This is a genomic window from Kitasatospora sp. GP82, assembly GCF_029892105.1.
Taxonomy (GTDB): Bacteria; Actinomycetota; Actinomycetes; order Streptomycetales; family Streptomycetaceae; genus Kitasatospora.
In genome coordinates this window covers 1-57,143 of record NZ_JARZAJ010000003.1, presented here as the reverse complement: position 1 = coordinate 57,143, position 57,143 = coordinate 1, and the positions used below count along the sequence as shown (strand labels likewise).

Sequence of the window (57,143 nt, the reverse complement as noted above, 5' to 3'; positions counted from 1 at the left end):
CGGGCAGGCCGAGCACCCGCTCGGCGATGATGTTGCGCAGGATCTCGCTCGTCCCGCCCTCGATGGAGTTCCCCTTGGCCCGCAGATAGCGGTAGCCGGCCTCGCGACCGGTGAAGTCGACGATCTCGGGCCGGGTCATCGTCCAGTCGTCGTACGACAGGCCCTCCTCGCCGAGGAGTTCGACCTCCAGGCTGCTGAGCTCCTGGGCCAGCCGGGCGAAGGCCAGTTTCATCGCCGCGCCCTCGGGGCCCGGCTGGCCGAGTGTGAGCTGCTGCCGCAGCCGCTCACCGGTCAGCCGGATCACCTCGGCGTCCAACCAGCCCTTCAGCAGCCGCTGGTGGAGTTCATGGCTGCGCAACTCGGGCCGCCTGCGCCAGGTTTCGGCCACCACGCCGATCATGCCTCCCTCGCGCGAAATGGCCTGGCCACCGATGGCGACCCGCTCGTTGTTGAGGGTGGTCTGCGCGACCTGCCAGCCCTCGCCGACACCGCCGAGCCGATGGGCGTCGGGAATCCGGACGCCGGTCAGAAAGACCTCGTTGAACTCGGCCTCACCGGTGATCTGGCGCAGTGGCCTGACCTCCACGCCCGGGTCCGTCATGTCGCAGACGAAGTACGTGATGCCCCGGTGCTTGGGCACATCGGGATCGGTCCTGGCGAGCAGGATCGCCCAGCGGGCGGTGTGCGCGCTGGAGGTCCACACCTTCTGGCCGTTCACCACCCAGTCGTCGCCCTTGCGGACGGCCCGGGTGGCGAGCGCCGCCAGGTCCGAACCGGCGCCCGGCTCGCTGAACAACTGGCACCACACCTCCTCACCGGTCCACAGCGGGCGCAGCAAGCGGGACTTCTGCTCCTCGGTGCCGTAGCGCAGGATGGTCGGCGCGGCCATACCGAGCCCGATCCCGATCCGGCGCGGGTCGTTGTCCGGAGCCCCGGCGGCAGCCAACTCGGCGTCCACCAGGGCTTGCAGGGCACGCGGGGCGCCGAGGCCGCCCAGCCCCGCCGGGAAGTGCACCCAGGCGAGCCCGGCATCGAAACGGGCCCGCAGGAAGTCCGCTCGCCCGGTGGCCGCAGGGTCGTACTCCGCCAGCAGCGCGCCGACGCGCGCTTGGATCAGTGCTCCGATGTCCGGTGTCACGTCAGCTCAGCTCGCTCTCGTCGATGATGCCTTCGCAGGCGTCTGCCGTGCGTTCTTGGAGCCTCGCGCCCCTGGAGAGTGCAACCGACTCCGGTGAGTGCCCACTGGGGGAGCCTCTCCGCCACCCAGTTGCCGGAGGGTCTCGGGGCGCGGGCCTGATGTCGCAGCTACTGGTGGCGCTTGAGCTCGCGGCGGGCGAGCGAGCGCTTGTGCACCTCGTCGGGGCCGTCCGCCAGGCGCAGCGTCCGGTTGCCTGCCCAGAGCCCGGCGAGCGGGGTGTCCTGGCTGACCCCGGCCGCGCCATGGGTCTGTACGGCCTTGTCCAGGATCCACTCGACCGCAGCCGGTACGGCGATCTTGATGGCCTGGATCTCGGTGTGCGCGCCCTTGTTGCCGACGGTGTCCATCAGCCAGGCCGTCTTCAGCACCAACAGCCGGGCCTGCTCGATGCGTACCCGGGACTCGGCGATCCAGTCCTGCACCACACCCTGCGCGGCCAGCGGCCTGCCGAAGGCGACCCGCTCGTTCGCCCGCCGGCACATCAACTCCAGTGCCCGCTCGGCGATTCCGATCGCGCGCATGCAGTGGTGGATCCGCCCGGGGCCGAGCCGGGCCTGGGCGATGGCGAAGCCGGAGCCCGGTTCGCCGATCAGGTTGGCGGCCGGCACCCGGACGTTCTCGAACACGATCTCGGCATGCCCGCCGTGGTCGGAGTCCTGGTACCCGAAGACCGTCATCCCGCGCTTGACCGTGACGCCGGGGGTGTCGCGCGGCACCAGGATCATGCTCTGCTGCCGGTGGGCCTCGGCCGAGGGGTCGGTCTTGCCCATCACGATGAGGATCCGGCACTCGGGGTTCATCGCCCCGGTGATGTACCACTTGCGGCCGTTGACGACGTACTCGTCGCCGTCGCGCTCGATCCGGGTGGTGATGTTGGTGGCGTCCGAGGAGGCCACCTCCGGCTCGGTCATGGCGAAGGCGGAGCGGATCTCGCCCGCGAGCAGCGGTTCCAGCCACTGCTTCCGCTGCGCCTCGTCACCGAACTGAGCGAGCAGCTCCATGTTCCCGGTGTCCGGCGCGGCGCAGTTGAGCGCGGGCGGCGCGAGCAGGATGCTCCGTCCGGTGATCTCGGCCAGCGGTGCGTACTGGAGGTTGGTGAGACCTGCGCCCGACTCGCCCGGGAGGCCGTGCCTGTCCTGGAAGAAGAGGTTCCAGAGCCCGCGAGCCTTCGCCTCCGCCTGGAGCTCGGCGACCACGGGCGGGATGCTCCAGGGTGTGCGGGCCGGGTCGGCGAGCTGGGCGGCCAGTGCCGGTTCGGCGGGGTAGACCAGCGCGTCCATGAAGTCCTGGAGCTGCCCGCGCAGTTCCTCGGTCCTGGCGTCGTACGAGAAGTCCACGGTCACCGCTCCTTCAGCGAGGTGAGGCCGAACTGTACGAAGGCGGGCACCAGTTGGCCCACCCGGTCGAAGCCTGCGCCGACCGTGCGGCCCTGGGTGTACCGGTAGTGGATACCCTCCAGGACGACGGCCAGCTTGAACGAGGCGAAGCCGACGTACCAGCCGAGCGAGGTGACGTCGCGGCCGGAGTCTGCGGCGTAGCGGCCGACCAGTTCGGCGGTGTCGGGGAAGCCCTCGGCGAGGGCTGCGCCGGGCAGGATTCCGTTGTACTGGCGGGCCAGTTCGGTGTACATCACCAGCAGCCCGAGGTCGGTGAGCGGGTCGCCGAGGGTGGACATCTCCCAGTCCAGCACGGCCCTGATCCGGTCGTCCTCGCCGACCAGCACGTTGTCCAGCCGGTAGTCGCCGTGCACCAGTGCGGGCTCGGGGGAGGCGGGCAGGGACTTGGCCAGCTGTTCGTGCAGCTCGTCGACGCCGGTTACCTCGCGGCTCCGCGAGGCATCCAACTGCTTTCCCCAGCGCCTGAGTTGGCGCTCCAGGAACCCCTCGGGGCGGCCGAAGCCGGTCAGTCCGACGGCGTCCGGGTCCACGGCGTGCAGCTCGACCAGGGTGTCCACCAGGTGCAGCCCCAGTGCATGCACCCGCTGCCGCCCGAGTGCGGCGAGTGCCGCCGCGTCCCGGTGAGGGGTGCCGGGGACGTACTCCATCAGATAGAACGGTGCCCCGATCACGGCCTCGTCCTGCACCAGCAGCAGCGGCCGCGGTACCGGCACCCGCGTGGGGTGGAGGGCGGTCAGCACCCGGTGCTCGCGCGCCATGTCGTGGGCGGTGGCCAGTACGTGGCCGAGCGGCGGGCGGCGCAGCACCCACCGGGTGGTGCCGTCCTCCAGCAGGTAGGTGAGGTTGGACCTGCCGCCCTCGAAGAGCCGCGCGCGCAGTGGTCCGCGGACGGCGCCGGGAAGCTCGGCGTCGAGCCGTTCGCGCAACCGCGCGAGATCGAGGCCGGGTGGCGTCTCGGGAGTATCGCTCATCTGGATGCCTCCACCTGGGTGGCTGTGGCTGGGTGGGGATGACCGACCGCGCCGGTCGGGCAGTGCTGACTAAGCGCTTGCTTAGCATCCTCGTGCCGCCGTGGCGCTGTCAACGGATCGAATGGCCTCTGTCCGATTCACCCGAACGAGGGAGTGACAGAAGGTGCACGAATGGTAGCGTTCTGTAACGTTCGTAGCCGTTGCAGTTGCACCTGGGGGGTTTCCATGCCGACCAGTCCCATCGAGGTCGTTCCGCGCGACCCGCGTTACGACGCGCTGCGCCGCGGCTTCAACCAGCGCTGGATCGCCGACCCCGACTACGTCGTGGTGGCCACCACGACCGACGATGTGCTGGCGGCGCTCACCAAGTACCTCGGCACTGCCGGCGACCCGGAGCGTCGCCGGATCACCGTCCGCTCCGGCGGCCACTGCTACGAGAACTTCGTCTCCTCGGAGGACGTCGGCGTCATCATCGACGTGAGTCAGATGAGCCGGGTCTACTTCGACCGGGAGATGGACGCGTACTGCATCGAGGCGGGTGCGACCAACTGGCACAGCACCACCCATCTCTACCGCCCGACCGGGCTCGCCCTGCCCGGCGGCTCCTGCTACTCGGTCGGGCTCGGCGGTCATATCTCGGGCGGCGGCTACGGCCTGCTCTCCCGGATGTTCGGCCTCACGGTGGACTACCTGTACGCGGTCGAGGTGGTCACCGTCGCCGACGGCCGGAATCCGGAGATCACGGTCGCCCGCCGCGACTCGCCCGACCGCTCGCTGCGCGAACTCTGGTGGGCCCACACCGGCGGAGGCGGCGGCAACTTCGGTGTGATCACGCGCTACTGGTTCCGGGACTTGCCCTCGCCGCCGGCCCAGGTGCTGGCCAGGTCGGTCGCCTGGAACTGGAAGGACTTCATCGACCATCCCGATCTCTTCAGGTCGCTGGTCCGCCGCTACGGACAGTTCTTCGAGTACGAGAAGACCGGCGAGGGGCCCGCCTTCATCCGCGACTACGGGTACCGCGACATGTTCACCCTGCTGAAGCTCACGCATATGAGCAACGGCAAGGTCGGACTGGTCATCCAGCTCGACGGCACCAGGTCGGACTCGGTGGACCGCCTGGCCGCCTTCCTGAACTGGATCACCGAGGGGTTCAAGAAGGAGGGCGGGTTCGAGATCGCGGAGACCCCGCTGGACCGGCAGATGGGCGAGCACCCCGCGCAGTCCGCGCTGTTCATCCCGACGCGACTGCCCTGGCTCACCGCCACCCAGAGCCTCAACGACTCGGGCCCCAACCGCTGCGGCAAGTACAAGTCGGCGTACATGACCGAGGGGTTCACCGATCAGCAGATCGAAGCGATCTACCGCAACCTCACGGACACCAACTACAAAAACCCCGATGCCCTGGTCCAGGTCGATTCCTACGGCGGCGCGATCAACGACATCCCCTCCGACGCGACCGCCGTGCCGCAGCGCTCGTCCGTCCTGAAGCTCCAGTACCAGGCGTACTGGACGTGGGGTAGGGACGCCAACGAGGACGGCGTCTACGACTACCAGGACGCCGAGATCGACCCGGAGATCGCCGACTACCACCTGCGCTGGATCCGGAAGTTCTACCAGGACGTCTACCAGCCCACCGGCGGAGTCCCGGTGGTGCCGGGTCCGGAGCTCCCCACGCTGAACACCGACGGCTGCTACATCAACTACCCCGACGTCGACCTCTCGGACTCGACCCTCAACACCTCGGGCCAGCCCTGGCACCAGCTCTACTACAAGGACGGCTACCAGCGCCTGCAACAGGTCAAGCTGGAGTGGGACCCGTCCAACGTCTTCCACCACGCCCAGTCCGTCCGCGTCCCCGGAGCGGAGTAGCACGGCGAGCGGCCGCCCCGGGTGGTCCTCACCCGGGGCGGCCGCAAGCCCGACTCCGGTCGCAGCTGCAACCGAAGTCTCAACGGTCTAACCGCCGTTGACCTTCTTGGCGATCCGATCGCCCAGATCCTTGTCAACATTGCGCCAGTAGTCGAGTGCCCGTGCGAGGACGGGCTCCGAGACGCCCTTCAGCAGATGGCCGCTGATGTTGGACACCAGCCGGTCCCGCGCGGCGTCGTCCAGCACGTCCCGCACCATCGTGCCCGCCTGCCCCCAGTCGTCGTCCTCCCGGTGCAGCGGGTACGACTCGCGGACCATCTTCCCTGCCACGTCCCAGCCGAGCGGTTCTCCCCACAGCTCGGGCCTGGCGGCTGGGCCGCCGTAGGAGTTGGGCGCGTACGGCCGCCCGGTGCGGGCGGGGTCGAAGCGCATCGGCCCGTCCTTGGCGTACGAGTGCACGGGCACGTGCGAGCGGTTCGGCGGCAGCTGGGCGTAGTTGGGGCCGATCCGGTACCGGTGGGTGTCGGGGTAGGAGAAGATCCGGCCGAGCAGCATCTTGTCCGGCGAGATGCCGATGCCGGGCACCAGGTTGGAGGGTTCGAAAGCGGCCTGCTCGATATGGACGAAGTAGTCGTCCGGGTTGCGGTTGAGGGTCATCCGGCCGACCTCGTGCAGCGGGTAGTCGCCGTGCGGCCACACCTTGGTCAGGTCGAAGGGGTTGAACCGGAAGTCCCAGGCCTCGTCGAAGGGCATGATCTGTACATACAGCGTCCAGGACGGGTGGTCGCCGCGCTCGATCGCCTGGTAGAGGTCGCGTCGGTGGCAGTCGCCGTCCCGCCCGGCCATCAGGTCGGCCTCTTCCTGGGTGTAGAAGTCGATGCCCTGGTCGGTCTTGAAGTGGTACTTCACCCAGAAGCGCTCGCCGTCGGCGTTGACCCAGCTGTAGGTGTGCGAGCCGTAGCCGTTCATGTTGCGGTAGGTCTTCGGGATGCCCCGGTCGCCCATCAGCCACGTGACCATATGGGCGGACTCCGGGGAGAGCGTCCAGAAGTCCCACTGCATGTCGTTGTCGCGCAGTCCGGTCTCCGGGCGGCGCTTCTGCGAGCGGATGAAGTCCTGGAACTTGCTGGGGTCCCGGACGAAGAAGATCGGGGTGTTGTTGCCGACCAGGTCGTAGTTTCCCTGTTCGGTGTAGAACTTCAGCGCGAAGCCGCGCGGGTCACGCCAGGTGTCGGGAGAGCCCATCTCGCCCGCGACGGTGGAGAAGCGGGCCAGCATCTCGGTCTTCCTGCCAGGCTGGAAGACCGAAGCCTTGGTGAACCGGCTGACGTCCTGGGTGACTTGGAAGAAGCCGTACGCCCCGGCGCCCTTCGCGTGGACCACCCGTTCGGGGACTCGTTCCCGGTTGAACTGGGCCATCTTCTCGATCAGGTAGTGGTCGTGCAGCAGGATCGGGCCGACCGGTCCTGCGGTCAGCGAATCGGAGTCGCTCTCGACGGGGACACCGGCGTTGTTGGTGGTGACGGGGATGCTTGCATCGGACACGGTGGCGGGGCCTCCTTGCGGTACAGGCGCACCTGCGGGGCCGGTGGCGGCGCCGCTGCGGCCGCTTCCACTTGAGCACCGACCAGCCGCTCCCACAACCGCAGGACAGTCCTGCCGCACGCGGCGGAGCCCGGCCCTCACCCCTGGGGAGAGGGGGTGAGGGCCGGGCTCCGTCCGAGGCAGTCGCCCGTGGCGGGGCGGTCAGTGACCGCCCTCGTCGACCACCTCGACCTCCTCGATGTTCTGCTCGATCAGCTCGGCGGGCAGTGCGACCCGGATCGCCCAGAAGTAGACCGCCACCGAGAAGAGCGCCACCAGGGCCATGTCCCACCACATCGGCAGGTTGCCGGCGCCGTCACCGAAGCCGCCCTGCCACGAGATCAGACCCAGACCGATCAGATAGACCGGGAGCCACTGAGCAGCCCTCCAGTTCAGCTGCGGGGCGTTCGGCAGACCCTTGCGGATCGCGTAGGCCGCGTAGCTGCCGAGCAGCAGGTAGCCGATCAGAATCGCAATGCCGAGGCGGGCCAGGGTGTGCCAGCCGGTCCAGTAGATGATCAGGCTCGCGACCACGAAGGACAGCGGCGAGATGACCCCGCCGAGCGGCAGCCGGTAGGAACGCTCCCGGGCCGGCAGGCGGCGGCGCAGCGCGCCGAAGGCCAGCGGAGCGCCCGCGTACATCAGCACGCTGGCCGAGGTGATGAAGCCGACCAGTTCCTGCCAGCTCGGGAAGGGCAGGAAGCAGATCACGCCGGTGAAGAAGGAGACCGCCAGGCCGAACCACGGGACACCGCGGCCGTTGACCCGCTCGAAGAGCTGCGGCGCGTAGCCGTTCTTGCTCAGGCCGTAGGAGATACGGGAGGTGGAGGTGGTGTAGATCAGGCCGGTGCCACCGGGGGAGACGATGGCGTCGAAGTACAGCACCACGGCCAGCCAGCCGAGGCCCACCACGGTGGCGAGGCCGGCGAAGGGACCGCTGATACCGGCGAAGTCCAGGTTCGCCCAGCCCTTGGCGAAGGAGGAGACCGGCAGGGCGCCGATGAAGACCACCTGGAGCAGGGTGTAGATCAGGGTGCCGATGGCCACGGAGCCGAGCACCGCGCGGGGGATGTCGCGCTTGGGGTTCTTGCTCTCCCCGGCGAGCTGGATCGCCTGCTCGAAGCCGAGCAGGGCGAAGATGATGCCGCTGGTGCTGATCGCGGCGAGCACACCCTTGGGGCCGAACGGGGCGAAGCCGTGGGAGGTGAAGTTGGAGCCGTGGAAGTGGGTCGCCGCGAGCACGAAGATGGTGAACAGCGGGACGAAGATCTTCAGCCAGGTGGCGGTCGAGTTGGTGTGGGCCAGTACTCGGACGCCGAGGAAGTTCACCGCGACGAACACGCCCATCAGGAGCACCGCGACTATGAAGCCGCTGACTGTGAGGGTGCCGTTGTCGTTGAGGAAGCCCTTGGCGAACTCCCAGTGACCGGCGTAGCCGATCATGGCCTCGACCTCGATCGGCGCCACGGTGGCCGCCTGAAGCCAGGAGAACCAGCCGAAGGACATCCCGGCGAGGCCGCCGAAGACGTAGTGGGGGTAGCGGGCGGTGCCACCGGCAACCGGGAACATGCCGCCGAGTTCGGCGTGGACGAAGGCGAGCAGCACGATGGCGACCGCGCCGATGCCCCAGGAGATGACGGCGGCGGGACCCGCCGCAACGACGGCGTTCTTGGCGCCGTACAGCCAGCCGGAGCCGATGATCGACCCGACGGAGGCCCAGAGCAGACCGATCAGACCGACTTCGCGGCGGAGAGAACGGCCGCCGGATCCACTGGATGATCCAGTCGGCGGGGAGGCGGAGTTGGCGACCTCTTGGACATTTGCCATGGGGGAGTTGCCTCTCGGGCGGTGGCAGGGGGTTGAGAGTTGCCCAAGGTTAGGTGCGCGGGATTCCCGGGCAACACCCCATGAATCCGAATAGTTATCTTCCGTTGACGGCGCTCGGCGAATCTCGGAGCCAATTCGGTTGCTGGTTCCGGGAGTTGGGTCTGTGCAGGTCGGGACGGGTGACAGAGATTTGAGGATTACTTGAGAAAGCGCCGCGGGGTGGCATCGAATCGCCCTCGGCCGCATAGGGATGTGGGGGCCCGCCGGTGATTCTCCGGGCTCGGCCGCAAAACTATGCAGCGTTCCACGGCTGCGGCATACCAACTCGGCTTGTTACGCGACAGTATGCGAGTGATCGAGCACGCGAATGTGCGGGTGCCGCGCGGTCGCGCGACACCGGACGTCAGGCGCCGGGTGGCGGCTCCGCCAACTCCGGCGACGGCTCCGTGGGCTCAGCCTCAGCCTCGGTCTCGCGCTCGGCCTCAGCCTCAGCCTCGGTCTCGCGCTCGGCCTCAGCCTCAGCCTCGGGCTCGCGCTCAGCCTCAGCCTCGGGCTCGCGCTCAGCCGCGATCGCGGGCTCGGCTTCGGGCTCGGCCGGCGGCTCGGTGGACGCGGCCGTGGGCTCGATCTCGGTCGGCGGCTCGGCCAACTCGGGCTGCTGCTGGGCTGATTGGGCCGGTGGTTCTGCCGGTTCGGGCTTTGGCGTGGGTTCCGCCGACCAGACCGTTCGGTCGCCGCCGCGCCAGCCGACCAGGTCCGGGTCGTCCAGGTCGGGCTCGTCTACGCCGGCGTGCCGGATGAACTCGGCCACGTCGGCCTCGGCGTACGCCTTGCCGACCAGCTGTCCGTAGATCTCCACGCGGCGGTACGGTCGCGCGCCACGGGTCGGTGGGCGCACGACCACGGGCGGGGTGAAGATGTCCCCCTTCGCAGGCCGGTGCGACTCGTCCATGCTTTCAGTGTCGCTCATTCGACCCCTGCGGCTCGGTGGCATCCGCCGAGGTCCGTGCCCCTGGGCGCTCACGACTCGCGGGTCACCTCGTCGGGGGGCTTGTCGTCGCGGAGGCCGAGGAAACGGGGGTGCCGGAGGCGGCCGTCGTGGGTCCAGCCGGTGAAGGTGACCTGGGCGATCAGGGAGGGCTCGACCCAGTGGGCGGTGCGTTCGGGGACGGGTTCGGCGAAGGGGGAGTCGGGCCGGGCGAGGGCGTCGAGGCTGGCGCGCAGGCGGTGCAGGGTGGCGGTGTCGAAGCCGGTGCCGACCTTGCCCGCGTAGTGCAGGAGGCCGTCGCGGTAGTAGCCGAGCAGTAGCGCGCCGAAGCCGACCCGGCTGCCGGCCGGGGCGGTGAATCCGCCGATCACCAGCTCCTGCGAGGCCGAGCACTTGAGCTTGAGCCAGTCGGGTGAGCGCCGCTGCACATACGGGCTGTCGGCGCGCTTGGCGATCAGGCCCTCCCAGCCCCGGGCGCAGACCTCGGCGAGCGGAGCCGGGCCGTCACCGTTGCGGTGGACGGTGAACCGCAGTGGACCGCCGTAGCGGATAGCCTGTCTGAGCAGCTTCTTGCGCGAGCGCAGCGGCAGACGGGTGGTGTCGTACCCGTCCAGGTGCAGCAGGTCGAAGAGGTAGTACGTGACCTCCACGCCGGTCGCCTGCGCCCGGCGGGCGTCGCGCAGCTGCATCCGCCGCTGGAGCCGTTCGAAGCTGGTCACGCCGTGGTCGAGGGCGACGATCTCGCCGTCCGCCACAAAGCGTTGGACGGGCTGCGCGGCCAGGGCGGCCACCAGTTCCGGGTAGCCGGCCTCCAGCGACTTGCCGTTGCGGCTGACCAGCCGGATCCGGTCGCCATCGCGGAAGGCCAGCGCCCGGATCCCGTCCAGCTTGCGTTCCAGGATCCAGTTGCCGTCGAACTCCCGGCGCGCCCCGGAGGTGGCGAGCATCGGGCTGATCGACTCGGGCAGCGGTCCCGGCCCTGCGGACGGGCGCGCGGATGTGGTCACCCCTCCAGAGTGCGCCCGCCGCGCGCCGCCCCGCCGCCGGACGGGAACCGGGCACTTCCCCCGAGCGCGTACCCGCGGCCGTCCAGCGCTGACCACATGGCTGACCACACGGCCGGGGAGGACTGGCCGATCCACCACACCCGACGGACCATGGACAGCGGCGCCCGAGGGGGTGGAGCGCCTTGTGACATCCGCACGCTGACATCCGCACGCTGACATCCGCGACGGCCGCACGCTGACATCCGGGACGGCCGCACGGCGGGCGATCGCGGGCCCGAGGACGGAGGAGGCCGACCATGGCCAGACCGATCTGGACCGGCACCCTGAGTTTCGGGCTGGTCGCCGTCCCGGTGGGGCTGTACGCGGCCACCGAGGACCACTCGCCGCACTTCCGCCAGCTGGAGCGCGGCACCTCCGACCGGGTGCGCAACCTGCGGGTCAACGAGCGGACCGGCAAGGAGGTCGCGTACGGCGACATCGTCAAGGGGTACGAGGTCGCCGAGGGCGAGTACGTGGTCTTCGAGCCCACGGAGTTGGAGGAACTCTCGCCGGGCCGGTCCCGGTCGGTCGAGATCAGTGGATTCGTCCGGCTGGAGGAGGTGGACCCGATCTTCTTCGACCGGACGTACTACCTCGGTCCGCGCAGCAAGGAGTACGCCAATGTGTACGGGCTGCTGCTGCGGGCGATGGCCGACACCGGGCGGGCGGGGCTGGCGGCCTTCTCGATGCGCGGCAGGCAGTACCTGGCGGTCGTGCGGCCCGAGGCGGACCTGCTGGTCCTGCAGACGATGCACTACCCCGAGGAGGTCCGCGATCCGCACCGCGAGGTGGACAACCTCCCCGGCGAGTTCCAGCCGCGGGAGAAGGAGCTGGCCGCCGCCCGCCAGCTGATCGAGGCGCTGAGCATCGACTGGGAGCCGGCCGCCTACCACGACACCTTCGGCGAGCAGGTCCGCGAGCTGGTCGAGGCCAAGCTCGCCGGCCGGGAGACCGTGGCCGCTGCCCCGGCGCCCGAGTCCACCAATGTGGTGGACCTGATGGACGTCCTCCAGCGCAGCCTGCGACAGGCCGGCAGCGGCGCGGGCGCGGGCGAGGGAGACGGCGAGGAGGAAGCGGAGAAGCAGCGGCCGAAGGCGCGGAGGAAGAAGGCTGCGGAGGCACCCGACCTGTCCGCGCTCAGCAAGGCCGAGCTGTACCGGATGGCGACCGAGCGGGGCATCCAGGGACGCTCCACCATGAACCGCGACGAGCTCCAGCGGGCCCTGGAGGCCGGCGCCCGCCCGGGCCGGCGCCTGCGTGCGGTGTCCTGAGTCGATCGTCCTGAGTATCCGTCAGAAACAGCTGGCGGGCGGCATGTTCCCAGAACGTGCCGCCCGCCGAGCGTGCTCCTGGCGGGTCGGTGGCTGGGCTACCGTGCGCCCAGCCAGACGGTGGTGACGTTGCAGAACTCGCGGATTCCGTGCCCGGCCAGCTCGCGCCCGTAGCCGGAGCGCTTGACACCGCCGAAGGGCAGGGCCGGGTGCGAGGCGGTCATCCCGTTGAAGAAGACCCCGCCGGCCTCGATGTCGCGGACACACCGCTCCTGTTCCGCCGGATCAGTGGTCCAGACGTTGGAGCTCAGGCCGAACGGGGTGTCGTTGGCCAGGGCCACCGCCTCGTCCAGGCTGTTCACCCGGTACAGCGTGGCGACGGGGCCGAACGCCTCCTCCTGGTGGATCCGCATCGCGGGGGTGATCCCGGTGAGCACGGTCGGCGGGTAGTACCAGCCCTGCTCCAGCGGGCCGTCGGGACGCCGGCCGCCGCATTCGGCGACGGCGCCGTGCGCCAGCGCGTCGGCGACCAGCGCGCTCAGGTCGTCCCGTCCCTGCCGGGTGGCGAGCGGGCCGATGTCGGTGTCCGGCTCCATCGGGTCGCCGACCCGAAGGGCTCGCATCGCCTCCGCGAACTCGTTCGCGAACCGGGGGTAGACGTCCGAGTGCACGATGAACCGCTTCGCCGCGATGCAGGACTGCCCGTTGTTCTGCGTCCTGGCCTTCACGGCCGTCCGGACGGCGGCGCCCAGATCCGCGCTCGGCAGCACCACGAACGGGTCGCTGCCGCCCAGTTCCAGTACCGTCTTCTTCAGTTCGTCGCCCGCCACCGCCGCGACCGAGCGGCCGGCCGGTTCGCTGCCGGTGAGGGTCACCGCCGCCACCCGTCGGTCGCGGATCACCGCCTCCACCGCGTCGGAACCGATCAGCAGCGTCTGGAAGCAGCCCTCGGGCACCCCGGCCCGGCGGAACACGTCCTCCAGGGCGAGCGCCGTCCTGGGAACGTTCGAGGCGTGCTTGAGCAGGCCGACATTGCCCGCCATCAGCGCGGGCGCCGCGAACCGCACCACCTGCCAGAGCGGGAAGTTCCACGGCATGACGGCGAGTACCACCCCGAGCGGCCGGTAGCGCACGTACGCCGCTGCGGCGCCCGAGTCCGCGACGTCCTCCTCGCCCGGGAGTTCGTCGGCGATCAGTGCCGCGCCGTGGTCGGCGTACCAGCGCAGGGCCCGCGCGCACTTGGCCGTCTCGGCGGCGGCCTGGGCCAGCGGCTTGCCCATCTCGGTGGTCATCGTCCGGGCCAGCCGGTCGCGGTCGTCGTCCAGCAGATCGGCGGCTCGGTGCAGCAGTTCGGCGCGGTACTCGAAGCCGGTGGTGCGGTACTCGCGGAAGGCTGCCTCCGCCCTGGCGAGCCGTAGCTCCAGGGCGTCGCGGTCGAGTGCTTCGAAGGTCTCCAGGGTCTCCCCGGTCGCGGGGTTGACGGTTGCGATGGGCATAGGGCCTCACTCCGGGGTCCGCCCGGCTGTCGGGCTCGTTCTCACCCAGCGGGTCTCGGCTGGTGTGTTCTCACTCAGGGTGCGCCTCGGCGCGGGCGGCCGCCTCGCGGGCGCGGGCGCCGTTCCTGGTCCGCCCGGCCGTCACATGGCGGAGCGGGACACGCCGCAGGTACTCGTCCTCCAACTGGCCGGTGCGCAGGGTGTGGCGGTGCAGCGCCTCCTCGGAGCCGTACAGGAAGGTCTCGTGCCGGGTCCGGTGCAGCTGGGCGAGTTCGCGCAGCAGTACGTCGGTCTCCAGGGCGGGCGGCGGGATGCCCTCGGACCGGTTCACCGTGGTGTCGGGGTCTCGCATGGCCGTTCCTCCTTGGCCCCCTCGAATGGACCCCCCACAACTGCGTCCCCGGTGTACCGGTGCCCCCGTGCGGGCTGCGGAAACCGGGTTTCCCCGGGTGCCGCACCGGGCAATTCCCGCCACATGGACCCCGTTCGGGCGCTTGAGCGGATCGCCTTTCTGCTGGAGCGCGAGCAGTCCTCGACCTACCGGGTGCAGGCCTTCAGGCGTGCCGCAGAGGCGGTGCGCGCCCGGCTCGCGGCCGATCCCGATGTCTCCACTCTGGCTGCTTCGGCGGCCGGGCTCAAGAGCGTCGGGCCGACCACCGCAAAGGTGATCGCCGAGGCCGCCGCCGGACGCACCCCCGCCTACCTCGCCGACCTGGAGAAGCGGGCCACGGTGCCGCTCGCCACCGGCGGGGAGGAGCTGTGCGCGGCGCTGCGCGGCGACTGCCACCTGCACTCCGACTGGTCGGACGGTGGCAGCCCGATCGAGACCATGGCCCGTACCGCCCGCGACCTCGGCCACGCCTGGGCCGTCCTCACCGACCACTCGCCGCGCCTGACCGTGGCCCGCGGCCTGAGCCCCGAGCGGCTGCGGCAGCAGCTCGACGTGGTCGCCGAGCTGAACGAGCGCCTCGCTCCGTTCCGGCTGCTCACCGGGATCGAGTGCGACATCCTGGAGGACGGCGGCCTCGACCAGGAGGACGAACTGCTGGAGCGCCTCGACGTGGTGGTCGCCTCGGTGCACTCCAGACTGCGGATGGAGCCGATGCTGATGACCCGTCGGCTGCTTGCCGCCGTCCGCAACCCGCACAGCGACATCCTCGGCCACTGCACCGGCCGCCTGGTCGGCGACAATCCCGACAACCCCGAAAGCTCCGGGCGGACCCGCCCCGAGTCCCGCTTCGACGCCGAGAAGGTCTTCGCCGCCTGCGCCGAATCCGGAACCGCCGTAGAGGTCAACTGCCGCCCCGAGCGCCGGGATCCGCCCGGTCGGCTGATCCGGCTCGCCGCCGATGCGGGCTGCCTGTTCGCCATCGACACCGACGCCCACGCACCCGGCCAGCTCGACTGGCAACCCTACGGCTGCGCCCGGGCCGCCGCAGCCGGGATCGGGCCCGAGCGGATCGTCACCACCTTCACGGTCCGTCAGCTGCTCACCTGGGCCGGCACCCGTCGCACCCCCCGGCCCCGGCGGTGACCCGGTGGCCGACGCCCCGGACCCCACCGCCACCGTCACCGAGATCGAGGGACGGCGGCTGCGCCTCACCCACCTCGACCGCGTCTACTACCCCGAGACCGGCTGGACCAAGGCCGCCGCCCTCCGGTACTACCTGCAGATCGCCCCCCTGCTCCTGCCGCACCTCACGGGTCGGCCCGCCTCCTTCCTGCGCTTCCCCGAAGGCGTGGCCGGAGAGCGGTTCTGGGCCAAACGGGTGCCGCCCGGCGCCCCCGACTGGCTCACCACCCTCGACGTCGACCACCGCGAGGAGACCCTGCGCCATGTCGTCGTCGCCGACCTGCCCACCCTGCTCTGGGCCACCAACCTCGGCGCACTGGAGATCCACGTCCCGCAGTGGCAGCACAACCCGGCCGAGCACGACCGGCTGGTCATCGACCTGGACCCGGGGCCCGGCACGACCGTCGTCGACTGCTGCGCCGTCGCCCTGCTCGCCCGCCGCGAACTCGCCGCCGACGGCCTCGCCGCCTGGCCCAAGACCTCCGGAGCCAAGGGCCTGCACCTGCTGGTACCGCTGCGCCCGGTGCCCGAGCGCGCCGCCGCCGACTACGCCCGCCGCCTCGCCGCCCGACTGCGCGCCGCCCGCCCCGGCCTGGTCGTGGACCGGATGGACAAGTCGCTGCGCGCCGGCCGCGTCTTCGTCGACTGGTCCCAGAACGCCAGCGCCAAGACCACCGCGGCACCGTACTCGCTGCGCGCCGGCCCGCGCCCCGCCGTCTCCGCCCCCCTCACCTGGACCGCTGTCCGCACCTGCCGGAACCCCGAGGACCTCCTGCTCACCCCCGAACAGGTCCTCGCCCGCCCCCGCGACCCGATGTCCGGCCTCGCCGATCCGCGGAACGCAGGCGAACTGCCAGTCTGACCAGCCCTGTTGGCGGATTCGACGATGAGCCTGCGGCGGCGGCCGGAAGTCGGCAGAATCATCGTCGTGGCTTCGTACCTCGAGTTCGCCTTCGCTGACGGAGCGTCAGTCATGCTGCGCGCCTTACCCGCTACCGAGAAGGAGCTGGAGGAGCTGCAGGCCCCCGTGCCCGCCCCGCCGACGGGCGTTCTGCCTCCCGGGCCGGCCGGCGGGATGCCCGTCGGCCGGCACTCCGGCGACGGCCGGGTCGGTGCGGCCAAGGTTCTGTCGCCAGCTCGTCCGCGAGTACAGCGCCGCCTGCGGACCGGGTGACCGCCGGACCCTGGACGCCTGGGAGGCCGCGGCCCGGTGGACCGACCCGGGACACGACCTCCGCTGAGCACAGCAGGCGTCAGATCAGGGTGCGCCAGTAGTACCAGAAGCGGTCCAGGATCAGCAGGGCGATCACCGCGTACCAGAGCACCGGGACGGCCCAGTGGTAGCGGGCCAGTTCGCGGACGGCCGGGCGCAGCGGGCGGGGGACGGGGATCACTCCGCTGCGCAGGTTGTGCAGGGTGGTGTACCAGAACAGCGGGATCATCGCCGACCAGACCACGATGCAGTACGGGCACAGCGCGCCGATCGAGTACAGCGTCTGGGTCATCAGCCAGGTGACGAAGCCGGTGCCGAAGACCACACCGACCTGAAGGCCGAGCCAGAACCACCGCCGGTACGCCGCCCCGGCCAGCAGCCCGGCGCCGACGGCGATCACGACACCGAAGCAGACCAGGCCGATCAGCGAGTTGGGGAAGCCGAAGACGGCGGCCTGGGAGCTGCGCATGACCGAGCCGCAGCTGATGATCGGATTGATGTTGCAGCTGGGGACGTACGAGGGGTTCTGGAGCAGCCGGAGCTTGTCCAGGGTCAGTTCGACGGAGGCGGCCAGGCCGACCGCGCCGGTGACCAGCAGCAGCCAGGCGAGGCGCCGGCTGCCGCCGACGGTGTCGCTACGGGGCATCGGATCACCCTGCCGAGACGGTCTGCTGGACCAGGGCCTGGTACTGGTCGGCGGTGACGGGGGTGCCGTTGCCGTCGAAGACGTTGAGCTGCTTGCCGTCGAGGACCAGGGTGGGCGTGCCGCTGACGCCGCTGGCGTCGAAGGACTTGGAGACCTTGGCGGCCCAGGGGGCGTAGGTGCCGTCCTGGACGGCCTTGACGAAGGCGTCCGTCTTCAGGCCCGGCACCTTCCCGGCGAGGTCGAGCAGGTGGTTGACGTCGCCGAAGCCGTCCGTCTGCTCGTTCGGCTGGTTCGCGTAGAGGACGTCGTGGAACTGCTTGAACTTGTCCACGCCCTCGTTGAGCGCCGCCCCGGCGGCCGCCAGCGCCGTCCGGGAGCCCTTGCCGCCCAGGTTGGCGTCCAGGAAGGTGGCGATGTGGTACTCGATCTTGTACGTGCCGTTGTCGGCGAGCTGCTGGATCGTCTTGCCGTCGGTGGTCTCCAGCCGCTCGCAGATGGGGCAGCGGAAGTCCTCGTAGATCTTCAGGGTGTGCGGGGCGTCGGCCTTGCCATAGGTGATGACGGTGCCGTCCTGGCCGGTGGTGTTGGCAGGGACGACCAGTGGTCCTGAGGCGGCGGCGCTGCTGTCGCCGTTGTCGCTCACCGCGATCGCCACACCGGCCGCCAGCGCGACGACGGCGACGCAGGACACGCCCAGGACGATCCGGCGGCGGACCTTGGCGGCCTTCTCCTCGCGCAGCCGGGCGTCCTTCAGACGCTCGGTGGCGGACTTGTTCTGCTTCTTCTGCTGGTTGCTCATGATGGTGTGGGACTCCTGTGCTCACGCGGTCCGGATTCGGCGGGGCGCGCCCCGGCACGGGTGGGCCGGGTGCGGCGGGCCTGCGTGAGGTACGGGACGGTGCTCAGCAGGCCGGGGCGAGGACCGGTGGGCCGCGCCGTACGGCGGGGCGCAGCAGCACCGGGTCGGCCGGGATCCGGTCACGGCTGGACCGCGGGATCACCAGCCGGAGCACCGGCCGGGCCGGGAGCGGCGCGAGCGGGCGCAGTACGCGCCAGGCGCCGGCGAGCAGTTCGCCCAGGGAGCGGGTCACGGTGGCCTGGCCTCGCAGGGCCAGTTCGCTCTGCCGCAGCCACCAGGAGGCGAGTACGGCGAGCAGCACATGCCCGAGCAGGACGGACAGGCCGCCGACTGACGTCATCGCAGCGCCCGGGTCGGTGAGGAAGCCTCCGACGGAGCCGCCGCCGCAGATCAGCGATTCGAGGCTGGGACGGGCGCCGTGCAGCGCGGCGTCGCTGCCCGTACAGGTGGCCTGGCCGAGGTCGAACAGGGCGTTGACCGCCAGCTCGGTGGGGAGGAAGACGGCCAGGATCCGGCCGAAGCCCCGCTCGGCGCCGGCGCAGGCGAAGGCGACCAGGAAGGCCGCCACGGCCGCGACGGCGAGAACGGTGACCGGCAGTGGACGCCCGGTCAGCACCACCTGGCTCAGCGCAGCCAGCAGGACGACCAGGGCGGCGAAGACCGCGGCCCGGATCGTCCTGGACGTCTGGCTGGTATGCATAGCTCCCGAGTCTGCCACAGGGTCTGGACCCGCCCCGACGGGTTGTGAGTGACCTCACCAGGGTGCCCGGAGCGGCGTCGGACGGGGATAAGCGCGGGGATTCGCGAGGATTTCAGGGGCGCGGGGCTCTGCCTGACCGGCGTGCGGCCATTGGCCGGCGTCCGGTTTCCCGCGCTGCCCACGGCAGCTACCGCAGGGGCGGCAGCAGCGATCGGGTATGGCTGCCGACCCGGTCGAGGGCGTCGATCATGGTGGCGAGCTCGCCCGGCGGCAGTGCCGCGTACAGCTGGCGGTCGGCCTCGCGGACGTGTGCTCGCGCGGCCCGGACGAGTGCGGCCTCGCCCTGCTCGGTCATCGAGACCAGCTGGACCCGCCGGTCGTTCGGCGACGGGCGGCGTTCGACCAGCTCGGATCTGACCATCCGGTCGACCAGCCGGGTCGCGCCGCCACTGGTGAGCACGAGCCGGCCGGAGAGCTCGCTCATCGGGGCGCCGTCGGGCCGCTCGGCCAGGATCAGCAGGATCTCGAATATCGAGTGGCTGATCCCGGCCTCGCGCTGGATCGCGGTGCCGAGCTGGTGCTCCAGCAGCGCGGAGGCGTTCAGCAGCACACCGACCGCCCTGATCCGGGGGTCGGCGGCGGCCTGTGCCCCGCTGCTGATCTCCTGCTCCGCCACCGCGAGCCCTCCCTGGTCGATCGAACTGATGCCCGGCCCATCGTCCCGGGCGGTGCCGCCGCCCGTCCAACCGGCGGCTGCGCGGCAGTGCTCAGGGCTGCATCGCGGCCAGTACCTTCGCGGTGTCGACGAACTGCTCGAAGCGGACGATCAGCCCGCCCCGGACCACGAAGTGGTGGGCGACCCGGACGGCCAGCGCCTTGCCGGTGGCCCGGTTGACGGCGGAGTAGCGGGCGAGGACGACGACGTTCTCGCCGTCCACCACATAGGTGTCGTCGTGGGCGGTCCAGCCGTCCCGGTCCTGGGCGAGGCGCTCCATCACGTGGGCGGTGACCCCGGCCGGGGTGCGGTAGGTGCCGGCCAGGGGGAAACCGGCCATCTCGGTCCACTCGACGTCGTCGGCGAGAGTGGCCCGCAGGGCGTCGAGGTCGCCGTCGGCCGAGGCCAGGTACTGGCGGCGGACGACGTCGGCGGGGGCGGTCGAGGTCGGGAAGTCGGTCATGGTCAGCCCCACGCCACCTCGCCCTTGGCGACCTTCGGGCCGATCTGGGCCGCGATCAGCATGCCCGCGTCCGGGTAGCGCTGCACCAGCTCCTCGGTGGCGGTCGCGCCGTCGGCGGCGGCGGAGAGGATGGTCTCGAAGGTCAGCAGGTAGTCGCGGGTCCAGGCGATCGCGCTGGGGTCGGCGGGGGTGCCGGGCAGCCGGTGGCCGGGGACGACCAGGCGCGGGTCCAGCCCCTCCATCTCGTTCAGCAGCTCGATCCAGACGGCGCGCTGCTCGTCGCGGGGCGTGTCCGCGGTCCAGACGTGCTCGCGCTGGAAGACCAGGACGCCGCCGAGGACGGCACGGTGCTCCGCCTGCCAGAGGTAGTGGCGGTCGGGGAGCGTGGGGTGTCCGCCCATCAGCTGGAAGCGGTGGCCCTCAAGGTGGAGGTCGCCGGTCAGCGGCTCAAGCTCGACCAGCCTGGTCGGACGGTTGGCGCCGACCGCCTCCCAAGCGCGGAGCTTGCCCTCGAACGCGGCGCGGATGTGCCTGATCACCGGCACGGTGGCCAGCAGCTGGGCCTTGGGAAAGGCGTCGGCGAGGACCTCGGCGCCCCAGTAGTAGTCGGGGTCGGCGTGGCTGACGAAGATCCTGGTCAGCTCCTTGCCGGAGTCCAGGACCTCTGCCACCAGGCGGTGGCCGTCGGCCCGGGTGAAGCCGGTGTCCACCAGCAGCGCCTCGCGCTCGCCGGTGACGAGGGTGGCGGTCTTGTTCTTGCTGCCGACCGGGAAGTCCAGGTCGATGACCTTGAAGTCGAGGGTGCTCATCGGGAATCTCCTCAGCAGGGTGCGGTCACAGGGCGGCGAGGCGGCGGTCCACCTCGGCTGGGGTGGCATGGCCCACGGCCAGGACGGCGGCCCGGCGGCCGTCCACGGCCAGCAGGGTGGGGAAGCCTTCGACGCCGAGCTGGGCGGCGCGGCGGAAGTCGGCGGTGGCGGCGGCCTTGGCGGCAGGGGAGTCGAAGGCGCGGAGGACCGCGTCGGCGTCCAGCCCGGCCTCCTCGGCGACCTTCCGGTAGGTGGCGGGCTCGGAGAGGCTCAGGCCGTCGCGGTAGAACGCCTCCTGGAGGGCGGCTGCCAGCTCGGCGGCCCGGGTGGGCGCCGCCTCGCGCAGCGCGGCCAGGCCGCGGGCGGCGTCCTCGGAGTCCATCACGAACGAGCCGTCGGCGATCAGCCGCTCGTACGCCTCGCCGAACTCGACCCCGGTCAGCTCGGCTATCCGGGCGTTCGCGCCCTGGACGTAGCCGAACTCGCGGATCGGCACTCGGCGGCCGCCGGTGAACAGGCCGCCGGAGACCACCTCGACGGGCAGCTCGGGGTGGCGGTCGGCCACGGTGGCCATGGTGCGGGCGAAGCCGTACGACCAGCCGCAGTAGGAGTCGAGGACGTAGACGAGCTGCATCGGGGAAACCTGCCTTGATGTGGGGCTCAGGTGCTTTGCCTGACACAACAGTAACTGACTGCTCAGGTATTTCCGGAAGGGAGACTCCGTAGGATTGCCTGATGCCGATACCCAAAGCTGAGCTGCACCTGCACATCGAAGGCACGTTGGAGCCGGAACTGACGTTCGTCCTGGCCGAGCGCAACGCCGTCACGCTGCCGTTCGCGGACGTGGCCGATCTGCGGGCGGCCTACCGCTTCGACGACCTGCAGTCCTTCCTCGACCTCTACTACCGGCTGATGGACGTACTGCGGACCGCGCAGGACTTTACCGACCTGGCCGACGCCTACCTGGCTCGCGCTCAGGCCCAGGGCGTGCGGCATGCCGAGATCTTCTTCGACCCGCAGGCGCATGCCGCCCGGGGTGTCCCGATCGGGACCGTCGTCACCGGGCTGACCGCCGCGCTGGAGCGCAGCGAGGCCCGGTACGGCATCACCACCCGGCTGATCCTGTGCTTCCTGCGGGACCAGCCGGCGGAGTCGGCCCTGGCCACGCTGGAGTCGGCCCGGCCCTACCTGGACCGGATCACCGCCGTCGGTCTCGACTCCGCCGAGGTGGGCAACCCGCCCTCCAAGTTCACCGCCGTCTACGACCGGGCTCGTGAGCTGGGCCTGCGCGCCGTCGCCCACGCGGGCGAGGAGGGGCCCGCCTCCTACGTCCGGGAGGCACTGGACCTGCTGAAGGTGGAGCGGATCGACCACGGTCTGCGTGCACTGGAGGACCCGGAGCTGGTCGAGCGCCTCGCCCGGGAGCGGATTCCGCTGACCCTCTGCCCGTTCTCCAACGTGCGGCTGCGCTGTATCGACACCCTCGCCGACCATCCGCTGCGGCAGATGCTCGACGCCGGTCTGGTGGCGACCGTCAACTCCGACGACCCGGCCTACTTCGGCGGTTACGTCGATCAGAACCTCACCGAGGTCGCCGCCGTCCTCGGCCTCGACGAGCAGCAGGTGCGCACGCTGGCCCGCAACTCCTTCGAGGCGTCCTTCCTGGACGAGCCGACCCGGGCCCGGTACCTCGCCGAGGTGGACGCGTACCGCTTCCCGAGCTACGTGACCGAGGGCGTGATCGGCTGACCTCTCCGCCTAGAACAGGGCATCCTGGGTACTCGGCGCCTCGGGCCGTCTGCGGAGGTGGAGTTCGACGCCCGCGCCCGGGGGCCGGTCGGTGGCGGACAGTGTCCAGCCGGCCAGCCGCCGGGTGTCCAGCAGTAGCGGTGGGCCCTCGCCCTGCTCGACGAACAGCTGGCGGCCGATCGGACGGCGCAGTGTCCCGGCGAGCACCGCGCCGTCCGACAGCCCGGTGACCTCGCGGTACTCGGCGGGTGCACCGTCCGCGAGCCCGAACAGCTCGACGTGGTCGGTGACTTCACCGTCCGCGAGGTGCTCGATGCGATGGTGGTCGGCCAGCAGGCGCAGCGCCTCGTCGCGTGCCTCGGCCAGCTCGTGGCGGCGCTGCCCGGCGTCGGGCAGGTGCCACCAGCCCTCGGTCTTCGCCCGGATGCGGAACCTCTCGCGGGCCAACCCCGCGCCGGAGACCGTCAGTTCGGCGCGGCGGACGCCCGGCAGCGGGCCTCGCGCGAGAAAGGTGAAGGCGAGTGCACCCTGTTCCAGCAGGCGGCTGTGGCCGCGCTGTTCGGCGGTGAGGCCGACCTTGAGGAGGCCGGTGCCGAGCCAGGCGAGGTAGAGGCGGTAGGTGCGGCCGTCGTCCAGGATCTGGTCGCGGGCCAGGGCGAGGCCCCGGTCGGCGCTCTGGCAGGCCGCGCACTGGACGGCGGCGCCGTGCGGGTCGATGGCGGCCCGGTGCGGGCAGGGGCGGCGCTGCGGCTCGCCGGGCAGCAGCACGCCGGTGCAGCGGCGGGGCCCGGTGAGCAGCCAGCCGATCCGATCGCCGGGGGCGACCTGTCGTTCGTGCTCGCGCTCGCCGTTGCGCGCGCTCAGGTACGGACGGCCGCCGTGCCAGTGCAAGCCGTTGGCCGTCCATCCCGCTGCCTGCGTCACCAGAATCCCCTCAGCGTCCCAATCCGCCAGGCTACCCGGAGGGCCCGACAGACGGGCCGACCTCTCCGCCACCGTCCGCGGAAGAACCGGCTGGACGGACCCTGGCCAGGTCATCCGGCAATCGCCCTGCCGCCGATTCCGTCCCGGCGGGGTGATTTGTTCCGCAGGCTGCCCGCACGCCCGGCCGGGCCCGGCCGGTTACCCGGGGGCCGGGTCGGGTCCCGGTGCGGTGACGGTGACCTGGGCCGGGCGCAGCAGGTGGACGCCGACGCGGTAGCCGGGCCGGTGGACGACGGTGCAGGTGGGGACGGCCACGTCGACGTCGGGGGAGTGGGAGTAGACGAGGGCCTCGTGCCGGGTCGGGTCGAAGGGGTCGCCCGGTTCACCGAAGGGGAGCAGGCCGAGTGCGGTGAGGTGTTCGGTCAGCTCGTCGGCCACGGCGCCGAAGCCGCCGGTGAGCTCGCCGTACTCGCGGGCCCGGTCGAGGGCGTCGAGCACCGGCAGCAGACCGAGCAGGACGTTCGCCACCGCGATCTCCCGGATGGCGAGCCGGTCCCGGCGCACCCGCTTGCGGTAGTTCTCGAAGTCGGCCTGGACCCGCTGGAGATCGGCCGTCCGCTCGGTGAGCAGGGCCTCCAGTTCGGCGGGCGTCGAGGGCTTCTCGGCGGTTGCGGTGACCGTGGGGGAGGTGTCCGTGGGGGAGGTGTCCGGCTCGGTGGGACGGCGATGGCCGCACCGGACCAGTTCCGAGGAACGGTCGTGATTGTGGGGCTCGTTCATCAGGGCGCCCCCTTCGGTCTGTCCTCGTCGACGATCTCGGCGTCCACCACCTCGTCGTCCCTGGGCCCCGAGGTACCGGCGCCGGTGGCCTCGCCGCCCTGGGAACCCTGGGACTGGGACGCCTGCGCCTGGGTCGACTGGGCCTGCGCGTACATCGCGGTGCCGATCCGCTGCGCCGCCGTACTGGCCCGCTCCAGCGCGGTGCGGATCGCGGCGTCGTCGCTGCCCTTCAACGCCTCCTTGAGCTCGGTCATCGCGCCGTCGACCTCGGCCTTGACGTCGTCGGGGACCTTCTCCGGGTTCTCCCTCACCAGCTTCTCGGTGGTGTAGACGAGCTGTTCGGCCTGGTTGCGGGTCTCGGCGGCCTCGCGCCTGCGGCGGTCCTCCTCGGCGTGCTGCTCGGCGTCGCGCATCATCCGGTTGATGTCGTCCTTCGGCAGCGAGGAGCCGCCGGTGACGGTCATCCGCTGCTCGCGACCGGTGCCGAGGTCCTTCGCGCCGACGTGCATGATGCCGTTGGCGTCGATGTCGAAGGTGACCTCGATCTGCGGCAGGCCGCGGGGGGCCGGCGGCAGGCCGGTCAGCTCGAACATGCCGAGCTTCTTGTTGTACGCCGCAATCTCGCGCTCGCCCTGGTAGACCTGGATCTGCACGGACGGCTGGTTGTCCTCGGCCGTGGTGAAGATCTCGGAGCGCTTGGTCGGGATCGTGGTGTTGCGCTCGATCAGCCTGGTCATGATGCCGCCCTTGGTCTCGATGCCGAGGGACAGCGGGGTGACGTCGAGCAGCAGGACGTCCTTGACCTCGCCCTTCAGGACACCGGCCTGCAGGGCGGCGCCGACGGCGACGACCTCGTCCGGGTTCACGCCCTTGTGCGGCTCCCGCCCGGTGAGTTCCTTCACCAGCTCGGTGACGGCGGGCATCCGGGTGGAGCCACCGACCAGGATCACGTGGTCGATGTCGTTCACCGTGATCCGCGCGTCCTTGATCGCCTGGTGGAACGGCGTCTTGCAGCGCTCCAGCAGATCGGCGGTGAGCTGCTGGAACTGAGCCCGGGTCAGCCGCTGTTCCAGGTGCAGCGGGCCCTCGGAGGAGGCGCTGATGTAGGGCAGGTTGATGGTGGTCTCGGTGGCGGAGGACAGTTCGATCTTCGCCTTCTCGGCGGCCTCCCGCAGCCGCTGCGAGGCCATCTTGTCCTTGGACAGGTCGATGCCGTAGCCGTTGCGGAACTCCTTGATCAGGAAGTCCATGACGCGCTGGTCCCAGTCGTCCCCGCCGAGGTGGGTGTCGCCGTTGGTGGACTTGACCTCCACCACGCCTTCGCCGATCTCCAGCAGCGAGACGTCGAAGGTGCCGCCGCCGAGGTCGAAGACCAGGATCGTCTGCTCGTTCTCCTTGTCGAGGCCGTACGCGAGGGCGGCGGCGGTCGGCTCGTTGACGATCCGCAGCACCCGCAGACCCGCGATCTCGCCCGCCTCCTTGGTCGCCGTCCGCTGGGCGTCGTTGAAGTACGCGGGGACGGTGACGACGGCGTCCGTGACGTCCTCGCCGAGGTACGCGGCGGCGTCCCGCTTGAGCTTCTGCAGCACCCGGGCGGCGATCTCCTGCGCGGTGTACCGCTTGCCGTCGATGTCGCCGCTCTCGGGGAAGTGCCAGCTCGGCTCGCCCATGTGCCGCTTGACCGAGCGGGCGGTGCGGTCCACGTTGGTGACCGCCTGGCGCTTGGCGACCTCGCCGACCAGGACTTCGCCGCTCTTGCCGAAGGCGACGACGGAAGGTGTCGTCCTGGCCCCCTCGGCATTGGGGACGACCGAGGGCTCGCCGCCCTCGAGGATGCAGACAACGGAGTTGGTGGTACCGAGGTCGATACCGACTGAGCGTGCCATTTCAGTTCTCCCTCCCCGGGGAGGTCACCTCGTACCCATTCTCCTGCCCCGGGCGGCGGAGGGCACTCGCAGGCGGCCGAGGAGCGTCGAGAGCCGCTCACCCGCGGGGGGAAGCCGGACCGTCTCCGGGCACGATCCCCGGCCGTCGGCGATCGGGGATGCTGGGAGCCATGGCAACCGGGGCGCATCTGGCGGCCGAGCAGAGTCCGGCCTCCCCGGAGGGCCTCGACACGGGTATTCGCGGACGGATACCCGATCAGAAAGGTTTCTGGCGGTACGTCGGATATCGGCCAGCCACCGGTTCCGTGGGGTGCGGCCGGGATCTCCTCCCCACGTCACGGCCGGTCTTGCGGCTGGTGGGGGCCAGGCGCACGCTGGTGGTTGAGCGGGAGCAACGGGGGGTGAACGGCTCTGGAGGTCGGCCATGCAGAATCAATGGGATGTGCAGCTGAGCTTTGACGAGGACGGTGTGCACACCGTATGCGAAGCGTCTCTGATCGGGGCGCGGGCGCCGGGCCTGCGCGGACACGGCGAGTCGACCCGCAGTGTGGACGACCGCCCGCTGGCCAGGATCGGCGAGGAGCTCGCGGCCGCGCGCGCGCTGGAGGACCTGTCCCATCGGCTGAGGGCCCAGGCGGACGGTGAGATCGCCGACGAGGGTCACCGGCCCGGCTACCTGATCTACTGAGCCGCCCGGCCGGCCAGCTCGCCAACCGCCCGGCCGGCCAGCTCGCCAACCGGCCGACCGGCCGACCGGCCGACCGGCCGACCGGCCGACCGGCCGACCGGCCGACCGGCCGACCGGCCGGCCGGGCGCAGGTCAGGGCAGCGGGGCGGGGGAGAAGCCGCCGTGCAGCAGGAGCTCGGGGGTGCCGGTGCCGTCGGCGGGGACGGTCCACAGGTCGGAGCTGGTGCCGCCGGGGGCCGGGAGGGCGTAGGCGAGGGTGGAGTCGTCCAGCCAGGCGGCCTGGTCGTCCACGCTGTGGGTTTCGGCGAGTTCGGTCTCCTTGCCGCCGGCCAGGTCGAGGACGTACAGCCGCCAGGGCCGGACGGGGTCGCTGGAGATCCGCTTCTTGAAGGCGATCCGGGTGCCGTCGGGGGAGAGCGAGGGGCACTCGACGTTCTCCCGGACGACCGTCATGGAGCGCTGGGCGAGGTCGCCCTTGACCAGGTAGGTCCTGCCGGTGCTGACCGGGGACATGGTGGCGTAGAAGGCGTTGTCGTCGGAGGTGAAGGTGACGCCCCAGAAGTTGCGGTCCACCGGTAGGTACACCTTGCCGTCCTTGCGCAGGGCGAAGTCCTCCAGGGTCGCCGTCAGGGCGCCGGTGCGGACGTCCAGGATGGAGGTGCGGGTGGCGAAGGAGTTGGCGGCGTAGGAGTCGCCCGAGGTGAAGACCGTCCAGGAGGCCATCCGGCCGTCGGCCGAGATCCGGGCGCGGTTGGGCGCGCCCGCGCCGAGGTCGATCCTGCGGGTCTCGCGCAGGGTGGCGTCCAGGATCCTGACGTGGTGGCTGGGGATCGCGCCGTACTCGGTGGTGAGGCAGACGACCGTGCCCGCGGCGGCGTAGACGCGCTCGCAGGGGGTCTTCCCCACGGTGCGCGGGCCGGTGGAGTCGCCGCGGTCGACGGTGGCCAGGAAGCCGAAACCGGGGCCCGGTTCGGTGTCGCGGAAGAGCAGTCTGCCGTGTGCGCCGGTGAGGTCGAGTTCGTCGGCGGCGGGCGGTGCGCCCGAACCCTGGTGGAGGGCGCGGTCGGTGCGGTGGGCGGCGTGCATGCCGTAGCCGATGCCGAGCGCGGCGAGCAGGGCCAGGGCGAGCGCGAAGACGATCACCCGGCCCCTGGTGAACACGGGCGCGTCCTCGCCGGGGGCGCCGGGCGGGGGTGTCCGAGTGACCGTCACTTCGCCTCTTTCGCAGTCTGCTTGTCGGTGTCCCGGATCAGTACGGCCGATGCCACCAGGCAGACCAGCAGACCGGTGCCGAAGACCTGGAGCGTCCACTGCGGGCCCTGGAAGCGGTACGCCACCCCGAACAGCAGCGAGGAGGCGAACATCGCCAGCGCCTGAAGGCTCTGCAGTACCGCGAAGCCCGAGGTGCGCGCGTGGACGGGCAACAGTGCGGCGGCGTGGGCCATCAGCGGGGCGTCGGTGGCCGCGTAGAACACGCCGTGCAGGGCGAGCACCGCGCCCAGTACCACCGGGCCGCCCCGGGACGAGCCGAGCAGCGCCAGGACCCCGAGGAAGCAGACGTGTCCGGCCAGGAAGAGCCGCCACGGGCCGACCCGGTCGGCGAGGGAGCCGAGCGGCAGCGAGAGCAGCAGGTACGGGGCGGCGGTGCCGAGGGCCAGCAGCGGGAACCAGCGGGCGGCGAGGCCGTCCTGGTGCTGGAGCGTCAGATAGACGAAGGCGTCGCTGATGGTGGCCGTCTCCAGCAGCATCACGCACAGGCAGGTGCGGCCGAACGACCGGTCGCGCAGCAGCCCGAGACCGGCACCGAGGGTGACGGGCCGGCGTTGGGCCGGTGGGCCGCTCCGCTCGCGGACGAAGAGCAGCAGGACGAGCACGCCCGCGGCGGCCACGCAGAAGCTGGCCATGAACACCGCGTCGTAGGCGGTGGCGACGGCCGACAGGACGGCGAAGGCGATCAGCGGGCCGCCGAAGGCGCCTGCGGTGTCGAGGGTGCGGTGCACGCCGAAGGCGCGGCCCTGGGTCTCGGGGGTGCTGGAGAGGGAGATCAGCGCGTCGCGCGGGGCGGTGCGCAGGCCCTTGCCGCTGCGGTCCACGGCCAGCACGGTGCTGATGCCCGGCAGCGAGGCGCCGGCGGCGGGCAGACCCAGTTTGCACACGGCGGACAGCGCGTAGCCGGCCAGGGCGACGGGCTTGCGGGCGTGGAAGCGGTCGGCGAGGTGGGCGCCGGCCAGGCGCAGGAAGACCGAGGCGCCGTTGAACAGGCCGTCCAGGAAACCGGTCTGAAGCATGGTCAGGCCGAGTACCGAGGTGTAGTACAGGGGCAGTACCGAGCTGACCATCTCGGAGGAGATGTCGGTGAGGAAGCTGACCAGGCCCAGGGCAAGGACGTTGGCGGCGACCCGGCGCCCGGCGCGGAACCTCGGCGAGGTGCCCTCTGCCCGCTCGGGGGCCGTCCGCTTGGCGGAGTCGGCGGCGCGGCCGGAGGAGAGGTACACGGATCAGGCCAGGTTTTCCGCGGTGGGCCTGGTGCGCAGCCGCCTCGGGCTGAGCAGGGCGGCGGCGGCCCGGCGGCTGCGCCGGTGGCCGAGCAGCGCGCGGGAGCTCTCGCGCAGCAGTGTCGCCGCCCAGAACAGGGCGGCCGAGGGCAGGCGGTGGCGGCGGCGGAAGAGACGGACCTTGTTGAGGGTGAGTAAGGTCCACAGCCTCGGCGAGACCTCGGAGTCGCCCTCCAGGTGGACGGCGTGGGCCTCGGGGGCGAGCCGGGTGAGGTAGCCGAGGTCGCGGGCGCGCAGGGCGTACTCGGTCTCCTCCGAGTAGAGGAAGAACGACTCGTCCCAGGCGCCGCAGGCGCTGACGCAGTCCCAGGAGATCAGCAGGGCCGCGCCGGTGGCCCAGTCGGCGGTGCTGGCGGTGCGGTAGGCGTCCTCGGCGGTGACGGTCTCGCCGAGCCGGGGGTAGCGCCCGGCTCGCCGGTTGCCCAGGACGGCCTCGCCGAGGGCCCGGAGCAGGGCGGGTTCGCGGCGCAGTGAGTGGGTGAGCGTCCCGCCCTCGCCGTGCAGGCGGGGCACCACGATGCCGGTGCCCGAACGGCCGAGGTGCGGGAGCATGGCGGCGACGCAGCCGGGGGCCAGGCGGATGTCGGGGTTGAGGACCAGGACGGCGGTGCAGGGTTCGATCTCGGTCAGTGCGGTGTTGATCGCTGCCGCGTACCCGGCGTTGTAGCCGGTCTGGACGGTGCCGGCGTCCGGGAGCATCTTCTGAGTGATCGTCAGACTCTCGTCGGTGGAGGCGTTGTCGGCCACCGTCAGATGCCAGTCGACGTCCTTCAAACCTTGTTCGAGGGAGTCCAGCAACCCCGGCAGGACCTCGGCACTGTTCCAGGTGACCACGATCACCTCGACCCTTGCGGGCTTCATCGTTCCCCTCCTCGCAGCTGGCGCGTGCCAAGTATGCGATGGATCGGGGGTCTTGGTCAGCGGATTCGGTGTTCGAGTGACCTGCGCACATGCGTTCGTGCGAACGCTATCTCCACCGTACTGCTACATAGTTGAAGAGATTGTTTGCGGTTTGTCCTCCTGGAGCGTGATCGGGCGACTACCTTGCTGCCTGGGGATCGCATGGTGCTACGCGAGCGACACGGACTTTGGTGGGGGATGTCGGTGTCCGGCGCTCGCTTCTCGCAGTTCGGGCAACCTTCGTCGGACGCACCAGGGGGGAAGCATGGCCGTGGAGTCGGCCGCTCGATCGGAGCGAATAAGTAATGTCATCACACCGCATGAGCTGCGACGGAGGTGGCAGCACGAGCACTTACTGAAGGTCGTCATGATGGACGTGGCGGCAGCAGCCGCCACCGCCTTCACCGTCCACCTCTGCGGCGGGCGGCAGGAGATCGTCGCCCTGCTGCCGCTGCTGTGGCCGCTCGCCCTGCTGGCCCAACGCGCCTACGGGCAGCGCCACCTGGGCGGCGGTGACGAGTACCGGCGAATAACCAGGGCCGCGCTGGCCCTCGGCGCCGTCACCCTCCTCGGTTCCGAACTCGTCCTGGGGCAGGACAGGTTGGTGCACGACGCGATGCTCGCCCTGACCGGCGCGGTGGCCCTGACCGCACTGCTGCGCCGCGTCCTGCAGTGGCGGCTGACGGCCGGCTGGGCGGCCGGGCGCAATCTGCGCCGCGTCCTGGTGGTCGGCCATCCGGGGGCGGTGTCCGGGCTGGCCGCCTCGCTCGCCAGACAGTCCCCGCACGGCCTGCGGCTGATCGGCACCTGCCTCACCGCGGCCCCGTCGCTGGACCGGCTGCCCGACCAGCGGCTGCCCGTCCTCGGCGGCAAGGACAACGTGCTGTCCGTCGTCCGCCGTACCGGCTGCGACGCGGTCATCGTCCTGCCCGATCCGGTCCTGGACGAGACGGCGCTGCGCCGCCTGGGCTGGGACCTGCACGGCGAGGGCGTCCAGCTGCTGATCAGCCCGATGCTCTCGGACGTCGTCGCCACCAGGCTGAGTGTCGAGGCGGTCGGCAGTCTGCCGCTGCTCCGGTTGCGCTCGCCGTCCAGGTCGGCGGCGGCCCGGCTGCCCAAGGAGATACTCGACCGGCTGGCCGCCGCCGTCGGACTCCTGCTGCTCACCCCGCTGCTGCTGCTGGTCGCCGCTGCCGTCCGCGTCACCAGCCCCGGGCCCGCGCTGTTCCAGCAGCGCCGGGTGGGGCTCGACGGCGAGCCGTTCACCATGTTCAAGTTCCGCACCATGCTGCAGAACGCCGAGGAGCTCAGGGACGAACTGGCCGAACTCAACCTCAACAACGACGGCCCGCTGTTCAAGATGACCAGGGACCCGAGGACCACCGGCGTCGGCCGTTTCCTGCGCCGCTACTCGCTGGACGAACTGCCCCAGCTGATCAACGTCCTGGCCGGGCACATGTCGCTGGTCGGCCCCAGGCCGCCGCTGCCCGAGGAGACCCTCGACTACGACGAAGCCACCCGCCGCCGGCTGCTGGTCAAGCCGGGCCTGACCGGACTCTGGCAGGTCAGCGGCCGCTCCGACCTGCCCTGGAAGGAAGCCGTCCGGCTCGACCTCAGTTACGTCGACAACTGGTCCCACGCCCTGGACGCGCAGATCCTGCTGCGCACCACCGGCGCCGTCGCGCGCGGCAAGGGCGCGTACTGATACATCTCTTGAGTGTCACTCAGATGACTGCTCGTCAAATTCTTCCGAAAGGAACCGTCACGTGACAGCCACTGCGCCGACCGCCCGGACCGAAGCCCGTCCGCTGGGCCTGGCCGTGGTCGGGGCCGGCTACTGGGGGCCGAACCTGGTCCGCAACTTCCAGGCCGCCGAGGAGTTCCGGCTGCGCTGGGTGTGCGATCTGGACCTGGCCAGGGCCCAGCGGGTGCTCGGTGAGTACTCGACCGTCTCCGCCACCGACGACTACGCCGCAGTGCTCGCCGATCCCGGGGTCGCGGCGATCGCCGTCGCGACCCCGGCCGCTACCCACCTCGAGGTCGCGCTGGCCGCCCTGCGCGCGGGCAAGCACGTCCTGGTGGAGAAGCCGCTCGCGGCCACCGGCGAGGAGGGCAGGCTGCTGGTGGCCGAGGCCGAGCGGCGCAATCTGGTGCTGATGTGCGACCACACCTACTGCTACACCCCGGCCGTCGGCCGGATCCGCGAGCTGGTCGGCTCCGGGGAGATCGGCGACATCCAGTACGTCGACTCGGTGCGGATCAACCTCGGCCTGGTGCAGAAGGACGTGGACGTGCTGTGGGACCTCGCCCCGCACGACCTGTCCATCCTGGACGTCGTGCTGCCCGAGGAGGACCGGCCGATCGCGGTGGCGGCGCAGGCCGCCGACCCGCTCGGGGTCGGCCACGCCTGCGTGGCGTATCTGACGCTGCGACTCGCCTCGGGCGCGATCGCGCACGTGCACGTCAACTGGCTCTCCCCGACCAAGGTGCGCACCACCATGGTCGGCGGCTCCAAGCGCACCGTGGTGTGGGACGACCTCAATCCGCAGCAGCGGATCGCCCTCTTCGACCGGGGAGTGGACCTCTCCAGCCCGGACCAGCTCGACGCCGGTGAGCGTCGGGAGCTGATGGTCAACTACCGTTCCGGCGACATGGTCGCACCGGCGCTGGGCGAGAAGGAGGCGCTGCGCGCGATGGTGGAGGAGTTCGCCGCCGCGATCCGTCAGGGACGGGCACCGCTCACCGACGGCCGCTCCGGTCTGCGGGTGCTGGAGATTCTGGAGGCGGCGGCGCAGAGCCTGGAGCGGCAGGGGGCCCTGGTGCCGCTCCCCTCGGTGCAGCGGGTGGGCGTGGCATGGTGACGGGCCGGGCACGCCGTGATCTGGTGATCGTCGGTGCGGGGGGTTTCGGCCGGGAGGCTGCCGAGGTGGCCCGCGCGGCCGATGACAGCTGGCGGCTGCGCGGCTTCCTGGACGACAACCCGGCGCTGCACGGCCGCGAGGTGGACGGTGTGCCGGTGCTCGGCCCGGCCGAGGCGGTGCACGACCTCACCGGCGCGCAGGTCGTGCTGTGCACCGTCAACCCCCGGGTTTACAGCAGCCGTTCGGATCTGCTGGAGCGCCTGAAGCTGCCCGAGGACCGGTACGCCACCCTGGTGCACCCGAGTGCGCAGATCGCCACCACCGCCGAGATCGGCCCAGGCAGCGTACTGCTGGCCAATGTCGTGATCACCGCCCGGGCCGCCGTCGGCAGCCATGTCGCGGTGATGCCGCAGGTCGTGCTCACCCATGACACCGAGGTGGCCGAACTGGCCACGCTGGCCACCGGGGTGAGGCTCGGTGGCGGCGTACGGCTGGAGCGCGGCTGCTACCTCGGCGCGGGCGCGATGGTCCGCGAGTACACCACTGTCGGCCGGTGGTCGCTGGTCGGCATGGGGTCGGTGGTTCTGCACGACGTTCCACCGCTGGAGGTCTGGGCCGGGAATCCGGCCAGATTCCTCCGTGCGGCGGCGGGGGCGCCGGGGCGGCCGATGGAGCCCGCCCCGGCGCCCGGCAGTTCGTAAGCACAGCAGGGGAGTAACGGCAATGAAGATCGGCAGCGGCATGAACACATCCCCGAGCAGTCCACCCATACGACACCGTGCCCACGGCAGCGGCGGGCTCCTGCGAGCCATGCTCGCCGCCGTACTGCTGCTGGCGGCCGCCTGCCTGGCGGCACCGGCGGCCCATGCGGCGGGCGACCCGTGCGCCCCGCCCGTCGTCAACAAGGTCGCCTGCGAGAACAGCAAGCCGGGTGATCCACTGGAGGACTGGTACTCCCCGAACGCCTGGGGCAGCATCCAGGGCTTCACCACCCACGAGAGCGTCAAGCCCGGGGACACCGTCCAGTTCAAGGTGCAGTCGCCCGGCCCGTACACGATCGACATCTACCGCCTCGGCTGGTACCAGGGCAACCGGGCGCGCAGGATGCCGAGTTCGCCCACCGCGACCTTCCCGGCGAAGGCCCAGCCCAACTGCCTCTCCGACAGCTCCACCGGGCTCGTCGACTGCGGCAACTGGAGCGTCACCGCCACCTGGGCGGTGCCCGGCGACGCCGTCTCCGGCCTCTACATCGCCAATCTCTCGCAGTCGGACGGCACCGGGCTGATGCCCTACCCGATCGTCGTCCGCGACGAGAGCAGCCACAGCGACATCGTGGTGCAGACCAGTGACGAGAGCTGGCAGGCGTACAACACCTGGGGCGGGCAGAACCTCTACCTCGGCTCCGGGTCCGCGCCGGACGGCCGTGCGTACAAGGTGAGCTACAACCGTCCGCTGGACATCGGTGCCGACAACGGCGTCTACGGCTCCGAGTACGCGATGATCGCCTGGCTGGAACGCAACGGGTACGACGTCAGCTACCTCTCCGGGATCGACGTCACCACCAAGGGCATGCTGCTGCAGAACCACAAGATCTTCATGTCCAACGGCCATGACGAGTACTGGAACCAGGCGCAGCGCGACAACGTGACCGCCGCTCGGACCGCCGGCGTCGACCTGGCCTTCTTCTCCGCCAACGAGATGTTCTGGCGCACCCGCTTCGAGAACTCCATCGACGGATCGGGCAGCGCCTACCGCACCATGGTCAGCTACAAGGAGACCAAGCTCCAGATCCCCGGAGTGGACGGCGTACCCGACCCCAGCGGCCAGTGGACCGGCACCTGGATGGACCCGGTCGGCGCCGGACGCGGCGGCGGCAAGCCGCAGAACGCCGTGACCGGCCAGCTGTTCCGGGTCAACGGCTACCGCAACGACGCGATGACCGTACCCGCCGCCTACGGCAGGCTGCGGCTGTGGCGCAACACCTCCATCGCCACCCTCCCACCCGGTCAGGTCGCCACCTTCCCGACCGGCACCCTCGGCTACGAGTGGGACGTGGACGAGGACAACGGCTCGCGACCGCCGGGCGCGATCGACCTCTCCTCGACCACGGTGTCCATCACCGACGGCACCTATCTGCTGGACAACGGCAACACCTACGGCAACGGCGTCGCCACCCACAGCCCGACCATCTACCGGGACCCGGTCTCCAAGGCCCTGGTCTTCGGCTCGGGAACGGTCCAGTGGTCCTGGGGCCTCGACACCCTGCACGTGGGCAACACCACCACCGAGGACCCCCGGATGCAGCAGGCGACCGTCAACCTGCTCGCCGACATGGGCGTCCAGCCGACCACCCTGCAGGCCGGACTGGTCCGCGCGACCGCCTCCACCGAACTCACCGGTCCCACCGTCACGGTGGCCTCGCCGGCCGCCGGTGTCACCGTGCCCGTGCAGAAGCCCGTCACCGTCAGCGGTACGGCCGCCGACCTCGGCGGCGGCGTGGTGGCCCGGGTCGAGGTCTCCGTCGACGGCGGTGCCACCTGGAAGGGCGCCACCGGCAGCACCGACTGGAGCTACACCTGGACGCCGCTGACCCAGGGCCCCGCCCAGATCCAGGTGCGCGGCGTCAACGACTCCGTCAACACCGGAACCGTCGCCACCGTCAGCCTCACCGTCGGCCCGCAGCAGTGCCCCTGCACCATCTGGCCCAGCTCGGCCGTCCCGACCCACCTCGACTCCGGTGACGCCGGGCCGATCGAGCTCGGCGTCAAGTTCCGTACCACGGTCGCCGGTTCGGTCACCGGCGTGCGCTTCTACAAGTCCGCGCTGAACACCGGCACCCACACCGGGAGCCTGTGGAGCGCCGACGGAACCCGACTGGCCACCGGAACCTTCACCAGCGAGAGCGCCTCCGGCTGGCAGCAGCTGGTCTTCTCCTCGCCCGTCCCGGTCAAGGCCAACACCACCTACATCGCCTCCTACTACGCACCGGGCGGCCACTACTCCTACGACGACGGCTACTTCACCAGCCAGGGCGCCGGAATCGACCCGATCAAGGCGCTGATGTCCGGAGCCGACGGAGACAACGCCCTCTACACCTACAACACCGGCGGCGGCTTCCCGAACTCCAGCTACCACAGCTCCAACTACTGGGTGGACGCCGTTCTCGACACCTCCGTGGACACCGTCACCCCGCCGACCGTCACCGCCGGCACACCGGCCGACAGGGCGACCGGGGTGGCCATCACCACGACACCGACCGCGACCTTCAGCCACAGCATCGACACCGCCACCCTGAAGTTCACCCTCACCGGGCCCGGCGGCACGCCGGTCACCGCCACCGTCGGCTACGACTCCGCGACCGCCACCGCCACGCTGCGCCCCAACGGGCAACTGGCGCTGAACACCGCCTACACCGCCACCGTCCAGGCCGCCGACCCGTGGGGCAACCCGATGAGCGCCCCCCGGACCTGGACGTTCACCACCAGCCCCACCCCGCCCGCGGTCAACTGCCCCTGCTCGCTGTGGAACTCCACCGCGGCACCGGCCAGCCTCGACTCCGGCGACGGCAGTGCCGTCGAGGTGGGCACCCGGTTCAGCTCCACGCTGGACGGCTGGATCACCGGCGTGCGCTTCTACAAGTCCGCGCTGAACACCGGCACCCACACCGGCACCCTGTGGAGCTCCTCCGGCACCCAGCTCGCCACCGGCACCTTCAGCAACGAGAGCGCCTCCGGCTGGCAGCAGCTGAACTTCGCCACCCCGGTGGCGATCACCGCCGACACCACGTACCTGGTGTCGTACTACGCGCCCAAGGGTCACTACTCGGCGAGCAGCGGCTACCTCGCCGCGGGCTACTCGGCGTACCCGCTGCGGGCCACGGCCGACACCCCCGCCAGCGCCAACGGCATCTACAAGTACGGTTCGAGCGGCTTCCCGACCAACACCTTCAACTCCACCAACTACTGGGTAGACCCGGTCTTCACCAACGTCCGGCCGGCCGCCGCCGCCCAGCCGCTGTCCCTGCAACTCGCCCTTCCGGTCAAGCCGTTGACCGACATCCTCGGCGGCCTGATCAACGGCCTGCCGGGCAAGGCAAACGGACCGAGGACGGCGGTTCCCGGCCGGGAGCCGACGGCCTCGCCGCTGACCGCGCCGAACGGCTCCGGCTCCCCGGCGGCCCGTCGCACACGGTGACACCCGCACACCCGCTCCGGCCCCGCCCCCGCGGCGGGGCCGGACCCGTCAGAGAAAGGACGACAACGCAGTGAGCACCGTGAGCGTGGTCATCCCGTGCTACAAGTACGGGCACTATCTCGCCGACTGCGTGAGCAGCGTGCTGGACGGACAACCCGGCGTGGACGTCCGGGTACTGATCATCGACGACGCCTCGCCGGACGACTCCGCGGAGGTCGCCCGGAAGCTGGCCGCGAACGACCCCCGGATCGAAGTCCGGGTCCACGAGGTCAACAAGGGCCACATAGCCACCTACAACGAGGGCCTGCTGGAGTGGGCGGACGGCGACTACACCGTCCTGCTCTCCGCCGACGACCGGCTCACCCCCGGGGCCCTCACCCGGGCCGCCGCCCTGCTGGACGCCCGCCCCGAGGTCGGCTTCGTCTACGGCCACCCCATCCACTTCCAGCACGGCAAGCCCCTGCCGCCCGCCCGCACGAAGCTGCGCGGCACCACCGTCTTCCCGGGCCGCTGGTGGCTGGAGCGCCGCTTCAAGGAGGCGCACGGCTGCATCACCTCGCCCGAGGTGGTCGTCCGCACCTCGCTCCAGCGCCAGGTCGGCGGCTACGACCCAGAGCTGCCGCACGCCGGGGACATCGAGATGTGGATGCGGCTCGCCTCCCACGCCGACGTCGGCTACGTCCGGGGCGTCGACCAGGCGTACTACCGCCGGCACGGCGAGAACATGTCCGCCACCGAGTTCGGCGGTCAGATGGACGACCTGCGCCAGTGCAAGGCCGCCTACGACTCCGTGATCGCCAAGTGCGGCGACCGGATCCCGCAGGCGTCCGGGCTGGCCGACACCGTCAATCGCAAGCTCGCCCGCTTCGCCCTGCGCCGGGCCGTCCGCGCCTACGACCGGGGCCGCACCCGCGAGGTGCCCGAGGCCGAACTCCTCGCCTTCGCCGCCCGGTGCTGGCCCGCCTACCGCACCCTGCCCGAGTACCACGGACTCCGGCTGCGCCGCCGGATCGGCCCCCGTGCCATGCCCTACCTGCAACCGCTGGTCCTCACCGCGGTGCTGGCCAAGGGCCGGGAGTGGCTCTGGTGGAAGTCCTGGCGCCTACGCGGCATCTAGGCGTCAGCCCCAGAGGGTCTTCAGGGGCGGGGGGAACTGCGCGGCCGGCCAACTACGGAGGTGCAGGGTTGATCGCGCAGTTCCCCGCGCCCCTGGGCAGTGCATGGTGCGGTCTGCGAAGGGTGCGCCACGCAGTGGTGGTGCATGGTGCGGTCTGCGAGACAGTGAACTTCGGGAGGGGACAGTTGTGTTCGGTAATCTGGTCAATCGTCATGACGGGTACCGGGTCGCCCGGAAGCTGCGTCGGGGGCAGCTCGACCGGTTGGTGTCGAAGGTGCGGATCCGCGGGACGGAGCGGGTGGTGACCCACTGGTCCGCGGTCGATCCCTCGCTCCAGGAGTGGTGGGCGATCCCCGCCGTCGTCCGCCGCTGGAACACCTTCGCCAGCGGCGACCCCGAGACCGGCTTCCCGCAGCACGTCGCCGACAAGTGGCTGGCCGGCCGCACCGGTCTGCGCGCCCTCTCGCTCGGCTGCGGCACCGGCGGCAACGAGGTCATCTGGGCCAGGCTCGGCGTCTTCGAGCACATCACGGGCGTGGACATCTCTCCGGACCGGATCGCCTACGCCACCGGTCAGGCCGAACAGCTGGGCCTGGCCGACGTGTTGAGCTTCCGTGCCGCCGACGTCCGAGAACTGCTGCGGGCCGGCGAGACGTACGACATCGTCCTGGGCCTCCAGTCGCTGCACCACTTCGACCGGCTCGACCGGACCATGGACCAGATCGCCGGTCTGCTCAACCCCGGCGGGCTGCTCGTGGTGGACGAGTTCGTCGGCCCCACCAAGTTCCAGTGGACCAGCGGCCAGCTGCGGGCCGTGGACACCCTGCTCGCGGAGCTGCCGCCCGAGCGGCGTCGACTGGCCGACGGGCGGCTCAAGCGCCGGGCGGTGCGGCCGAGCCTGCTGTCCATGCGCCTGGACGACCCCTCGGAGGCCGTCGACGCCGGCCGGCTGCTGCCCGCGCTGCGCAACCGCTACCGGGTCCTGGAGGAACGTCCGTACGGTGGCACGGTGTTGCACGTGGCGTTCTCCGGGATCGCCCAGAACTTCCGTGACGGCAGCGACGCGGAACGGGCCCTGATCGAACGCTGCTTCGCCGCCGAGGACGCCGTACTGCCGGAGCTGGGGCACGACTTCGTCTTCATGGTCTGCGAACCGAAGCCCCGGTAGCCGCCGGCGCGACGAGTGCGACTACCGGGAGACGGCGAGGAGGGGGAGCGGAGTCGTCCGATGACGCTCCGCTGTCGATCGTGGCCCGGCGGTGTGAGCCCAGTTACGGCGGCCTCGGTCTCTACTGCGGCCGATCGTAGGTGTCTTCCCCGTGCCGCTGACAGCAGCGAGCCCCTGGCAAGGGGGCTCCTACTGTCCTGCGTCGTACCGAGGACTGTTGGAACTGCCTTGATTGTCCACTAACAATGGGTGCATCGTCGAGCGCTGGTGGTCCCGGGACCGGACGGCGCTCGTTCCCGGACCGGGTGTCCGGGCGCCGGCCGACCGCAGGCGATCGCGCAGAGGCAGAGCCTGACGTTCGGAGGTACGCATGACAGCCCGCAGCTCGCGGTTGAAGCACCGCCGCACCCCCGGCAGGCGCGGTCGGCGGTACGCGCTGCGTTCCGCTGTGGTCGCACTGCCGGTCTGTGCCTCGGTCGCGATCGGTGCCGTCCTGCTGTGGGCCGTGAACGAAAGCGCCGCCCCCCTCGCCGGATCCGCCGCCGACAGCGCGCTGTCGGCGGCGGCCGACCGGACGATGGTTTTCCTGGACTACTTCGTCGGGGTCTTCACCCTGCTCGCGCTGACCGCCGCCGTGGTGTGCGGACTCGCCGCCACCGACCGGTTGGTGCTGACGCCCCGGTTGCGCGTAGCCGTCCAGTCGGTGCACCGGGCGACCGCCGTCGCCGCGCTGGGCTTCCTGAGCACCCATATCGCGGTCAAGGTCGTGGAACGCCATGCCGCCCCGTCGACCGCGGTACTCCCGTTCAGCGGCGGCGCCGCCTTCGCGGTGAGTCTGGGAACGGTCGCCGCGGACCTGCTCGTCCTGGTCGCGGCGACCGGCGCGCTTCGCGGCCGGTTCGCGGGCAGCCGTCGCCCGTGGCTGTGGCGGGTCCTGCACGCGTCGGCGTACGCATGCTGGCCGATCGCCCTGGCGCACGGCCTGTCGGCGGGTCGGCAGGCGCACGCCTGGGTGGTGTGGAGCTACGGCCTGTGCGCGGCCGTGGTGGCACTCGCACTCCTGGTCCGCGCCCTCGCCTTCGCCGGCCGCAGTAAGACCCGCACCCGGCACCGACGCGGCTTGAAGGCGTACCGACCCACTACCCCGCTCCCGGCCGCTCTCGCGGATCTGTCCGCACCCTCGGCGGGGTACTTCGGGCAGCCACCGTCCGGTCTGGCCCGGGCCCGGGGTCGGCACGGCAGGCCGGTGCGTGACTCGGCGGCCGTCCCCCGCCCGCTGCCCGTCCAGGGCGGGTCGCCGGGTTTCGCGTCCACGGCTACGGGCGTGCCTCGGCAGGGGGGTAGGCGGTGAGCACCGCGCTGGAGCTGCCGCAGGTACGGCCGCTGGGGCCCGCCCGGCTGACCGCCGGGCTGGACCGCCGCCGGCGGCTGGACCTCGGCGCGCACACACACGTCCACGGGCCGCTCCCCCACTTCGAGCGCGAGGGCCTGCTGGCCCTGGCCGACCGCATCGGTCTTCGGGGACGCGGCGGCGCCGGCTTCCCCTTCGCACGCAAGGCACGTGCCGCGCTGGCTGCCGCCGACCGCACCGACGCCCGGCTCGTCGTCGTGGTGAACGGCACCGAGGGCGAACCGCCCAGCGTCAAGGACAGGATGCTGCTCGCCCGCGCGCCGCACCTCGTCCTGGACGGTGCCTGCCTGGCCGCAGCCGCCTTCGGGGCCGAGGAGCTCGTGATAGGCGTCGCCGCGGGCGGCCCCGGGGAGATCTCGATCCCCGCCGCCCTCGCGGAGCGGCCCGACCTGCCCTGCCCGGCCCGCACCGTGTGCCTGCCCGAACGCTTCGTCGCCGGGGAGTCGGGAGCGCTGATCCGCGGGGTCAACGGACTGCCGGTCCTGCCGCCGCCGCTGAAGGCCCGTGCGGCCGACGGCGGAACAGGTGGCGTGCGCCGACGCCCGACGCTGCTGTCCAACGCCGAGACATGGGCGCAGCTCGCCGTCGCCGCCCGCCTCGGCCCGGACGCCTACATCGCCGTCGGCACCATCGCCGAGCCCGGGACGGTTCTGCTGACAGTCAACCGGCCGGCGGCCGATCCGCTGGTGGTCGAGGTGTCCGCCGGGACGCGCCTGGGACCGGTACTCGACTCCTGCGGTGTCACGGCGGGGGAGGGGGTACTGGTGGGCGGTTACCACGGCGCCTGGCTGCACCCCCGGGACGCCGTGGACGCACCGCTGTCCAGGGCCGGGCTCGACGGCCTGGGCGGAACGCTCGGTGCCGGGGCGATCGTCGCGCTCCCCGCCGACACCTGCCCGGTCGGCGAGATCGCCCGGGTCGCGGCCTGGCTGGCGGCGGAATCGGCCGGGCAGTGCGGACCGTGCAAGCGCGGACTGCCCGACGCCGCCGAGGCCCTCGCCGCCCTGGCGGCCGGCGCCGGAGCTGCCGAGTCCGACGCGCTGGAGGAGGTACGGCGCGCCGTCACCGCGGCTCAGGGCCGGGGCGCCTGCGCACACCCGGACGGTACGGCCCGCTTCGTACTGTCCGCGCTCGACGTGTTCGCACGGGACGTCGCCGCGCACGCGTCCGGACCCGGCTGCGGCCGCCCGGTGCGCGGGGCGCTGCCGCTCCCGCGTGCGGAGGGTGCCCGGCTGGAGGTGGACTGGTCCCGATGTGCGGGCCACGGCCTGTGCGCCGTGCTGGCACCCGACCTGATCCGACTCGGCCCGCACGGCTACCCCGCGCAGAACAGCATGCCCGTTGCCGCCTGGCAGGAGCACGAGGCCGGCCGCGCGGTGAACCAGTGCCCGGCACTCGCCCTGCAGATCCGGCAACGTGGGTGACACCTCTGGCAGGTGGCCGACCCGGCCGCTTCAGGAAGCGGCCGGCGGCGACGTCCTCGGATGCCTCGGTGGTTCAGTTGGTGCAGTGGTTGACGGCGATCGCGTTCGGAGCTCAGTGTTCGGACCAGCTGGACCAGTAACTCGCAGGGTTGACCAGATAGCGCACGGTCGGCACGGGCAGGTGTTCGACCCGGTGGCTTCGGCTGTAACGGAAGACCAACTCCCAGTCCTCGCGCGGGACCACCTGCGGGGGCCGCCGCAAGCGGCTGAAGTGCAGTGCCCCGGTGCGCCGGGCGACGACCGCGTTGGTGTCCAGGAACCCCTCCTCGGCCGCGTGCCGCCGATCGAAGGGAACCGACAGCACATCCATCTCACTGCCGTCGGGCCGCAGCCGCCGCAGCGCCGTGTAGACGGCATCCGGGCCGCCCGGGGCGCTCAACACCTCGATGGCGCGCTCCAGATGGTCGGGCTCCCACTCGTTGTCGTCGTCCAGGAAGGCGACGTACCGCGACGAGGTGAGCCGGATCCCGACATTGCGCACCACCCCGGCCACCGCCGCATTGCGCGCCAGACTCACCGCGAACAGCCGTGGATCGTCCGGGAGTTCGGGAAGCCCCGCGCCGTCGTCCACCACGATCACCACCTGGTCCCGTACGGTCTGCGCCAAGGCCGTCGCCACCGCCCGCCGCAGCCCCTCGGGGCGGCGGTAGGTCGGAACGACCGTGGCCACCAGGGCGGACGGACGCCGCCCGAGGACGGCGGCCAGCCTGCGGACCTCGGCGTCCTCCCGGCGGCGCAGCCCGACGGCCGTCCAGCCGAGTACCGCCTTGTTCCGGGCCTCCATCAGCCGCAGGAACCCGAAGGTGCCCCGCAACAGCCGCTTGCCGTGCCGGATCCCGTCCCGGATCAGTGCCGCCGCCACTACCGCTCGCCCTCCGCCGCCAGAACCCGTTCCTCGTGCACCTCCGGGACCGCAGGAGGCTCGCTGCGCAGCAGCCGCCGCATCGGCAGCACCACCGGCACGTACACCGCCAGCGCCAGCGCGCCCGCCGCGAACATCCCCCAGCGGGCCTCGCCGGACCACCGGTGGACCAGCAGGGAGACCGCAGCCATCAGCAGCCCGCCGAGGAACGGCCGGGCACAGGCCCGCAGGACCACCCCGCCGCCCACCCCGGCCCGCCGCAGCGCCCACCCGAAGGCGGGTGCCACCAGGACCGCCGCCACCACCAGATGCCCGACCCCGACGCCGGTGATGCCCCAGCGGCCGGCCCCGAACAGCAGCGCCGGGATCAGGGCGGCCAGCCACAGCCCCTGCACTCCGATCAGCGAACTGCGCCGCCCCGCCGCCGCCAGACAGTCGTAGGCCAACTCGTAGGCGATCCGCAGCAGTCCGAGCAGCGCCAGGAACCGCAGCGCGCCGGCCGCCGGGGCCCAGCGCTCGCCGTAGATGGTGGCCACGGCCGGTTCGGCGAGGGTCGCGAGCAGGACGCACGGCGGTACGGCCGCCGCCATCAGCAGGCCGAGCCCCCGCCCGAAGGCGTCCGCCAGCGCCTGGCGGGAGTCGGCCACTCTTGAGAACCCCGCAAAGGAGATCCGGCGGGCGGCCTCCGAGATGCTGCGCACCGGCCAGCTGGAGACGTTGAAGGCGAGTTGGTAGAAGCCGAGGGCGACGGGGCCGAGCAGTGCGCCCGTCACCACCGAGTCCACGTTGAGCATGGCGAGCACCAGCAGGCTGGCCCCGGCGAGCGGCAGGCCGAAGGAGATCAGCGCGCGGGCCTCGGCGCTGTTCCAGCCCGGGCGCAGCACGCCGGGTACGGCGATCGCGCACCCGGCCAGTGCGCAGAGGTTGCCCGCGAGCGCGCCCCAGGCGAAGCTCATCGCCCCTGCGCCGGTGTAGGCGAAGCCGAGCGTGGTGGCGGTGGTGACCACGAAGTTGAGCAGGTCGAGGGCCATCCGGGCGCCCTGGCGGAACTCCCGGGCGATCACCTGGTTGGGTACGCAGGCGACGCCGTCGATGACCACCGAGAAGCACAGGACCCGCAGCATGGTCGTCGCGTCGGGGGAGCCGAGCGCACGCGCGGTGGCGGGGGCGGCGACGTACAGCAGCGCGTAGAGCGTGCTGCTGGAGAGCACCGAGAGCGTGACGACGGTCGGCGCGAACTCCTTGACGTCGCGGTCCCAGCGGATGATCGCCAGACTGACGCCCATCTCGTTGGCCGACAGCAGCACGCCGAGTGCGACCATGCCGACGGCGTACAGACCCCACTCGCGCGGACCGAGCAGAGTACGGGCCAGCACCACACCGGCGGCGAAGTTGCCGATCCGGATGACCACGGTGTTCAGCAGGCTGAGCCGCGCACCCGCCCTGACCTTGGCACCGAGAGTCACCGGGCTGCTCCGACAGAGGTGTTGACCGGGTGGCGGAGGCTGCCGAGCAGGTTGCCGCCCGCCCCGAGCAGCAGGAAGAACATACCGGCGAACATGGGGAATCCCAGCGAGTCGAAGGTGGCGCTGCTGACGAGTGCGACGGCCGCGGCCGCGACGAAGCACTGGGCGAGCTCGCGAGTGGGCTGGTCCTGGGCCAGGCGTCGGGCGGCGCCGCCGCAGTGCAGTCCGGTGAGGAAGAGCAGCAGCAGGGCACAGATCCCGAAGACGCCCATCTCGGCGGCGGTCAGCAGGTACATGTTGTCGGTGAAGAAGTAGAGCTCGGGGATGAAGGTGCCCATGCCGTGGCCGATCCACGGCGAGTCCTTCATATAGTCGAAGATCTTGGCGTAGTCGCCGGTACGGGCCTGGGTGCTGTCGTCGGTGTTGCCGAAGAAGGAACTGAACAGGCCGGTCAGGGTGCTCAACAGCCCTGGTACCGCCGCTCCGAGAGCGAGTACGCCCACCGCGACCGTGCCCAGCACGTACCCGCGCCGCTGCGGCCGCCAGGCCGGGAGCATGGCCAGCAGGGCGACGCCGACGCCGATGATGCCCGTCCGGGAGACCGACAGCGGCAGCGCGCCGCCGATCAGCAGCACCGGCAGCCACCGGCGCAGCCGTCCCCGGTCGAAGCGGGCCGGGTCGAAGGCCTGCTGCACGGCGAACGGCAGCAGCATCGACAGCATTCCGCTGAACTCCAACGGCTGGGCGGTGGTGCCGCGCGGCCGGGTGAACCCGCCCCGGCTCATCGTCTCCAGCTCGGCGGCGCTCGACTTCAGGCCGGGGAAGTGCATCGAGGAGGCGATGTTGGTGTGGGTGAGGAAGTCGTACCAGCCGAGCAGCGCGACGATGCTCGCGCAAATCACCATCCGCCGCAGCAGTACCTCCAGCCTGGCCCGGCCCCTGATCCCGGCGGAGGAGACCACCACCAGCCCCGTCCACACCAGCAGCGCGATCAACCCCCGGTCGGCGCCCTGCATTTCCTTCGTCAGGGCGGGCCGCCCGGCGCAGGCGACATACGCCAGCAGTGCCGCCGCGGCGAACACCACCATGGCGATGCGCGGGGCGTGGGTGCCCCTGGCCGGGGTGATCCGTTCGGTCAGCCAGGCGGCGAGGTACCACAGCAGTGCGAGCAGGGCGAAGAAGTTCGCCGGGGTGCCGACCCCGCCCATACCCGGCAGGACCAGGTTGGACGGGATGAACATCGCCAGCAGGACGTAGCCGGTGAGTACCGTGACGGCGTCCATCCCGTACGCGCCGGTCTGCTTGGCCGCCGTCCCGGCGGTCGGCCGCGCGGCCGGTGCGGGGCGCGGTGGAGCCTCGGCCCCGGGTCCTGTCCGACGATCGGTCACGCGGGTCCTACCTTCCCGCGGCCAGGGACGGCTCGGCCTGCTGGCCGGGCGCCTCGTCGTCGGTGTCGGCGGCTGCGCTGCCGTGCTTGCGGGAGCGGGCCCGCCGCCGCTGGAGCACACCGGCCAGGTTCTCGGCGACGAACCCGGAGAGGAAGGCGACCGCCAGGCCCCCCAGCGCGATCAGCGCCACGGACTGGAGCTTGGTCTTCGTCTGCGCCTGCGGCGCCTGCGGCGGGACGATCACCGTCGAGGCGATCTGCGAACCGGCCGGCGCCTTCTGCTCGGCCTGGATCGCCTTCAACTGATCGGCGGCATAGGTGTTGAGCACCGCGATCGACTTCTCCACCTGGGCCGGGTTCGGTCCGGTCACGGTCAGTGTGAGGAAGGGCCCCATCGCGTTGTCCGCCAGCTTCACCCCGTACTCGCCGGTGAGCCCGCGGGCCTTGAGCTCCTTGGCGGACTCGTCCGAGCTCAGCCGACGCCCCAGGAAGTCGGCGGTGACGGTCAGTGCCTGACTGAAGGTCAGGAACGGATTGCCGTTGTTCGGTGCCTGGGCGGCGACGTCCGGCGAGTTCAGCAGTGAGATCGAGCACTGGGACTGGTAGGTCGTCGGCAGCACCGTGTTGGCCACCGCGGACAGCGCGATCGTGATCAGCACGATCGGCAGTGTGACGTACCAGCGTTTGCGGATCACTCGAAGGACCTCGCGCATGTCCAACATTTCTCCCCCTGAGGCCGTTCCTGCGCCCCAGTGTCGCAGTCGCCCCGGCCGTCGGCCGGGAGCCCTGTCAAGACACCCCCGGCTGAGCCTAGTTGGAATGGGGATTCGGCGGAGAACAATCACCGAACTCCCGCAATCCAGTTCGGAGCGGCCCGTTCGGGTGAGAGGATGCGCAGCGGAGTGGGGAGACGATGTCCTTTCGCGGTGTGGTACGTGCTCTGCTGCGGCGCTGGTATGTGCTGGTGCTGGCGGCGGTGGTGACCTTGGCCGGTGCGGTGGTCGTGGCGAAGCCTGAGGCGGTGTACCGGTCCGCTGCCGTGGTCCGGGTCAAGCCGCCCGAGACGCGGCAGGATCCGACCGGGATGACGGACTTCCGCCCGTCGCTGGCGGTCATCGGGGCGGCGGTGGTCACCGTCATGAAGAGCCCGTCGGGCACGGCCGAGCTCCGGCGGGCCGGGGTGGGCGGGGACTTCGACCTGGCCCCGCGCAACACGGGTACCACCAAGACCGAGGCGTACGTCGTCCCGACCGTGGAGATCAGTGTGAAGGGCGGCGATCCGAAGGAGGCCGACCGCGAAGTCGGCGTGATCGTCCAGCACTTCGGCACCGAGCTGCGCAAGTTGCAGGACGGCCTGAACGTCCCGAAGCAGCGGTACATCACCAGCGACCAGCTGGTCCCGCCCACCGCGCTGCCCGTGCTCGGCGTCAGGAGCCGGGGTCTGGTCGGGGTGGCCGCGCTCGGGGTGCTGGGTGGGGTGGCGGGTGCGCTCTGGACGGACGAGTACCTGCGCTCGCGTGCCAGCCGGCGGCGAGGGCGGGCCCGGGCCGTCCCCGCGTAACGTGGGCAGGTGGCCGGCCAACGGCCGCCCCTGGGAAGGCGGTTGCGGTCAGCGGAAGGATCCACCGGACAGCCGGACCCTGGCCATGCGGGAGCAGAAGACGGGGATGCCGATGACGTAGCGGCCGAACAGCCGCCTGGGTTCCACCGCCAGGCGGAACAGCCACTCCGTTCCGGTCCTGCGCATGACGAGCGGCGCCCTTGGCACCTTGCCGCCGAGGTGGTCGAGAACGGCGCCCCCGTTCACGATGAGCACCGGGTGCGAGAGGGCCTCGCGCAGCTTCACGCTGACGGCCTCCTGCTTCGGCATTCCCATGGCCAGGAGGATGAGGTCCGGCTTCGTCGCCGCGGCCAGCCGCACGTACGACTCCGGCGGGTCGAACCCCTCCTGGCTCGCGACGACCGTCAGCCCCCATGCCTCCAGCGTGCGCCGCGCGTTGTCCAACCACGGCGAGCGCGTGCCGAAGAGTGCCACCCGCTTCCCCCGGTAGGCCCGGCCGACCTTGGGGATGAAGTCCGTGCCGTTCATGTTCCGCCCGTACGGCCGGCCGAAGACCCTCATCCCCAGCTTCATGCCGAGGCCGTCGCGCAGCAGCAGGTCCGAGCCGAACAGTCCGTCCGTCATGTCCGGCTGGTGCCACCCCAGGTTCACCGCATGCGCGTTGACGAAGGAGAGGACGAAGGGCCGCCCGGGCCGGACGAGTTCGTCGAGCAACGTCCGCTCGGCCGCCTCGTCGTCGACGATGCGGATACGGTCCATCAGGGCCCCGAGGTCACGCGCCCCCTCGGCCGTCGTGCTTTCCCGGCTCTTCATGCCTGTCTCCCTGAGGAATCGGTCGCCGCCTGTGGGTCAGTGCCCGTTGAGGGTGTAGACGTGCGGCTGGTACGCGTCGAAGTGGTCGGTGAAGGTGCCGTTGGCGGCGGTGAGGGTCCGGCCGTCGTCGGTGCGGATCTTCCCTGTCCAGTGGTCGGGCAGGGTGAAGGTGGCCGTGGCGGGCCCGCCCTCGGGCAGTTCGGGGGAGTCGGTGGCCACGGCGAGGACGGCGGTGCGGCCGGCGGCCGTTCGCAGGGTCGCGGTCACCGGTGCACCCTGGCCGGCGACTCCGACCAGGAGCGGCGGTGCGTTCCAGTACGCGGCGTACGCCTGCGCATCCGCGTTCACCTTCCTGATGGCAGCCGCCGAGGTGGAGTCCCGCAGGCAGGCGTCCACCTGCGACTGCGCGACGAACGAGTGGCAGAACCAGTTCAGTCCCGTCGCCCCGTTGACCAGCGCGGCCCAGGCCGCTGCCCGTACCTGCGCGGGTGAGGCGGCCTTCGCCCCCGAAGGGGAGAGCGAGGCGCCCTGCATCTGCACCGGTGTCTCCAGGAAGGCCCACACCGGTTTGCCCGGTGCCAGCTGCCGCGCACGCGCCGCCGTGGCCGCGTACGTCCGGACGCCCTTGGTGCGAGCCGGAGACGAGGGGTCGGTGATGCCGTAGAAGTCGACCGAGACGATGTCGGCGGCGCGGGTGTACGCGCCGAAGTCCGTCGGGCAGCCCGGGCTTCGGGCACCGCCTGCGACCCCGCTGCCGAAGTTGACCAGCACCGGGCGGGAGGCGTCCTGCTGTCGCAGGCTCTTGGCGAAGCCGTCCAGCTTCTCCGGTGGCATGCAACCGGCGCCTGTCGCAGTCCCGTTGGGGACGTTCATATCGGGCTCGTCCGCGAGCTGGTACCCCGCCAGGCTGTCCGCGCCGAGCTTCGCCGCCTGCGCGGCCAGCGGCAGATCGGCGGTGGTGCACGGCCAGGCGGCGGCACCGCTCGGGCCGCCCGGCGTCGGGTCGCACGCCTTGCCCCCGGCGATCACGGCAAGACCGGCAGCGGCCGCCGCCCGTACCTGCCCGTGCTCCTCCTTGGGCCAGTCCCACAGCCCCACCAGGGTGTTGACGCCGAGCGCGGCGAAGGCGTGCGCCTCGTCGGAGCCGTCGAAGGGAGTCGTCGGGTCCTGCATCCACACACCGATCGGAAGCTTCGACGAGTCCTTCCACCGTGCCGTGGCAGGCCACTTGGACCAGTAGGCGGTCGTGAAGGCGTCCGGGACGTACGAGCCGGCGTCGGTGGGCGCGAAGGCCACGTCCACGTAGTAGTCGGTGTTCTCGTGCGACTGGGCGGGGAAGGCCGGCGTGCTGCCCCCGGCAAAGCCGCCGCCCACCGCTGTCAACGGGCCCGAGCCGGTGACGACCGGGCCGCCGTCGAAGGCGTTCGGCGCGGCCGCGTAGTGCCCGGAGGGCGCCAGATACCCGGCGGTGTACGTGGCACCCGGCGCGATCCGGACCGGCTTGGCGAACTCGACCTGCTGCCAGCCGACTTCGGTCTCCTTTTCGAAGGTTGCCTGCGCCAGCTGTCTGCCCTGGGAGTCCCAGAGCGCGCCGATGTGCGTCCCCGTGTTGCCGGGCCCCTTGTAGAAGCGGACGCCGGTCACCAGGCCGGGGAGCGTCGAGGTGAGGCGAACGCCCAGCGTGGTGGCGGCCGGGTCCGAGAACGAGGTCGTGGCGGGCTCGGCCGCGCCGAACATCGTGGTCGTCGGCCCGACCGGATCGCCGGGCGACGGCACAACCGGCTTCGGACTGCTGCCGGTACAGGCCGGGAGCGTCGCCAGGGCGAGGCCCAGCAGTGCTGCCAGAAGGGTCCTGGTGCGGGTGTGCACGCTGATCTCCTTACTCACCTGCTCGTGGGGCAGTTACTCGCCCGCTCGCCTCCCGGCGGTCAGCCCGCCGCCGGTCCCTCGATCAGCTCGCGGAGCTCGGCCGCGCGCGTCCCCCAGGAATCCGTCTCGACCGAGGCCCGGCGGCGCTGCGCCTCCTCCTCGCCCTCGGTCCCGGCAGCCGTGAGGGCCGCGCCGACGGCGTCACTGAACTCCCCAGCCGTCGCCGCAATGACCAACTGGTCCGCATAGCGGCGTACTTCGGGGAAGTCGGTGCTCACTACCCGCAGGCCCAGGGCCAGGTACTCCTTGAGCTTGATCGGGTTGCAGTGCCGCACCCAGTCGTTGTCCAGCCACGGCATCAGTGCGACGTCGAACCCCCTGCCGTAGGCGGGGATTTCGGCGTACGGGCGGAAACCGAGGTGGTGGACGTTGGGCAGCGCGGTCAGCGCACCGAGGTCGTGCGTCGTGTCGCCGATCAGGACCAGCTGGGCGTCCGGGTGCTCCTTGGCGACGCGGGCCAGCAGCTCGAAGTCCACGATGAAGTCGTCCAGCGCGCCGAAGAACCCGATCCGCGGCCCGGGGATCGCTGCCAGATCGGCGGGCTCCGCCGCGCCGTCCGTACCGGTCGTCGTCGTGAAGTGGTCGAGGTCCACACCGTGGTCCAGGAACACCGCCCGGTCGCGGGTGAGTTCGCGCTCGGCGGCCATCAACTCGCTGCTGACGTAGAGCACATGGTCGGCGGTGGCCATCAGGCGCCGCTCCAGCACCTCGATGAACCCGGTGTCGGCCTCGGGGAAGGCGGAGTGCCGGTCCGAGCGGTTGTAGACGAGGGTGCGGTGCGGCAGGTGCTCCACCACATCGGCTGCGGTCGGCATCGTCACCACGCACACATCCGTGGACATCCGCAGACTGCGCGCCGCCAACCTGACCTGTAACGCGATCAGCCGGGCGTTGAACGCCCGGGCCGGCCGGCTTCCGTAGAACGGGAGCAGCACCGGAGTCATCACCGCGAAGTTCGCCAGCCCAGGCACCGGGCGCTGCACCTTGCGCGCCATGCTCTTCGCCTTGCGCAGGATCCTCCGCAGCGGCTGCGAGCTCCGTCCCGGCATGGGCATCCGCATCGCGATGCTGTTCACGAAGAGGACCGGCCGCTGCTCGGCGAGCTTGAGCATCAACTGTACATCGGAGTGCGCCCGGTTGTGATACCACCAGTCCTGCCCCGCAAAGCACACATAACCGGCACGCCCAGCAGACCCCACGTCCCCAACCCCCACAATCGGACTCCCGGCTTTCGACCCCCGCGTCAGGCTACCGGCCACCCCAGCGCCCCGTGGGCACTTCCCGATGAACTGCCCCGGCAGGCGGGCCCGGACGCCCTGGCGCAGGCATCCCGTCCCCTCAGCGCGTGACCTGCACGGTGACGGTGAAGCTCCGGCTGTCGGGCGGGCAGGCCAGCGCCTCGCCGCAGCTGGTCCGTTGCGCGGTCAGCACCGCCGACCCGGCCTCTGCGGCCACGAAGTCGCTGGTGACCGCCCCGCACCCGCTGCCCGGACGGCAGGAGGGCACCGCCTGCGTCGATGCCGCGCCGCTCGGCCGGAGCACGGTGGGCGCGGAGCTGGTGACCGCGGACCAGTACGTGCTGTGCAGGTCGATCCGGACGCCCGTCCCGACGGCGACGCGGACGGTGGTGCGGTCCGCCGTCTCGTCCAGCACCACGGGGGTGGGTGCCAGGGTCATCGGTGGGGCGACGGACGGTGTGCCCGAGGCGCAGCCCGCCAGCGCGAGCAGTGCCACCGAGACGAGGAACGTTCTCTTCACGCTCATGATTCTTGCCACCTTCGCAGCCGGGGGCCCGCAACGCGGCCGACAGCGATTGGACGCGGGCGGGGTCCGGACGGATCCCTCGATGCCCGTGTCTCGCGAAAGACACTGCCGGGGCGGGCACTTGGCCCACCCCGGCGTGTTCGGAGGTGCTGCGTCAGGAGACGGTCACGTCGTCGTAGTAGGTGTAGGTCGGGTCACCCGGGTAGTTGTCGTCCACGTTGGTCAGGGTGAGGGTGTAGCTGTGGCCGGCGGTGAGAGCGCTGGAGGCGGACTTCCAGCCGGCGCCGTTGGTGCAGGTCTTGGCGAGCACGGTCTTGCTGGTGCCGGCGGTGTTGTCCTTCAGGGTGGCCGTCGCCCAGTCGTAGGTCACGGTGTCGGGGCAGGTGACGTCGTACCAGAAGGAGAGGGTCTTGCTGCCGGTCGGTGCGCTGAAGGTCTGGCTGACCGAGGAAGTGGTGCTGGGGTTGGCCGAGCCGACCATCGCTCCCCAGCCGCCGCTGTGCGCCGCGGAGTTGGCGGCCGAGGTGGAGCCCGCCGAGGTCCAGCCGCTCAGGCTGCCGGTCTCGAAGCCGCCGTTGGTGACGCCGCCACCACCGCCGGAGGTGGAGACCGTCCAGGAGAAGGAGGCGGAGCCGGAGGCACCGGTGGTGTCGGTGGCCTTCACGGTCACCGTGGAGGTGCCGGCGGTGGTCGGGGTGCCGGAGATCAGGCCGCTGGAGGAGATCGACAGACCGGCGGGCAGACCGGTGGCCGAGTAGGTCAGGGTCTGGCCGGAGGCCGAGTCGCTCGCCTGGACCTGGAGCGAGACCGAACTGCCGACGGTGCCGCTCTGGTTGCCGGGGCTGGTCACCGTGACGGTGTTGCCGGTCGACCCGCCGCCGACTATCGGGTGCGACATCATGCAGCCGCCGGCGCCGCTGTTGAAGTCATTGGCCCAGGTGGACTGCATCGCGAAGTTGCCGGTGGCGAAGCTGACGTCGGCCGACGCTCCCTGGCCACTGCTGACCCAGGCGCACTTGTCGCCGTTCTCCGCGCCGCTGCTGTCGGTCCAGCCGCCCGCCGGGTTCTGGTCGGTGACGGTCTCCGCGTACTCGTGGCCCTCGACGATGGTCACACCGTCCAGCGTGCCCGCGGAACCGGAGTTGACGAAGCCCTGGCCGCAGCCGGAACCGGCGTCCGTGACGTACGGCATGTTGGTGAAGGCGAGCTGACCGTACGGCGAGCTGACCGCACCGCCGCTCAGCGTGCTGTCGCCGGTGTAGTCGTGCCAGGCGCAGAAGCCGCCGCTCGGGGTGTTGAAGCCGTCGGGCTGCGTACCGGTGGGCGACACGATGACGTACTGGTTGTTGCGGTTGGCCGCGGCCGTGGTGTTGCCGAAGTGGCCCGAGGCCTTGACCGCCTCGGCACCGAGCTGGTTGCCGTTCGCGGCGGACGGCGATGCGGCCGAGGTGTCCACCCAGACGCCGGCCAGCGCGCCGCCGGTCGGGTAGCCGACGTGGGCGGCACTGCTGGGACAGGACTGCGAGCCGCTGGCGATGCCCTCGCAGTACTGGGTCATGACGCCGGACCAGGTCTCGCCGCCCGCCCCGATGCCCTTGAACAGCTGCTGGAGGCGCGGCGCCTCGCCGTTCGGGTCACCGCTCAGCGTGGTGTTGCCGTTGGAGTCGGTGCCGGAGGAGCCCCACTGGGAGCCCCAGAACACCAGGTAGACGTGCGGGGCGCCGGTGGTGACACCGATGCTGGGGCTGCCGGCGCCGCCGCCGAAGTTCAGGTTGTTGCTCGAGGTGGCATTGCCGCTCGTGTGCTGGGCACCTCGCATCGGCACGGCGCCGTGCCGGTACGGGTGGGCCTGGGTGGGGGACGTCGACGAGGCATGGGCGGGAGCCGCGACGACGGCGAAGCCGGTGGCGAGCGCCAGCGAGGCGAGACCGGTCAATGCCTTGGATCTCGCCGGGCGGGTGGGGGAAATACCCATGGGTGAGGGTTGCCTCTCTCATGCCGATCGCCCGTGCCTGGTAGGCGTCGGGAGATCATCTGCGCGGACAGGACAGCCGACGGAAATGTGCAGATTGGCTCCAAGGAACGCCAACTTCCTTGACAGGTACCTGCCCTGACATCCCCTCATCACACCGGGGAAGTCCACCGTCTGCCGCGCTGAAGCCTGACAGTGGGCGTAATCAACGGTCAACGGAGTGCGCGGTAAAGGAATTCAAGCGGAAATGTACTGTGAAGGAAAAACTCCCAGGCCATCGCCGGTAGGCGTGGTGAAGAATTCCCGGAAAAACAGTGAAAACAATTCAATTCACTGTATTGATTGATGATCGTGGAATAGCGTCGAAAGATCGCCCAGGAGCCCGCCGGGTGTCGCGCGCCTACGGCGGGCCAAACCGTCCCGCGCCGCTCCCGGGACCTGCCACCCGGCGGATGGCGACCATGGCGGCGTCGTCGCCGAGCCTGCCGTCGACGTGGGTCAGCAGGTCTTCCCGGACGTGCCGCAGCAGGGCCTCGGGATCGTCCTTCGACCACGCCGACACTCGCTCGGCGAGCGGGTAGAAGGTGCCCGCGCCGTCGCGCGCCTCGATGACGCCGTCCGTGTAGAGCAGCAGCATGTCACCCACCTCGAACCCGAACGTCGCCGTCTCGTACTGGGCGAAGCCGAGGCGGTTGCCCAGTCCGAGCGGCAGTGCGGACGGGGCTTCCAGTGCGGTCGCGGAGCCACCGCGCAGCAGCAGGGCCGGGGGATGACCGCAGCTGATCAGGTGGACCAGCGGCTCGGCGTCGGGGAAGTCCAGCACGGCGGCGGTCACGAACGACTCGTCGTGGTCGGGTCCGTCGTGATCCCCGGATCCACTGCGAGCGGGGTCGGCCTGCGTCCACTGGACGGCGTCCCAGTGGACGGCGCCGTCCAGATGGATTCCCAGGTTGGTCAGGGTGGCCTGCCGGTGGGCGGCGGCGCGGAAGGCACCGAGGACCAGTGCGGCAAGGTTGATCGCGGCCAGGCCCTTGCCGCGGACGTCCCCGATGATCAGCCGGGAACCGCCCGACCTGCGGGCGGCCGCGTACAGATCACCGCCCATCTTCGCCTCCGCCTCGGCGGGGAGGTACAGGTGGGCGATCTCCAGCGGGCCACTGCGGCTGGGCAGCGGCTGCAACAGCACCCGCTGCGCGGTCTCGGCCACGGACCGGACCCGTGTCAGCTCACGCTCGTGCCTGTCCCGCGCCACGGAGAAGAGCACCACCAGGGCCGAGACGACCACCAGCGAAGCGATCTGTACCTCAAGGTTCTCGGTGCCGAGCACGTTCCGCTCCAGACCGATGATCACCTGCCCGACCACCGCGAGGGTCCCGACCAACGCCGTCACCCGGGCGCGGGCGAACGTCGCGGTGATCGCCGGGGCTGCCACCAGCAAGGGGCCCAGATGGATATCGGGCGGGGACAGGATGTCGATGGTGCAAACTGCGGCGATCAACCCGAGCGGGACCAGCAGCAGTGCATGGCGACCCCACCCCGACCGGCCGAGAGCCGCCGACGGCCGAAAGGACATGCGCCATGGTTGCACTTCGGCGCGCCTGTGACGCACTTGGACACGGCACCGACGGCCAGGGCTCGGCGTGTCCGGCCCGTTACGATGCAGGAAGGCGCCCGATCGCCCCGACATCGAGAAGCTCCGACGTCGGGTCGCTTCGTCGGGTCGCTTCGTCGGGACGCTTCGACGTCGGGCCGCTGGAGCAGCGCCCGACCGAGCCTTCGTCAGGGAGGCGTACCGCATGGCCTTCGAACAGATCCCCGGTATCGACCCCACGGCGAAGCCGAGTGGGGACGGATGCGTGGAGTGCCTGGCCGGTGACGGCCCGGGGTGGTGGCTGCACCTGCGGCGCTGCGCCGCGATCATTCGGGCGCTCCCGAGGCGCGACTGATGGGTCACACCGTATTCACTGCGCGGACTCTACCCGCATAGAAGTACCTCTGCTCTTATGGGAATTGAATGCTTATCAGCCTTCAGACCCCTCCCCACAGGAGTTCCCCCATGCGCAGAGTCCAGAGACTGTCCGCCGCCTCCCTCGCCGTCGTCACCGCGGCGGCCACCCTGATGATCGGCGCGGCAGCCGCCGACGCGCGGACCCGGCTCACCCCCACGTGCAGCCAGGCCCAACTGCCGCTCCCGGACTCGCACTGCCAGCCCGGAGCCCTCAACGCCGCCGTCACCCAGGCCACCATCGGCTCGACCATCTGCGTCCCCGGGTACACCGCCACGGTTCGCCCGCCGACCTCCTACACCAACGCGCTGAAGATCAAGCAGATCGCCCAGTACGGCTACAGCGACATCAACACCGCCGACTACGAGGAGGACCACCTCATAGCGCTGGAGCTGGGCGGAAACCCCACCAGCCCGCAGAACCTGTGGCCCGAGCCGCGGTACGCGGTGGGCGGAGGAACGGCGGCCGGCAAGGACGGCGTGGAGAACAAGCTTCACTCCGCAGTCTGCTCGCACCGGGTCGGCCTGGCGGCCGCCCAGCACGCCATCGCGACCAACTGGACGACCGCCCTGTCGGTCCTCGGCCTGTAGCGACGCCGTGAGCTGACGCGCACGACGGAGCAGCCGCTGCTTCGATCCTCAAGGCAACCCGGCAATCCCGGCAGTCCCGACCCTCCGGCCGGAAAGATCCGTAACGGCGCCACCGGCCCATGAGGGTTACGCCATCTGCCGGCCCGCCTCCGCCGGCCTCCCGGCCGGGGCGGGCCGGCGAGTCGGCACAGCAGCCCCATCCACCCAGCGACACGCCGGGGCCTCCGGCCGGATACCGCAGCGCCAGGTTCTCCGCGTGAGCGACCTCAAGGACTTTCCCGCAGTGCCGCCACCTCTTCGCGGTAGGTCTTCTTCAACCGGGTGAACTCCCACAAGCCGATTTTCCCGCCCTCGGAGATCTTGGTGGCTAATTTCAACTTTCATGCTGCGAGGCTGAGTTGGAGTCTGGCGAGGTGACTTTGGTTGGCGCGATCGAGTGGTCGGCCGTTCC

The 57,143-nt window shown here is 71.1% G+C and carries 49 protein-coding genes (1 of these 49 running past the window's edge); 17 read left to right on the top strand and 32 right to left on the bottom strand.

All coding sequences use genetic code 11. From position 1 onward, the window contains the following. The 3 genes from P3T39_RS03530 to P3T39_RS03520 all read right to left on the bottom strand — a co-directional run. Positions 1 to 1,138, bottom strand: partial view of an acyl-CoA dehydrogenase family protein gene (locus P3T39_RS03530; RefSeq protein ID WP_280695801.1) — the 5' portion only. It extends 50 nt beyond the left edge of the window; the window shows 1,138 of its 1,188 coding nt (coding positions 1-1,138); its start codon is at positions 1,136 to 1,138; the stop codon falls past the left edge of the window. Between the two features lie 167 nt (positions 1,139 to 1,305). After that, entirely contained in the window at positions 1,306 to 2,535 is a 1,230-nt protein-coding gene (locus tag P3T39_RS03525) for an acyl-CoA dehydrogenase family protein (RefSeq protein ID WP_280696084.1), read from the bottom strand. Between the two features lie 2 nt (positions 2,536 to 2,537). Beyond that, positions 2,538 to 3,566 carry a phosphotransferase family protein gene (locus tag P3T39_RS03520; RefSeq protein WP_280695800.1) on the bottom strand — a complete coding sequence of 343 codons (1,029 nt, stop codon included), beginning with the start codon at positions 3,564 to 3,566 and terminating at the stop codon, positions 2,538 to 2,540. 225 nt (positions 3,567 to 3,791) lie between these two features. On the opposite strand from P3T39_RS03520, the gene P3T39_RS03515 reads away from it, so the two are divergent. Beyond that, positions 3,792 to 5,435, top strand: coding sequence for an FAD-binding protein (locus tag P3T39_RS03515; RefSeq protein WP_280695799.1), 1,644 nt, complete (start codon positions 3,792 to 3,794; stop codon positions 5,433 to 5,435). 87 nt (positions 5,436 to 5,522) lie between these two features. Here the strand turns inward: P3T39_RS03515 and P3T39_RS03510 are convergent, their stop codons facing one another. The 4 genes from P3T39_RS03510 to ligD (P3T39_RS03495) form a co-directional block, all read right to left on the bottom strand. Beyond that, a complete protein-coding gene (locus tag P3T39_RS03510; protein WP_280695798.1) occupies positions 5,523 to 6,980 on the bottom strand; it encodes a catalase in 1,458 nt (485 codons plus the stop codon). Positions 6,981 to 7,181: 201 nt separating this feature from the next. After that, a complete protein-coding gene (locus P3T39_RS03505) occupies positions 7,182 to 8,846 on the bottom strand; it encodes an APC family permease (protein WP_280695797.1) in 1,665 nt (554 codons plus the stop codon). A gap of 403 nt (positions 8,847 to 9,249) precedes the next feature. Then, on the bottom strand, positions 9,250 to 9,816 hold the full coding sequence (locus tag P3T39_RS03500; protein WP_280695796.1) for a hypothetical protein: 567 nt from the start codon (positions 9,814 to 9,816) through the stop codon (positions 9,250 to 9,252). 50 nt (positions 9,817 to 9,866) lie between these two features. Beyond that, the gene (gene ligD, locus P3T39_RS03495) at positions 9,867 to 10,781 is read right to left on the bottom strand and encodes a non-homologous end-joining DNA ligase (protein ID WP_280696083.1); all 915 of its coding nucleotides are present in this window, start codon (positions 10,779 to 10,781) and stop codon (positions 9,867 to 9,869) included. 356 nt (positions 10,782 to 11,137) lie between these two features. Between ligD (P3T39_RS03495) and P3T39_RS03490 the strand changes: the two genes are divergently transcribed. Continuing rightward, positions 11,138 to 12,151, top strand: a complete 1,014-nt coding sequence (locus P3T39_RS03490; protein ID WP_280695795.1) for a Ku protein — start codon at positions 11,138 to 11,140, stop codon at positions 12,149 to 12,151. A gap of 98 nt (positions 12,152 to 12,249) precedes the next feature. On the opposite strand, the gene P3T39_RS03485 is transcribed toward P3T39_RS03490, so the two are convergent. Together P3T39_RS03485 and P3T39_RS03480 are read right to left on the bottom strand one after the other, a co-directional pair. Continuing rightward, positions 12,250 to 13,647, bottom strand: coding sequence for an NADP-dependent succinic semialdehyde dehydrogenase (locus P3T39_RS03485; protein ID WP_280695794.1), 1,398 nt, complete (start codon positions 13,645 to 13,647; stop codon positions 12,250 to 12,252). Between the two features lie 70 nt (positions 13,648 to 13,717). Then, positions 13,718 to 13,999 (bottom strand): DUF6158 family protein, encoded by a 282-nt coding sequence (locus P3T39_RS03480; RefSeq protein ID WP_280695793.1) that lies wholly within the window; start codon positions 13,997 to 13,999, stop codon positions 13,718 to 13,720. A 123-nt stretch (positions 14,000 to 14,122) separates the two neighbouring features. Between P3T39_RS03480 and P3T39_RS03475 the strand changes: the two genes are divergently transcribed. Together P3T39_RS03475 and ligD (P3T39_RS03470) are read left to right on the top strand one after the other, a co-directional pair. Continuing rightward, positions 14,123 to 15,181 (top strand): PHP domain-containing protein, encoded by a 1,059-nt coding sequence (locus P3T39_RS03475; protein WP_280695792.1) that lies wholly within the window; start codon positions 14,123 to 14,125, stop codon positions 15,179 to 15,181. Between the two features lie 4 nt (positions 15,182 to 15,185). Next, the gene (ligD, locus tag P3T39_RS03470; protein ID WP_280695791.1) at positions 15,186 to 16,082 is read left to right on the top strand and encodes a non-homologous end-joining DNA ligase; all 897 of its coding nucleotides are present in this window, start codon (positions 15,186 to 15,188) and stop codon (positions 16,080 to 16,082) included. A 391-nt stretch (positions 16,083 to 16,473) separates the two neighbouring features. Here the strand turns inward: ligD (P3T39_RS03470) and P3T39_RS03465 are convergent, their stop codons facing one another. The 7 genes from P3T39_RS03465 to P3T39_RS03435 form a co-directional block, all read right to left on the bottom strand. Next, complete coding sequence (locus tag P3T39_RS03465; protein WP_280695790.1) at positions 16,474 to 17,079, bottom strand: vitamin K epoxide reductase family protein; 606 nt, start codon at positions 17,077 to 17,079, stop codon at positions 16,474 to 16,476. A 4-nt stretch (positions 17,080 to 17,083) separates the two neighbouring features. Further along, entirely contained in the window at positions 17,084 to 17,878 is a 795-nt protein-coding gene (locus P3T39_RS03460) for a thioredoxin domain-containing protein (RefSeq protein ID WP_280695789.1), read from the bottom strand. Positions 17,879 to 17,981: 103 nt separating this feature from the next. Then, on the bottom strand, positions 17,982 to 18,638 hold the full coding sequence (locus P3T39_RS03455) for a hypothetical protein (RefSeq protein WP_280695788.1): 657 nt from the start codon (positions 18,636 to 18,638) through the stop codon (positions 17,982 to 17,984). A 187-nt stretch (positions 18,639 to 18,825) separates the two neighbouring features. Next, complete coding sequence (locus P3T39_RS03450) at positions 18,826 to 19,314, bottom strand: MarR family transcriptional regulator (protein WP_280695786.1); 489 nt, start codon at positions 19,312 to 19,314, stop codon at positions 18,826 to 18,828. A gap of 91 nt (positions 19,315 to 19,405) precedes the next feature. After that, complete coding sequence (locus P3T39_RS03445; protein WP_280695785.1) at positions 19,406 to 19,816, bottom strand: nuclear transport factor 2 family protein; 411 nt, start codon at positions 19,814 to 19,816, stop codon at positions 19,406 to 19,408. A 2-nt stretch (positions 19,817 to 19,818) separates the two neighbouring features. Further along, positions 19,819 to 20,625, bottom strand: coding sequence for an MBL fold metallo-hydrolase (locus tag P3T39_RS03440; RefSeq protein WP_280695784.1), 807 nt, complete (start codon positions 20,623 to 20,625; stop codon positions 19,819 to 19,821). Positions 20,626 to 20,650: 25 nt separating this feature from the next. Further along, positions 20,651 to 21,259, bottom strand: a complete 609-nt coding sequence (locus P3T39_RS03435; RefSeq protein ID WP_280695783.1) for a DsbA family protein — start codon at positions 21,257 to 21,259, stop codon at positions 20,651 to 20,653. Positions 21,260 to 21,360: 101 nt separating this feature from the next. On the opposite strand from P3T39_RS03435, the gene P3T39_RS03430 reads away from it, so the two are divergent. Next, positions 21,361 to 22,374, top strand: coding sequence for an adenosine deaminase (locus P3T39_RS03430; RefSeq protein WP_280695782.1), 1,014 nt, complete (start codon positions 21,361 to 21,363; stop codon positions 22,372 to 22,374). A 9-nt stretch (positions 22,375 to 22,383) separates the two neighbouring features. Here P3T39_RS03430 and P3T39_RS03425 read toward each other — a convergent pair whose 3' ends face one another. From P3T39_RS03425 to dnaK, 3 genes are all read right to left on the bottom strand, one after another. After that, on the bottom strand, positions 22,384 to 23,298 hold the full coding sequence (locus P3T39_RS03425) for a DUF2797 domain-containing protein (RefSeq protein ID WP_280695781.1): 915 nt from the start codon (positions 23,296 to 23,298) through the stop codon (positions 22,384 to 22,386). Between the two features lie 198 nt (positions 23,299 to 23,496). After that, entirely contained in the window at positions 23,497 to 24,078 is a 582-nt protein-coding gene (grpE, locus tag P3T39_RS03420) for a nucleotide exchange factor GrpE (protein WP_280695780.1), read from the bottom strand. Next, positions 24,078 to 25,964, bottom strand: coding sequence for a molecular chaperone DnaK (gene dnaK, locus P3T39_RS03415; RefSeq protein ID WP_280695779.1), 1,887 nt, complete (start codon positions 25,962 to 25,964; stop codon positions 24,078 to 24,080). The genes grpE and dnaK overlap by 1 nt, the downstream gene beginning before the upstream one ends. Positions 25,965 to 26,388: 424 nt before the next feature. Between dnaK and P3T39_RS03410 the strand changes: the two genes are divergently transcribed. After that, a complete protein-coding gene (locus P3T39_RS03410; RefSeq protein WP_280695778.1) occupies positions 26,389 to 26,652 on the top strand; it encodes a dsRBD fold-containing protein in 264 nt (87 codons plus the stop codon). Positions 26,653 to 26,784: 132 nt separating this feature from the next. Here P3T39_RS03410 and P3T39_RS03405 read toward each other — a convergent pair whose 3' ends face one another. The 3 genes from P3T39_RS03405 to P3T39_RS03395 are packed head-to-tail and all read right to left on the bottom strand — an operon-like array spanning position 26,785 to position 30,068. Next, a complete protein-coding gene (locus tag P3T39_RS03405) occupies positions 26,785 to 27,864 on the bottom strand; it encodes a hypothetical protein (protein ID WP_280695777.1) in 1,080 nt (359 codons plus the stop codon). Further along, the gene (locus P3T39_RS03400; RefSeq protein ID WP_280695776.1) at positions 27,861 to 29,147 is read right to left on the bottom strand and encodes an MFS transporter; all 1,287 of its coding nucleotides are present in this window, start codon (positions 29,145 to 29,147) and stop codon (positions 27,861 to 27,863) included. Before P3T39_RS03400 ends, P3T39_RS03405 begins: the two co-directional genes overlap by 4 nt. Before the next feature lie 3 nt (positions 29,148 to 29,150). Then, positions 29,151 to 30,068 (bottom strand): glycosyltransferase family 2 protein, encoded by a 918-nt coding sequence (locus P3T39_RS03395; RefSeq protein ID WP_280695775.1) that lies wholly within the window; start codon positions 30,066 to 30,068, stop codon positions 29,151 to 29,153. Between the two features lie 406 nt (positions 30,069 to 30,474). On the opposite strand from P3T39_RS03395, the gene P3T39_RS03390 reads away from it, so the two are divergent. From P3T39_RS03390 to P3T39_RS03355, 8 genes are all read left to right on the top strand, one after another. Then, on the top strand, positions 30,475 to 31,812 hold the full coding sequence (locus P3T39_RS03390; RefSeq protein ID WP_280695774.1) for a sugar transferase: 1,338 nt from the start codon (positions 30,475 to 30,477) through the stop codon (positions 31,810 to 31,812). 61 nt (positions 31,813 to 31,873) lie between these two features. Then, positions 31,874 to 32,968 carry a Gfo/Idh/MocA family oxidoreductase gene (locus tag P3T39_RS03385; RefSeq protein ID WP_280695773.1) on the top strand — a complete coding sequence of 365 codons (1,095 nt, stop codon included), beginning with the start codon at positions 31,874 to 31,876 and terminating at the stop codon, positions 32,966 to 32,968. Next, positions 32,962 to 33,669 (top strand): acetyltransferase, encoded by a 708-nt coding sequence (locus tag P3T39_RS03380; RefSeq protein WP_280695772.1) that lies wholly within the window; start codon positions 32,962 to 32,964, stop codon positions 33,667 to 33,669. The genes P3T39_RS03385 and P3T39_RS03380 overlap by 7 nt, the downstream gene beginning before the upstream one ends. 109 nt (positions 33,670 to 33,778) lie before the next feature. Next, positions 33,779 to 37,162 (top strand): DUF4082 domain-containing protein, encoded by a 3,384-nt coding sequence (locus tag P3T39_RS03375; RefSeq protein ID WP_280695771.1) that lies wholly within the window; start codon positions 33,779 to 33,781, stop codon positions 37,160 to 37,162. Positions 37,163 to 37,232: 70 nt separating this feature from the next. After that, a complete protein-coding gene (locus P3T39_RS03370) occupies positions 37,233 to 38,279 on the top strand; it encodes a glycosyltransferase family 2 protein (protein ID WP_280695770.1) in 1,047 nt (348 codons plus the stop codon). 187 nt (positions 38,280 to 38,466) lie between these two features. Further along, positions 38,467 to 39,447: a class I SAM-dependent methyltransferase gene (locus tag P3T39_RS03365; protein WP_280695768.1), complete on the top strand. Its 981-nt coding sequence runs from the start codon at positions 38,467 to 38,469 to the stop codon at positions 39,445 to 39,447. 370 nt (positions 39,448 to 39,817) lie between these two features. Then, positions 39,818 to 40,798, top strand: coding sequence for a hypothetical protein (locus P3T39_RS03360; protein ID WP_280695767.1), 981 nt, complete (start codon positions 39,818 to 39,820; stop codon positions 40,796 to 40,798). Then, complete coding sequence (locus tag P3T39_RS03355; protein WP_280695766.1) at positions 40,795 to 42,282, top strand: NADH-quinone oxidoreductase subunit NuoF family protein; 1,488 nt, start codon at positions 40,795 to 40,797, stop codon at positions 42,280 to 42,282. Before P3T39_RS03360 ends, P3T39_RS03355 begins: the two co-directional genes overlap by 4 nt. Positions 42,283 to 42,394: 112 nt before the next feature. On the opposite strand, the gene P3T39_RS03350 is transcribed toward P3T39_RS03355, so the two are convergent. From P3T39_RS03350 to P3T39_RS03335, 4 genes are read right to left on the bottom strand one after another with little or no spacing between them, the layout of a single operon-like run. Continuing rightward, complete coding sequence (locus P3T39_RS03350) at positions 42,395 to 43,204, bottom strand: glycosyltransferase family A protein (RefSeq protein ID WP_280695765.1); 810 nt, start codon at positions 43,202 to 43,204, stop codon at positions 42,395 to 42,397. Next, on the bottom strand, positions 43,204 to 44,670 hold the full coding sequence (locus tag P3T39_RS03345) for an oligosaccharide flippase family protein (protein WP_280695764.1): 1,467 nt from the start codon (positions 44,668 to 44,670) through the stop codon (positions 43,204 to 43,206). The genes P3T39_RS03350 and P3T39_RS03345 overlap by 1 nt, the downstream gene beginning before the upstream one ends. Beyond that, positions 44,667 to 46,058: an O-antigen ligase family protein gene (locus tag P3T39_RS03340; RefSeq protein ID WP_280695763.1), complete on the bottom strand. Its 1,392-nt coding sequence runs from the start codon at positions 46,056 to 46,058 to the stop codon at positions 44,667 to 44,669. The genes P3T39_RS03345 and P3T39_RS03340 overlap by 4 nt, the downstream gene beginning before the upstream one ends. A gap of 7 nt (positions 46,059 to 46,065) precedes the next feature. Next, positions 46,066 to 46,770, bottom strand: coding sequence for a chain length determinant protein (locus P3T39_RS03335; RefSeq protein WP_280695762.1), 705 nt, complete (start codon positions 46,768 to 46,770; stop codon positions 46,066 to 46,068). 200 nt (positions 46,771 to 46,970) lie between these two features. Here P3T39_RS03335 and P3T39_RS03330 point away from each other — a divergent pair, with 200 nt between their 5' ends. Next, the gene (locus P3T39_RS03330; protein ID WP_280695761.1) at positions 46,971 to 47,618 is read left to right on the top strand and encodes a hypothetical protein; all 648 of its coding nucleotides are present in this window, start codon (positions 46,971 to 46,973) and stop codon (positions 47,616 to 47,618) included. 48 nt (positions 47,619 to 47,666) lie between these two features. Here the strand turns inward: P3T39_RS03330 and P3T39_RS03325 are convergent, their stop codons facing one another. The 6 genes from P3T39_RS03325 to P3T39_RS03300 form a co-directional block, all read right to left on the bottom strand. After that, positions 47,667 to 48,431 (bottom strand): WecB/TagA/CpsF family glycosyltransferase, encoded by a 765-nt coding sequence (locus P3T39_RS03325; RefSeq protein ID WP_280695760.1) that lies wholly within the window; start codon positions 48,429 to 48,431, stop codon positions 47,667 to 47,669. 36 nt (positions 48,432 to 48,467) lie between these two features. Further along, complete coding sequence (locus P3T39_RS03320; RefSeq protein WP_280695759.1) at positions 48,468 to 50,300, bottom strand: DUF4082 domain-containing protein; 1,833 nt, start codon at positions 50,298 to 50,300, stop codon at positions 48,468 to 48,470. A 59-nt stretch (positions 50,301 to 50,359) separates the two neighbouring features. Then, on the bottom strand, positions 50,360 to 51,472 hold the full coding sequence (locus P3T39_RS03315; protein ID WP_280695758.1) for a glycosyltransferase: 1,113 nt from the start codon (positions 51,470 to 51,472) through the stop codon (positions 50,360 to 50,362). A 226-nt stretch (positions 51,473 to 51,698) separates the two neighbouring features. After that, positions 51,699 to 52,124 carry a hypothetical protein gene (locus P3T39_RS03310; RefSeq protein ID WP_280695757.1) on the bottom strand — a complete coding sequence of 142 codons (426 nt, stop codon included), beginning with the start codon at positions 52,122 to 52,124 and terminating at the stop codon, positions 51,699 to 51,701. Positions 52,125 to 52,278: 154 nt separating this feature from the next. Further along, a complete protein-coding gene (locus P3T39_RS03305; RefSeq protein WP_280695756.1) occupies positions 52,279 to 54,099 on the bottom strand; it encodes a putative Ig domain-containing protein in 1,821 nt (606 codons plus the stop codon). Positions 54,100 to 54,496: 397 nt separating this feature from the next. Continuing rightward, positions 54,497 to 55,669: a PP2C family protein-serine/threonine phosphatase gene (locus P3T39_RS03300; RefSeq protein ID WP_280695754.1), complete on the bottom strand. Its 1,173-nt coding sequence runs from the start codon at positions 55,667 to 55,669 to the stop codon at positions 54,497 to 54,499. A 223-nt stretch (positions 55,670 to 55,892) separates the two neighbouring features. Here P3T39_RS03300 and P3T39_RS03295 point away from each other — a divergent pair, with 223 nt between their 5' ends. Together P3T39_RS03295 and P3T39_RS03290 are read left to right on the top strand one after the other, a co-directional pair. Then, positions 55,893 to 56,042, top strand: coding sequence for a hypothetical protein (locus tag P3T39_RS03295; RefSeq protein ID WP_280696097.1), 150 nt, complete (start codon positions 55,893 to 55,895; stop codon positions 56,040 to 56,042). Between the two features lie 110 nt (positions 56,043 to 56,152). Further along, entirely contained in the window at positions 56,153 to 56,692 is a 540-nt protein-coding gene (locus P3T39_RS03290; protein ID WP_280695753.1) for a hypothetical protein, read from the top strand. Positions 56,693 to 57,143 lie beyond the last annotated feature (451 nt).

Excerpts from the sequence above, each read along its gene's own strand:
- P3T39_RS03500 (WP_280695796.1), bottom strand. The coding sequence starts at position 9,816 with ATGAGCGACACTGAAAGCATGGACGAGTCGCACCGGCCTGCGAAGGGG.
- P3T39_RS03310 (WP_280695757.1), bottom strand. The coding sequence starts at position 52,124 with ATGAGCGTGAAGAGAACGTTCCTCGTCTCGGTGGCACTGCTCGCGCTG.
- P3T39_RS03465 (WP_280695790.1), bottom strand. The coding sequence starts at position 17,079 with ATGCCCCGTAGCGACACCGTCGGCGGCAGCCGGCGCCTCGCCTGGCTG.
- P3T39_RS03455 (WP_280695788.1), bottom strand. The coding sequence starts at position 18,638 with ATGCATACCAGCCAGACGTCCAGGACGATCCGGGCCGCGGTCTTCGCC.
- P3T39_RS03300 (WP_280695754.1), bottom strand. The coding sequence starts at position 55,669 with ATGTCCTTTCGGCCGTCGGCGGCTCTCGGCCGGTCGGGGTGGGGTCGC.
- P3T39_RS03360 (WP_280695767.1), top strand. The coding sequence starts at position 39,818 with ATGACAGCCCGCAGCTCGCGGTTGAAGCACCGCCGCACCCCCGGCAGG.
- P3T39_RS03430 (WP_280695782.1), top strand. The coding sequence starts at position 21,361 with ATGCCGATACCCAAAGCTGAGCTGCACCTGCACATCGAAGGCACGTTG.
- P3T39_RS03325 (WP_280695760.1), bottom strand. The coding sequence starts at position 48,431 with ATGAAGAGCCGGGAAAGCACGACGGCCGAGGGGGCGCGTGACCTCGGG.
- P3T39_RS03395 (WP_280695775.1), bottom strand. The coding sequence starts at position 30,068 with ATGAAGCCCGCAAGGGTCGAGGTGATCGTGGTCACCTGGAACAGTGCC.
- P3T39_RS03390 (WP_280695774.1), top strand. The coding sequence starts at position 30,475 with ATGATGGACGTGGCGGCAGCAGCCGCCACCGCCTTCACCGTCCACCTC.
- P3T39_RS03445 (WP_280695785.1), bottom strand. The coding sequence starts at position 19,816 with ATGACCGACTTCCCGACCTCGACCGCCCCCGCCGACGTCGTCCGCCGC.
- P3T39_RS03435 (WP_280695783.1), bottom strand. The coding sequence starts at position 21,259 with ATGCAGCTCGTCTACGTCCTCGACTCCTACTGCGGCTGGTCGTACGGC.
- P3T39_RS03480 (WP_280695793.1), bottom strand. The coding sequence starts at position 13,999 with ATGCGAGACCCCGACACCACGGTGAACCGGTCCGAGGGCATCCCGCCG.
- P3T39_RS03410 (WP_280695778.1), top strand. The coding sequence starts at position 26,389 with ATGCAGAATCAATGGGATGTGCAGCTGAGCTTTGACGAGGACGGTGTG.
- P3T39_RS03485 (WP_280695794.1), bottom strand. The coding sequence starts at position 13,647 with ATGCCCATCGCAACCGTCAACCCCGCGACCGGGGAGACCCTGGAGACC.
- P3T39_RS03380 (WP_280695772.1), top strand. The coding sequence starts at position 32,962 with ATGGTGACGGGCCGGGCACGCCGTGATCTGGTGATCGTCGGTGCGGGG.
- P3T39_RS03505 (WP_280695797.1), bottom strand. The coding sequence starts at position 8,846 with ATGGCAAATGTCCAAGAGGTCGCCAACTCCGCCTCCCCGCCGACTGGA.
- P3T39_RS03515 (WP_280695799.1), top strand. The coding sequence starts at position 3,792 with ATGCCGACCAGTCCCATCGAGGTCGTTCCGCGCGACCCGCGTTACGAC.
- P3T39_RS03330 (WP_280695761.1), top strand. The coding sequence starts at position 46,971 with ATGTCCTTTCGCGGTGTGGTACGTGCTCTGCTGCGGCGCTGGTATGTG.
- P3T39_RS03490 (WP_280695795.1), top strand. The coding sequence starts at position 11,138 with ATGGCCAGACCGATCTGGACCGGCACCCTGAGTTTCGGGCTGGTCGCC.
- P3T39_RS03375 (WP_280695771.1), top strand. The coding sequence starts at position 33,779 with ATGCTCGCCGCCGTACTGCTGCTGGCGGCCGCCTGCCTGGCGGCACCG.
- grpE (WP_280695780.1), bottom strand. The coding sequence starts at position 24,078 with ATGAACGAGCCCCACAATCACGACCGTTCCTCGGAACTGGTCCGGTGC.
- P3T39_RS03305 (WP_280695756.1), bottom strand. The coding sequence starts at position 54,099 with ATGGGTATTTCCCCCACCCGCCCGGCGAGATCCAAGGCATTGACCGGT.
- P3T39_RS03295 (WP_280696097.1), top strand. The coding sequence starts at position 55,893 with ATGGCCTTCGAACAGATCCCCGGTATCGACCCCACGGCGAAGCCGAGT.
- ligD (WP_280696083.1), bottom strand. The coding sequence starts at position 10,781 with ATGCTCGCCACCTCCGGGGCGCGCCGGGAGTTCGACGGCAACTGGATC.
- P3T39_RS03440 (WP_280695784.1), bottom strand. The coding sequence starts at position 20,625 with ATGAGCACCCTCGACTTCAAGGTCATCGACCTGGACTTCCCGGTCGGC.
- P3T39_RS03475 (WP_280695792.1), top strand. The coding sequence starts at position 14,123 with ATGGACCCCGTTCGGGCGCTTGAGCGGATCGCCTTTCTGCTGGAGCGC.
- P3T39_RS03335 (WP_280695762.1), bottom strand. The coding sequence starts at position 46,770 with ATGCGCGAGGTCCTTCGAGTGATCCGCAAACGCTGGTACGTCACACTG.
- P3T39_RS03520 (WP_280695800.1), bottom strand. The coding sequence starts at position 3,566 with ATGAGCGATACTCCCGAGACGCCACCCGGCCTCGATCTCGCGCGGTTG.
- P3T39_RS03460 (WP_280695789.1), bottom strand. The coding sequence starts at position 17,878 with ATGAGCAACCAGCAGAAGAAGCAGAACAAGTCCGCCACCGAGCGTCTG.
- dnaK (WP_280695779.1), bottom strand. The coding sequence starts at position 25,964 with ATGGCACGCTCAGTCGGTATCGACCTCGGTACCACCAACTCCGTTGTC.
- P3T39_RS03290 (WP_280695753.1), top strand. The coding sequence starts at position 56,153 with ATGCGCAGAGTCCAGAGACTGTCCGCCGCCTCCCTCGCCGTCGTCACC.
- P3T39_RS03315 (WP_280695758.1), bottom strand. The coding sequence starts at position 51,472 with ATGCTCAAGCTCGCCGAGCAGCGGCCGGTCCTCTTCGTGAACAGCATC.